Here is a 42,369-nt window from a genome sequence, read left to right as displayed (position 1 = left end):
ACGCTATTGGGTTCGACGAAGAAAGTCGTCGCGGAACTGGACAAGAAGCGGCCGATCCACATCGAAGCGTTCGTCAGCCCGAACCCGCCGAAGGAGTTCGTGCCTTTGCGGCTCGATCTCATCACGCGGCTGCGCGAGATCGCGGCGCAAGCGGGATCCAACGTCTCGCTGCGCATCAACGAGACTCAACCCTTCACCGAAGAAGCGGATCGAGCGGAGAAGTTGTATGGCATCACCGGCCGCGAGATCGATTCGCTCGTCCGGGGCCAGTACACGAAAGACACCGTCTTCCTCGGCGTCGCCATTACTTCGGGCCTCGACAAAATCGTGATTCCTTTCGTCGAGTCTTCGACGCCGATCGAGTATGAAGTCATGCGGTCGATCGCGACCCTCAACGGCAGCACGCGGAAGCGGCTCGGCATCTTCATCGGCGACAAGACGACGTTCCAGGAATTCGATCCGGAGACGCGGCAACCGCGCGATCCGGAGATCGTGCGCGAGTTGCGCAAGCAATACGATGTCGTCGACCTCGACGCCGAGAAGCCGGTGCCGGACAACATCGACGTGCTCATGGCGATCCAGCCGACGTTGTGGCGCCCGAGCCAGCTGGACCAACTCGTCACGGCGGTTCGCCGTGGAGTGCCGACGTTGATCTTCCAAGATCCGCTGCCGGTCGACTACCCGCAGATGTTGCAACAAGAGCAGCAAGCCAACGGCGGCATGCCGTTCATCCAAGATTCGGAGACGAAGAAGCTCTGGGACCTGCTCGGCGTCGAAAGCGGCTCGCAGCAGATCGTGACGCATGAGTACAACCCGTTGCAGCATGTGCAGCAGTTCCCGCCCGGCTACGTGTTCATCGGCAACGGTGCGCTCGGCAAGAACAACGCGAAGCAGAGTTTGTTCGATGAAAAAGACCCGATCAGCGCGAACACCGAAGCGGTCGTGTTTATCTTCGGCGGCTGGGTCTCGAAGAAGAAGGATGCGACTCTGACGTTCACGCCGCTCGTGCATACCTCGACGTCGTCCGGCTACGTCGATCGGGCCGAGATGTTCACGCAGACCATGCTGGGGCAAACGCTGAACCCGAACGTGCCGCGGCATAAGACGGGGCTGGAATACGCGATGGTCGCGCGCATCCAAGGGACTGCCCCTGCGGAAGCGAAGACCGACGTGAACATCAAGCGGCTTGCCGACGAGCAGCCGACGACCGGAGGAGCAGCCTCGAAGGGAGTCGCCAAGAACGAACTGCTGTTGGCGCAAGCTCCGGCAGCGAGCCCGACGGCGACCGCCTCCGCGACGGCCCGCCCTGCTGCAACTGGGCCTTCCGCGACCGACCCTGCTGCGGCGGCTACGCCTTCCGCTACGGCCCCGGTTGCGATTCCTGCGGCAACGGCTCCGCTGTCGCCGGTTGGGTCTCCTTCGCCGACCGGTGTTCCGGCGACGATCGTCAACCCGTACGTGGTGCCGGTAGCGACGGCGTCGAGCACTCCGACCGCGACCGGCACGGCCGCTCCCGCCGGCACGGCGACCGCGGCCGCACCGAAGAAGGATCGGCCGATGGACGTCGTGATCATCACCGATCTCGACTTCATGGGCTATCAATTCTTCCGCTTGCGAAATCAACGTCCGACGAGCGTCGATCGGGTGCCGAACTTCGACAACATCACGATCGTGCTCAACGCGCTCGATTCGCTCGCCGGCGACAACCGCTTCATCGAGGTTCGCAATCGCCGTCCGCATCATCGGACGCTGACGACTCTCGACGCGATCAACATGCGCAGCGCCGACGATCGCAATAAGCAAAAGGTCGATAAGAACGAGCAGATGGAAGAAGAGTACAAGAAGGAAGATGCACGGCTCGAAGAGGAGTATAAGAAGCTCGTCGCCAACACGACCTTATTTCCCGCTATTGATCGGCTTGGCGGTCTTTTTCAGCCGTCGGGCGGGTGAGCAAGAAGGGGTCGATCGGAGCCGATTGCGGTAGCGCGTCGGCGTCGTAGGTCGGGTTTGCTTTCAGCGACTTTTAAGAACATTGCGGATATTGCGAAGATGAACGAAAACACGAAGACGCTTACTTTCGTCGGTGTTGCGGTAGTGCTGCTCGGGTTCGGTGTGTGGCTCAGCCGTCCGGCGAGCGAAGCCGATCTGACGACGGCCGAACTGGGCAAGGAATTCTTTCCCGACTTCACCGACCCGATGAAGGTCGCGAGCGCTGAGATCATCGATCTCGATGCCGTGAACGACGTGAAGCACGATCTCAAGGTCGCGCGCGTCGACGACGTGTGGGAAATCAATCCGGACCGGCAACGCTTTCCGGACGTCTCGCCCGAGCGGTTGGCGAACGTGGTGAAAGCGGTCGTCGGCGTGAAGAAGTTGGCGGTCGTCACGGATCAACCGGATCGCCATCGCGAGTTCGCGGTCGTCGATCCGGCCAACGAGGCCGAGTTGAAGGCGGGAACCGACGGCGTCGGCAAACGGGTGACGCTCGTCGATGCCGACCGGCGCAAGCTCGTCGATCTGATCATCGGCAAGAACGATGAAAAGAACAAGAATATCGTCTACGTGCGCGAGCCGAATCGCGATCGAATCTACGCGACCGAATTGGATAAGGCCCCGTTGTCGTCGAGCTTCGGCGATTGGGTTCCGGCCGACTTGCTGAAGGTCGGCGCGGCCGACTTGCGCACGGTCGACATCCACGACTACGCGATCGACGTTCGCAGCACGCAACAAGGCCTCGGCGGCCCCGGCGGGCTTACGGTCGTGCGCAAAGTGCCCGTTCGCATCGAGCGCGCGAAGCTCGACGCCAAGAAGGACGACTCCGATAAGTGGCAGCTGACGAAGCTCGAAACCTACGACAAGGAAACGAAAGGCTTCCTCGAAAAGAAGCTGCTGCCCGAAGAGGAATTCGATTCGGCGAAGGTCGACGAATTGAAGCGGACGCTGGCCGGGTTGAGGATCGTCGATGCGGTGCGGAAGCCGAAGACGCTGGCCGCGGACCTGCTGAAGGAGAAGACCTTCCTATTCGATGCGCAGTCCGCCGTGACCGCCGATCAAGAATCGATGGCATCGCTCGAAACGACCGGCTTCTGGCCGAACTCCAAGACCCGCAGCGAAATCGAACTCGTCTGCCATGAAGGCGAACTGACGGTCGGGTTCGAGAACGGCGTGCAATATCTCCTGCGCTTCGGCGACATTACGGGCAAGGGACGCGCCGGAAGCGGCGGCGATGAAAAGAAAGAAGGCGAGCCGAAGAAAGACGATGCCAAGCCGGGCGTCGGCGGCGCCGAAGGTGAGAACACGGCCCCGAATCGCTACATGATGGTAACGGCTTCGTTCAATCCGGACTTGATCCCGAAGCCGCCGTTGGTCACGCTTCCGCCGGAAGGAGCGCTCCCGAGCGCACCGGCAGCGACTCCTGCACCGACCGGTACGGCGCCTGCGGCCACACCCCCTGCTCCGACGCCGACTGCGACCCCAACCGCCACGCCGAAGACGACTGCAACACCTACGCCGACCGCGCCGACTCCGAGCGCGACGCCGAGTGCCACGGCACCGGCAACTCCGGCCCCGGCCGGATCGGTGAAGCCGGCCGAAGGGGCGGCGAGCGGTTCGTGTGAACCTTCTGGCGATGCGTGCCAGGCCGAACCAGCGAAGCCCGAAGCGACCAAGGCCGACGCGCCGAAGCCGAGCGCGACGAAACCGGAAGCCAAGCCTGAGCCTACTAAACCGGAAGCTACGAAGCCGACTCCGTCGGCCACGGCCGCTCCGGCAGCCGCGCCTAAGGCCAAGCCCTCGGCTACGGCAACCGTTCCCGCTGCCGTTCCGACGGCGACGGCCGCTCCGGCTGCGACAACTCCGGCGACGACCGCGAAACCGGCCGACACGATTCCTCCCGCGGCCGAGTCGAAGCCGGCCGAAGTGAAGCCGGTCGCCGAGCCTCCGAAGCCGATGACTCCGGAAGAGCGGAAGCGGATCGAAACGGAAAACAAGCGGATGTCGGATAAGTACGAAGCCGACTTAAAGTCGGGACGTGAAAAGGCGAAAGAGTTGAATACTCAATTCGCCGACTGGTTCTACGTGGTCGACGATGCGACGTTCCGCGCGCTCGACCTCAGCCCGACGGCGCTCGCCAAGAAGAAGGGGGCTCCGGCCGCGAACCCAGGTCCTCACGGGGGCCAAAACCTTCCGCCGGATCTGATGCGCCAAATCCAGCAAATGCAGCAGCAACAACAGCAACGGTAAGGCTGTCGGGCACGCCGCTCGACGAATGCCGGAGCGACGGGCGCGATTTGCATTGCATGAGGTGCGCGGAGCGGTTTGCGCAAGGCGCGAAAAACCTGGCTTTCGCCGTGCCTTGTCGCCCGACGGCGATTTCCCTTATAATCGTCGCTCGTTCGTCGTTTTCGATTTTTTTATCCCGCTTGAGTCGTATACGGAGGTGCCGGCGTGGCCGATCGCAAATACTTGTTCACGAGTGAGTCGGTCAGTAACGGGCATCCGGATAAGCTGGCGGATCAAATCTCCGACGGCGTTCTCGACGCGCTCTTGGCCCAAGATCCGATGAGCCGTGTGGCTTGCGAAACGCTCGTCACGACCGACTTCTGTTGCGTCGCCGGTGAAATTACCAGCAAGGCCAAGCCGGACTTCGAGAAGGTCGTGCGCCAAGTCATCCGCGAAGTCGGCTACACGCACGACGACATCGGCTTTTGCGCCGACACGTGCGAGTTGCAACTCCGGCTGCATAGTCAGAGCCCGGACATCGCCCAAGGTGTGAACGACGATCAAGCGGCCGGTAAAGACATCGGCGCCGGGGATCAAGGGTTGATGTTCGGTTATGCCTGCAACGATACGCCGGAACTGATGCCGCTGCCGATCGCGCTCTCGCATCGCATCACCAACGCACTCACCGCGGCGCGCGAAAAGAAGGACGTCTCGTGGCTCCGGCCCGACAGCAAGAGCCAAGTCACGATCGAATACGAAGGCTTCAAGCCGGTGCGGATCGACACGGTCGTCGTCTCGACGCAACACGACGAGAGCGTGACGCATGCTCAAATCAAAGACTACGTGATCAACAAGATCATCAAGCCGCTGCTGCCGGCCGAGCTCGTCTCGGACGACATCAAGTACCACATCAACCCGACGGGCAAGTTCGTCGTCGGCGGTCCGCACGGCGATACCGGTCTCACGGGCCGGAAGATCATCGTCGACACCTACGGCGGCTGGGGTCGGCACGGCGGCGGCGCGTTCAGCGGCAAGGATCCGACGAAGGTCGATCGAAGCGCCGCGTACATGGCGCGCCACATCGCGAAGAACATCGTGGCCGCCGAACTGGCCGACCGCTGCGAAGTGCAACTCGCCTACGCGATCGGCGTCGCCGAGCCGGTGAGCGTGTACGTCGATACCCAAGGGACGGGCAAGGTCGACGACGAGCTCCTCTGCGACCTCGTCCGCAAGACGTTCAAAATGACTCCGCGCGGGATCATCGAGTATCTCGAGCTCCGTCGTCCGATCTATCGGGCCACGGCCGCCGGCGGGCACTTCGGCCGGAGCGAGAAGACGTTCAGCTGGGAAAGCACGCACCGCGCCGCCGAGTTGGCCGAAGCAGCCGGCTTGGTCGCTGCGTCGAAGTAGCTCCAGGTAATGACCCCATCCGCGATCCAAAAACCGACGCTCGCTGCCGAACTCTTCGGCGGCGACGTCGGTTTTTCTTTGGGATGCGTGCTGCGTTGGGTGCCGGGCACGGTCTTAGTCGGCGCGGCGCTGTTGTTGGTCGCTCGACGTGCGGCCGGTGCGCTCGAGGCTCCTCCCACGCTCGGTACCGCCTTGTCGGTCGCGCTCGCGGTCGTCTGCCTAGCGGCGCTCCATCGCACGGCGCTGCGACATTTCGAGCGACCCGCGATCTCGCTCTTCGGCGGGGTGTCGGCGGCTTCGGAAGCGGTCGTATGGTACTTACCGACGGCGGCTCTCGTCTTGATCGGTTCGGCGTTGTCGATGCCGGGAACCTCGCTCCCGTCGCTCGCGTTCTTGTGGCTCGCGCTCCTGGCCGGTGAGGCAGCTTGGTTTCGTGTCCGATCGATGCGCGCGAGCGAACGCTCGGCCGCCGTGATCGCGCCGAAGCTTGCCGCCGCGATGGCCGAAGCCGAATCAGCGGAACTTGAGGCCGTTGAGCCCGACGAGTCGCACGTTTCGCAAAGCTGGAAGCGATCCGTCGACACTTCGGGAAGCGATGTCTTAGAAGGCTATGCACGGGCCCGATTCGAGGTTGGGAGCAGGCAGGCCTCGATCCATCTCGTGTTCTGTCCGCCGTTCGAGCGCATACCCGTCTTGGAAACCGAGACGCTCGACGACCTCGAAGCGCGACTGATCCACATCACGGTCTTGCCCTATGCGGCGAGGATCGACGTGCGGCTGTCGGAACCCGCCGAAGAAGAACTGCGGGCGACGATCGGCATTCGGGCGGTGTGCGATGCGGGAAGCACCGGCACGCGATCCTCGACGGTTTCCGATTCCGTGGTCTCCGAAAGAACGTGATTGGTTATGGCGCGCTGGCCCCGACGAACTTGGACGACGCTTTACACCTACGGCACGGTTTTCGTCGCCTTTCCCGTGCTGGCGTATCTCGCGATCGCCTGGGTGCGGGCTTGGCCGCCGTTTTAGCCGGCCGGCGTTCTCGTGCTCGGCGCGAGGTGCAAGCGAAAGAAGCGCGCGACGCGCCGCTGGTATTCCGCAGGCACGGCGAAGATCGCTCCGTTGTGCTTCGCTTTGGGAACGATCCAAAGCTTCGCCGGCGCGCGAACGCATTTCCGCAGCGCTCGAGCCGCTTCGACGGGGATCATAGAATCGCGTTCGCCGTGGACCATCATGACGGGGCGGCGAATGCGAGCGGCGCAGGCATCGACATCGACGAAGCGAAAGCGATTCCTCAAGCCCCACCACCACCGGCCGACCCACAGGAACCCTTGATAAATCCAATGCGGCAGGTTGTCGGTGATCCAAGGATAGGGAATGAAGATGCCGACGTAGCGAATGAAGTAGCATAAGTGCGTCGACTGAGCGGAGTAGACGCCGTCGGTGAAGACGCAGCGAATGCGAGGGTCGTCGGCCGCAACGCAAAACGCCGCCCCGGCGCCTCGACTGATGCCGAACAGGCCGACGCCGCGAGGATCGGTATCAGAGCGGCTCGCCACGTAATCGATCGCGGCGCGAAGATCGATCACTTCGTCGGGCGAGAGCCAAGGGCGCGGCACGAGGCCGGGCACGGCATCGCTGGCGCCGTGGTTGCGAAAGTCGAACGTGAAGATGTCGTAGCCTTGAGCGACCAGGTCGACGACATACGGAGTCGCGTTCCAACGATCGCCGTTGAGCTCATGGCAGAAGACGACGACCCCCTTCCGGGCGGCAAGCGGCGTGGCCAGGTAGGTGCCGCGGAGCGTCAGACCATCGGCGGTGCGAAAGGCGCACTCCTCGCCGCCGGCCGTCTTGTGCGTCGGCTCGGCGGCCAAGATCGGCGTCTCACCGATCAGGCGGTAAACGATCGGAAAATAACGGATCCAAACGTAGATCCAAAAGAGAACCCAAACCGCCGCCGCCGACGCGACGACGATGATCGCCGGCGACCAAGAGAAGGCGAGAATGAGCGAAGCGAAAGGCATTCGGGAACGGACGAGCGAGGCGAACGGGGGGCCGAAGCCGCGCGACGTCGCCGTGATAGGATGCGATGAAGGGAGCTATTTTAGCGAAGCCGAAGCGAAACGTATATCGGTCGCCGAAGCGTTCGCTCGAGAATCGTCGCAGCCCCCGGCGCAGCTTATTTGACCCCGAAGCTCAGGCTCGGATTGCCGGGATCGAAGTCGGAATCGCCGAGCGCGACGTCCAAGGCAAGGTCGCGGTAAAGATACGATTCTTCGAGGTGCGCCCCGTCGGCCGGGTTTTCCGACCAGCGGTAGTGCTCGCAGGCGACCGGCACGCCGAGGGTCCGATCGATGAAGATCTGAACCTGCTTGAAGCGGACGATGCTGCTCGGCTGAGCATGCTCGAACGAGAATTCGTAGCAGGGGCGGCCGCTGATCTCGCGCCCTTCGTTCACATGCACCGCCACGGCCGGATCCTTGACGAGCTCTTCGTTCAAGAGCGCCGTGATACGTTCGTTGAAGTTCCAGATGCCGATGTTCGTCACCGGCCGCCGGCTGACCGCCTTCTCCATGTCGTCGTCGGGAGCGATCTTCACGAGCGGCACGAGCTTCTTCTTCCAGCCGACGGGGCTGACGAGGATCTTGCCGTCGTCGCTGCCATCGCGCCAGATGATCTGTTGCCCTTGCTCGGGCGAGTGCCATTTCATGTAGATCGCCAACGGCGAGCGGCGGACTTTGACGTCCATCACGTTCAACGGCTGGAGCTTGTCGTTGATCCGCTCTTGCTTCTGAAACACGGCCGAGACGGTTTGGACCGGCAGCAGCTTGAGGCGCGCTTCTTCGAGCAGCTTGCGACACAGCGCGATCGCTTCGGCCCCTTGGATCTTCGAGGAAACCTCGCCGACTTGGGTCACGGACCCGAGCACGGCTCCGGTCTCTTCGACGGGGGCTCCGCGGCCGAACGTCCACCAAGCACCGAGGCCGCCGACGGCGAGCGCCGCCGAAGTTTTGAGCCACAGGCGTCGGCCGACCCGTTTCGGAGCGATCGAATTATCCCACGCGCCGTCGCGAACCGGAACCGTCGCCATGGTCAGCCTCTCGAAAAACCGCCTCGTTTCGCCGCCTCACAAGGGAATTCGTCGCATATAGGTCCCGCTGATTACCGAAACGCCCCGAGACCGGATAGGCCGCAAGCTTGGTAGAGTCGTTTTCGACGATAAATCAGAGGCACATGCCTCGCGGGGAGGGCGGGCTCGGCGTTTCGGTGAACACCGCGATCGCCGGCTTCTGCGGCGCGGTTCGCAGCGAGTGCTAGCGGAGAATGCGGCAATAGAAATGTAGCAACGAAAAGAGGACGCCGGCCGGAGCCGACGTCCTCTTAGAAAGTTCGAATCGTGCGAGCTTAAGGAGAGCTCTTAGCGATCGCCGACCGCCGTGATCTTGCGAGCTCCGGCGGCTTTGATCGCGTCGAGGTAGTCGAGCGTCACGGCCAGGGCTTCGTTGAAGTAGTAGTCCTTCTTCACGACCGGCTTATCCTGCTCGTTCATTTCCTTTTCGATTTCGTTCTCGAGGTCTCCTTCTTCCTTGTCGGCGTTCACTTCGGCAAGGAATTTCTCTTCGTTGAGCGAGATCGTCTTCTTCTTCTTTTGGTCTCGGTAGCGGGTCACGCGATGGTCGACCTTTTGGAAGTCGGGAGACGTTTCGCAACGCTTCTTCGAGAGGTCCTTCAAGCGATCGAGCGTTCCCTTCTCGACGAAGTTGACCCGACGATAAGGAGCCGCGTCGATATGGTCGAACGGCAGGGCATGGTCGAGGTCCGATTCGCCGACTTCGAGTTCCGCGGTGAGCGACGGAAGGACGATATCCGACCGCACTCCTTGGTTTTGCGTGCTGTCGCCGTTGGGGCGATAGAACTGTTGCATCGTGAGCTTCAACGCCCCGAGCGCCGGCGAGTTGGGAACCTGGAACATCTGCCGGCCGAGATCGAGCAGGCTCTGAACCGTTCCTTTGCCGTGCGTTTGCGGATCGCCGATGATCACTCCCCGACCGTAGTCTTGAATCGCCCCGGCGAAGATCTCGCTCGCGCTGGCGCTGAACTTGTTGCACAGCACGACGAGCGGCCCATCCCAAGCGACCCCCTTCTCAAGATCGTTATACGGCTGACGATCGCCGTCTTTATCCTTCACCTGCACGACCGGACCTTCGTCGATGAACAGGCCGGTGAGGTTGATGGCTTCGGTCAGCGAACCACCGCCGTTGAAGCGCAAGTCGAGCACGACGGCTTCGACTCCTTCGGCCCGGAACTTCTCGAGAATCGCGGCGACGTCGCGAGTCGTGCTCTTATAGTTCGGCAGCCCGAGCCGAGCCCCTTCCATGTCCATATAGAAGCTCGGCAGGGAGATGTAGCCGACCTTGCGATCCTTGCCGTCACGTTTTTCCTTGATGACTTCGCTCCGGGCTTCGCTTTCCTTCAGCTCGATTTGAGCGCGCGTGATGTTGTAGATCTGCTTTTCGCTCGTCCCGTAAGGCACGACTTGCAGACGGACGATCGTTCCCTTTTTGCCCCGAATCTGATCGACGACTTCGTTCAAGCTGAGATCGACGACGTCCTTGATCGGTCCATCGGTCCCTTGGCCGACGCCGACGACCCGATCCTTCTTCTTGAGTCGTCCGTCTTTGTCGGCAGCGCCGCCGGGAATGACTTTGTTGACCACGGTATAGCCGTCGTCGTATTGCAGTTGCGCGCCGATTCCTTGCAGGTTCAGCCGCATTTGGATCTCGAAGTTTTCCTTCGACGCCGGCGACATATACGTGGAGTGCGGATCGTACGAAGTCGTCATCGCGGTAAGGTACCATTCGAGCAACTCATGTTGCTTGAGTTGGTGCATTCGCTTTTGCAGGCCGTGGTAGCGGCGGGCAAGCTTGTCGCGGGCTTCTTGTCCTTCCATCTTTTCCGTCGCTTTGAGCGCGAGCAGGTCGTACTTGATCTTCTTGCGCCAGAGTTCCTTCCCGGCGGCTTCGTCGACGGCGTACTTCATCGTGTCGGGATCGCGAACGATATCTTCGTCGATCGTGAAATCGAACGGCGTGGCGAGCAATTGGTCGATCCACTTAATCCGTTCGTCGACTCGCTTCAGGTAGATTCCGAACACCTTAAAGGCGAAGTCGGTATTGCCGCGGCGAATGGCATCGTCGAGCTCTTTTTCTTCTTTGCGGAAAGAGTCGATATCGCTTTGATAAAAGAAGACCTTCTGAGCATCGAGCGTCTTCAAGAAGTTCGTGACGAGTCGTTCGGCGATCTCATCGTTGAGTTCGTGGCGCGTGATGTGGCCGTCGCGCATGTAACGCGTGACTGCCAGCGTGATCTGGCGATCTTCGGCCGTCGAACCGGTGAGCTCCGCACGGAGAATGCCGGCAGGGACCGCCGACAAGACGACGGCGGAAAGAAGCAACGCACAACCGGTGATTGCGCGCGTGGGGGCGAGCCAACGATTCATGAACGATTCCTTGATCTCGATGCGGGCACACGGCTGAGATGCACGGCCGTGCATAAGTTCCTAAATCCGAACGACTTAGTTGGTAGTCGTCTACGTTCTCGAATGCTATCCCGCAGGCCGGATGGATGCAAGATCAGCCCGATAACAAGTGTGTCAGAACATTCATCTTGAAATCGCCGGCCGCGGTTTTCGCCTTGCTCCGCTCAATCGCACGTGCCGGCAGCCGGCGACGAAAAGAGACTCGCCGCAACGGCATTCACTACTTCCGGCTCCGGTCCTAAATGTCCTGTCGTGACCCATTGCCGATCGGGAAACCTGCGAGCCGCCTCGGCGACCTGCTCGCGAACCCGTTCGAGCAGCACTCCGGCGAAGAGCAAATGCGGCTGCACGACCACTCGGTGATAAGGGAGCCGGGCCGCGTTTTCGAGCGCTTCGTCGAGGCCCGGCTCGGCCATCGCCGTGAAGGCGACCTCGAGCCGGCCGCAGTGGGAAGCTTGCAGGCGCAGGTTCGCGAAACGATGCATCTCGGCCGTCGCCTCAGGATCGTGGCTTCCTCGGCCGACCATGAGCAGCAGGGTTTCATGCGGCCAAACGACATTCGGCGGCGAACCGGAAGCGTCTCTCGCTGCACAGGCCTCGCGAAAGCGACGCTCGGAGAGCGCGAGGAGTTCGGCGTGGCAACCGAGATGCGGCAACTGACGCACGGCCATGCCCGAATGCCGCGCCACGGCCTGGGCGACCGCTCGGGGTATGTCCTGCTTAGCATGCCCTGCGGCGAACAAGATCAGCGGCGCGACCGTGAGCTCGCGAACTCCGGCGGCTGCGAGCCGAGCGATTCCGGCGTCGATCGTGGGGTCGGCCAGTTCCAAGAACGACGCCTCGACCTTCAGCGGTGCGACCGCCACGGCGATCCGTTGCGACACGGCCAGGAACTCGGCGATGCCCGCCGGATCGCGCGTGCCGTGCCCGACGACCAGCAGGCCTCGCGAAGAATGGGTGTCGGACGACGAATTCGCGGCGTCGAGGAGCGTCTGGGGCTTGTCGTTGATCCCGTTCATAACGATATTCTAAGCAACTCCGAGTCGCTGGCATCCCTGAAAACCGATTCGTGCCTTCCCGATTCGCGATCTTACTATTCGTGTTTGAGTTGTTACCCGTAAGACTTCCGGCGCCGAGCCCTCTTCCTTAGTTAAGCATCGCCGAAAGCCGCTTCGCCTATGGCCGTCGTTTACAGTTACCTTACCGTGTCGCTCGGCCGCGACGTCGGCACCAACTTCATGCTCGATCCCGACTCCGAGACCACGATCGGGCGCGGTACGGAATGCACGATCCAACTGAACGATCCCCTTTGCTCGCGCGTGCATGCCGTGCTGCGCAACGTCGGCGGGCGTTGGCAGGTGCGCGACATGGAAAGTCGCAACGGCACCTACGTCAACGATCAGAAGATCGACGACTCGGTGCTGGCGGAAGGGCATTATCTCAAGGTCGGTTCGACGGAGTTTAAGTTTCATCAAAGCCGGATGCGGCCGACCTTGCCCGGCGATCCGAACATCGGCATCACGCAATCGATCGTGGCTCGCTTCAAGATGGGAAGCTTCGAGCCCGAGGCGCCGGAGCTTACCAGCGTACAGACGTTGGAGCAGACGAAAGATCTGCTGCTGCTCCATCAGCTCAGCATCAAGTTGCTTGGTTGTTCCGATCCGCAAGTTTGCCTCAAGATGGCGCTCGAGCTCGTCCTCGCGCGAACGCAGGCTTCGGTCGTCGGGTTTCTTTCCGTGAGCGACGATCGCCATTTGAAATCGAAGATCGTGTTGCCGGAATACGCGCAGCAGAAGGTCGAGTTGAGCGAAGAGTTGATGCGGCTCGTCTGCGACGAAGGGCACGCGGTTTGGATCGCAAATCAAAAGAACGCCGAAGTCGAGAAAGCCACGGCCCACTACTCCGATGCGCAATGCATTCCGCTGGTGCGCGAGAAAAAGGTGCTCGGGGCATTTCATCTCTATCTCGAAAACGGTCGGTTTCGCCAATCGCATTTCGACTTCGCCGTTTCGGCCGCCAACATCGCGGCTTCGGCCCTAGCTCGCGCCTTGCAAGAAGAAACTCTGGCGACGAGCTACGAGCGTTTGAAGCAAACCTCGGGCGTGTTCGACGAACTGATCGGCGAGAGCGCGCCGATGCTGGAGTTGAAGGGGAAGATCTCCCGCATCGCCGGCGCCGGGGGCTGCGTCCTGATTCGCGGCGAAAGCGGCAGCGGCAAAGAGCTCGTCGCCAAAGCGGTGCATAAGCTCAGCACCCGCGCGAACCGACCGATGTTGTCGATCAATTGCGCCGCGATTCCCGCCGACTTGATCGAAAGCCAACTCTTCGGGCACCGCGCCGGCGCATTCACCGGGGCCGATCGCGACCACAACGGCCTCTTCAAACAAGCCGACATGGGAACCTTGTTCCTCGATGAAATCGGCGAGCTCACCTCGGCCGGGCAAGCGAAGCTGCTGCGCATTCTCGAAGGGCATCCGTTTCTGCCGGTCGGCGCGACGCAAGAAGTGCAGGTCGACGTGCGCGTGATCGCGGCGACGAATCGCGATCTCTCGAAACTGGCGCGCGAGCGAAAGTTTCGCGAAGATCTGTATTACCGACTCAATGTTTTCGAGCTCTATCTGCCGCCGCTTCGCGATCGGGGGGAAGATATCGGCCGGTTGATCGATCACTTCGTCGAGCTGTTCGGCTTGGTTCACGGCCGGCCGACGCTCTCGCTCTCCGATGCCGCGCGCAGCAAGCTCATCGCGTATGCCTGGCCGGGCAACGTGCGGCAACTTCGCAACACGATCGATAGCGCGGTCGTGATGGCGACCGGCCCGAAGATCGAGCCGAACGACTTGATGCTGCACGACGTCGGCGTCGATGAATTGGAAACGCTGGAGCTCGAAGTGTGGGAACGGAAGCTGATCCTCGAAGCGCTCAAGCGCACGCAAGGAAACGTGCCCGAAGCGGCCAAGATTCTCGGAATCGGCCGAGCCACGCTTTACCGCAAGCTGGAACAATACGGTATCGAACGATAGCCGGCGGAAGTTCGCAGGCAGCCGTTTTCTTTACGCCCGGCCGGCGGCAAGCTACCATGAGAGGGCTCCGCGTACGCTCTCCTGCCTTTTATAGTCCTCCTTACCGGACTCCCACCTATGCGTTTTCTCGCCGCTTTGTCTTCCCTGCTGTCGGGCTTGCTTCTGATTTCTTCGGCCGCATCGATATCGGCCGAGGAGTGGACTCGTTTTCGCGGCCCGAACGGCACCGGCATCAGCGACGACACTTCGATTCCGACCTCGTGGACCGATGCCGATTATTTGTGGAAAGCGAAGCTTCCCGGCTCGGGACATTCCTCGCCCGTGATTTGGGGCGACAAAGTCTTTTTGACGAGCGCGCTGGAACAACCCGCGCAGCGCATCGCGATGTGCATCAGCGCCATCGACGGCAAAATACTTTGGGAGCGCCGGTTCGATTACCAAGTGCACAAGAAGCACAATCTCAATAGCTTCGCTTCGCCTACCGCGGCGGTCGACAAAGATCACGTCTACTTCTCGTGGTCGATTCCGGAAGAGTTGACGCTCTTTGCTTTGAACCACGACGGCACCGACGCCTGGAAGCTCGACCTCGGGCCGTTCGTGAGCCAGCACAGCGCAGGCAACAGCCCGATCGTGGTCGGCGATATGGTCGTGTTGGTGAACGAGCAAGACGACTCGTCGAAAGTAAAAGGGGACGGCGGCGGAGATTCCGGCGTCAGCTTTTTGCACGCCGTCTCCTGCAAAGACGGACGAACGATCTGGCAGACGCCGCGCAAGAGCGCGACCGTCACCTATTCGACTCCGGTCTTGCGCGAGCTTCCCGGCGGCGGCACCGAGCTGCTCGTCAATAGCCAAGCCCATGGCCTCGGCGGCGTCGACCCGAAGACCGGCAAAGTGAATTGGGAAATTTCCGTGCTCGATAAGCGGAGCGTCAGCTCGCCGGTCATGGCTGCCGGCCTCGTGTTCGGCAGTTGCGGCTCCGGCGGCGGCGGCAACTACGTCGTTGCGGTTCGCCCGGGCCCTAAGCCGGAGGTGGTCTACAAAGTCGCCGATCAAGCGGCTTACGTTCCGACCTTGCTCGGCAAGGGAAACTTGTTGTTCATCTGGAGCGATAAGGGAATCGTCAGTTGTTTGAACGCTGCGACCGGTGAAAAAATCTGGCGCGAACGGATCGGCGGCAATGTGTACGGCTCGCCGGTGTGCATCGGCGATCGGCTTTATTGTGCGTCGGCCGACGGCACGATCATCGTCCTTTCGGCAACCGAAAAGTTCGAAAAGCTCGCCGAAGTCGCACTCGGTGAAACGTGCCACAGCACGCCGGCCGTCGCCGATCACAAACTTTACTTGCGCACCGAATCGCAACTGTTTTGTCTCGGCCCGAAAAAGAAGTGACCGATTCTTTTCGCGAACTATGGTTCGACGTCGGCGGCACCTTCACCGATTGCTTCGCTCTCGGGTACGACGGCAGTCTGCGGCGTCATAAGCTCCTTTCCTCGGGCATCACGAAAGGAGTCGTTGCCGAAGCCGGCGACCGAACGATCGTCGATCCGGCTCGCGCCGCCGATCCCGAGAGATTCTGGGACGGATATCGGTTCCGCTTACTCGACGACTTCGGCACTGTCGTCGACGAGCGGACCATCGACTCGTTCGATCGAGCGACGGCGACTTTTACATTCGACCGGCCTCTCGAAGTGAATTGCGTCGGCCGGGGCTACGAACTCAGCTCCGGCGAAGAATCCGTCGTGGTCGCGGTGCGGTATCTGCTCGGCCTTCGGCTCGCGGACCCGATCCCGCCGAGCGCGGTTCGTCTCGGCACGACGCGCGGCACCAACGCCTTGCTAACGCGACGCGGCGCGCGCACGGCGTTCGTCACGACGCGCGGCTTCGGCGATGTACTTCGCATCGGCTATCAGAATCGTCCGCGCTTGTTCGACCTACGGGTCGTCAAGCCGGAGCCGTTGTATGCGGACGTGATGGAAGTCGACGAGCGGGTAGCCGCCGATGGTATCGTGCTGCTCGTGCCCGACGAAGCTGCCGTTCACCGCGATCTTTCGCTGCTGCGCGAACGAGGCGTCGAATCGCTCGCCGTCTGCCTGCTACATGCCTATCGTTTCGGAGCGCATGAAGAGCTGATCGGCCGGATCGCCGCCGAGGTCGGCTTTACGGAAGTGAGCCTTTCGCATCAGGTCGCGCCGTTGGCGAAGATCGTCGCGCGCGGCGACACGACCGTCGTCGATGCCTATCTCAATCCGGTGTTACGCGACTACGTGCGCGGTCTTCGCGGTGCGCTCGGCAGCGGGCAACTACGCATCATGACGTCGGCGGGTGGGCTCGTGGCGGCGGAGCAATTCGTCGGCAAAGACAGCATCCTTTCCGGCCCCGCCGGCGGCGTCGTCGGCATGGCCCGCGCCGCGCAGACCGCCGGTTTCTCGCGCGCCATCGGCTTCGACATGGGAGGGACGAGTACCGACGTCGCCCGCTTCGACAATCGAGACGGCGGCCGCTTCGAGATGGAATATGAAACGGAAAAGGCCGGCGTGCGCATCGTCGCACCGATGACCGCAGTGCATACGGTCGCCGCCGGCGGCGGCTCGGTCTGCTGGTTCGATGGAGTGAAGCTCGTCGTCGGACCCGATAGCGGTGGCGCGGATCCGGGCCCGGCTTGTTACGGTCGGGGTGGTCCGCTTTGCGTGACCGATCTCAACTTTTATTTGGGCAAGATCCTGCCCGAACGGTTTCCGTTTCCGCTCGACCATGCGGCGGTCGAGCGGCGCTTGAGCGAGCTGATCGACGCCGTGGCCGGTGCGATCGGCAAACGTTACGACCCGAGCGAGCTTTGCGCAGGTTTTTTACGCGTCGCGAACGCCAACATGGTGAAGGCGATTCAAGCGGTGAGCGTCGCTAAGGGGTGCGATCCGCGCGACTACGTGCTCGTCGCCTTCGGCGGAGCGGCCGGGCAGCATGCCTGCGCGGTTGCGCGCGAGCTCGGCATGCGGCAAGTGCTCAGCCACCCCGACGCCGGCCTGCTCAGCGCCTACGGCATCGGGCTCGCCGACGTGGTGCGGCATCGGGTCGAGGGAGTTTACCGCTCCTGTTCCGCTGCCGCGGTCGAGGAGTTGCGCGCTATCTTCGAGCGTTTGACCGCCGAGGCACGCCGCGAAGTATGCGACGAAGGAGTCGCGCCCGAGCGCGTGGAAATCCATACGCTCGTCGACCTGCGTTATCGGGGCGTCGACGCGGCGCTGACGATCGAGCTTTCCGCCGGCGACGATTCGCAAACGCTTGCTGCGAATTACGAGCGCGAGCATCAGCGGCTCTACGGCTATCGCCATTCCGGCCGCGCGCTGGAGGTCGTCGCAGCCCGAGTCGAAGTGATCGGCCGAACCGTCGATTACGATCCCGCACCGCAACCGATGCATGTGCGCGAGCCGGAGTGCGAGCGAACGGTCACGGCCTATTTCGACGGCGGTGCTCAATCGACGCAAGTGTTCGAGCGCACGGCGCTTCGCCCCGGCGATCGGCTGCAGGGGCCTGCGATCGTTTGCGAACGGTCGGCGACGACGATTCTCGATCCCGGTTGGAGCGCCGAGATGCTGGCGCGCGGCGAGTTGTTGCTTACGGACGTTGAGGATTCATCTTCCAAGAGTCGTCGTGCGCAGCAGTCGACGGCTGCCGATCCGGTGATGCTCGAGATCTTCAATAACCAGTTCGCCGCCATTGCCGAACAGATGGGGATCACGCTGCGCAACACGTCGAGCAGCGTGAACGTGAAGGAGCGGCTCGATTTCAGTTGCGCGTTGTTCACTAGCCGGGGCGAGCTAGTCGTCAACGCGCCGCATATTCCGGTACATCTCGGAGCGATGGGAGAAACGGTTCGCGCCATCCTCGCCGATAATCCCGACATGCGGCCGGGCGATGTCTTCGTGACGAACGACCCCTATCGCGGCGGCTCGCACTTGCCCGATGTAACCGTCGTTACGCCGGTCCACGACGTCGCGACCGAAGAGCTTCTATTCTTCACGGCGAGCCGCGCCCATCATGCCGAGATCGGTGGGATTCGGCCCGGCTCGATGCCCCCGTTCTCGAAGAACTTGGCCGAAGAGGGAGTGCTGATTCGCAACTTCAAGCTCGTCGATGCCGGGCGTTCACGGTTCGACGAATTGCGCGCGTTGCTTACGTCGGGCCCTTTCCCTACGCGCCATCCGGCCGACAACTTGGCCGATATCGCAGCGCAGACGGCCGCCGATCGGCAAGGGGCTCGCGACCTCGAACGACTCATCGAACGCCACTCGCGCCCGGTAGTCGAGGCGTACATGCAACATATTCGCGATGCCGCCGAGCGGAAGATGCGCATGGCGCTCGCGCGCATTCCCGACGGTCGCTACGAGTTCACCGATCATCTCGACGACGGCACGCCGATCGCGGCCGCGATTACGATCGCCGGCGATGGCGCCATGATCGACTTCACCGGCACCGGCCCGGTATCGCATGGGAACCTGAACGCGAACCGCGCGATCGTCACTTCGGCCGTGATGTACGTGATGCGCTGTTTGATCGACGAAGATATTCCGCTCAACCAAGGGGTGCTCGAGCCGGTGCGGATTATCTTGCCGGAGTGCTTGCTCAACCCGACGGCCGCGGCTCGGGCCGAGGATTGTCCGGCCGTGGTCGGGGGAAACGTCGAAACTTCGCAGCGCGTCGTCGATGTGCTGCTCGGCGCGCTCGGGCTCGCCGCGGCTTCGCAAGGAACCATGAACAACACTCTCTTCGGCGACGACACGTTCGGCTATTACGAAACCGTTTGCGGCGGCAATGGCGCGACGCCGGCCGGCCCAGGCGCGGATGCCGTGCATACGCACATGACGAACACGCGGCTTACCGATGCCGAGGTCTTAGAGATTCGCTATCCGGTGCGCGTCCGCGAGTTCTCGATTCGCCGTGGTTCGGGCGGGGCGGGTTTGCATCGGGGAGGAGATGGGATCGTGCGCAAGTTGGAATTCTTGCGACCGCTCGAAGTCTCCCTGCTCACGCAACGCCGCGGCGACTATGCCCCCTATGGAATGAACGGCGGCTCAGCGGGGGCGCTCGGCCGCAACACGCTCTTCGAGCGCAGCGGCACGATGCGGGAACTCACCGGAGCGGAGCAATTCCATGCCGCGCCGGGAGACATACTCGTCGTCGAAACACCCGGCGGCGGCGGTTGGGGAGTGGCGGTATCTCAGGCGACGAACGATCGCGCGCAATAAAAAAGCTCGGGACCGAAATGGTCCCGAGCTTTGTGTTTCGTCTGCGTCGTTCGATCGTAAAGTCGCGGCTTAGCGCGACAGGAATTCGACGACGAGGTTCACGTTCGCCGGGCAGCTGAATTCGTCGGGCAACGGGAGGCGGTCGACCTTGATCGTCAGGTTTGCGGCGTCGAGCGAAAGGAACGGAGCGGTGATCTCCGAGCCCTTCGCCATGATGTCGCGATAGAGAGTTTGCAGCGTGCCGATTCCCTTCACGTAGATCACATCGCCGGGGAGGCAAAGAATCGAAGCGACGTCGGCCTTGCGACCGTTGAGCAGGAAGTGGCCGTGGCCGATCCCTTGGCGGGCTTGCGGACGCGTGACCGTCATGCCGGCGCGGCGGACGACGTTGTCGATTCGCGATTCGCACAAGAGCAGCAAGTTTTCCCCGGTGTTGCCCGGGCGACGAGCGGCTTCGGCGAACAAGCGGCGCAGTTGGCGCTCGCTGAGGCCGTAGTAGTGCTTGACCTTTTGCTTTTCGGCGAGAGCAAGACCGTAGCCGGAAACCTTCGACGGACGAGTGTGCATGCCCGGCGGAGCGTCGTGACGATCGGCGGCCTTACGCGCGCCGTTGCTTTCGTAGATCGTCGTCTTCAAACGTCGGTTAACACGTGCCTTCGGTCCGGTGTAGTGTCCCATCTCAACTGCTTCCTATCGGGTATTCGGCGAGTGAATTACGGTTATCGATGCGGCCAAGCATTGGGCTCGGCAAACGATCTGAATTAGGTCGACTTCTCAGGCAACGACGCTCCAGAGGAAGCAGTCGGTTTAGCTATTTTCGCCGGAGCGAAAGCCGCAGAAAATCGGAAGATATCCCGAGCGTTCCTGGCGAGAAGCTTTCCGGAGAAAGCTTTTCGACGACCGGCCGGCGGTCGTGTAGGAATCGAGGGGAACGTATTCCAATCGGGCTGCGGTAGCCGAGGACGTTTTTCTTCGTCGCATGTTTTCCCGGCCGAAACGGCCGGGGAAACGGTTTTGTGCGAGAGGAAAAGGCCCCGACAAGCTGCACGCAATTGCGTAGCTTGTCTCTGATTGCCTAAGTTGTTCGTAGAGCGAGGTTATCCGAGGCCGCTCGGCGAGTCAAGCGGCTCTCCGTGAAAACACGCCATGCCGGCACGCTACAGTCAAGCAACTGCGCCGCCAATATACCGCGCCGCCAGTATCCCGCTCGCGGTTCGTTACTTTGGGGCGGCCGGGTAGTCTTTGCCGGTCTTGGCCGCCATGAGCACCAAAACCCCGCCGACTCCCATCAGCACCACGGCCGTCCAAAGCGGGTAGGTCACATTCTGTCGAGACAGAGGAATGCCGATCGCCGGGCCCAAGATTCGGCTCAAGGCGGTTACCGATTGCCCGAGCCCTAGGATTCCCCCCTGCTTCGCCGGATCGCTCCAGCGGCTGAGTAGAGAGTTGATGCTCGGTGTCATGAAGCCGAAGCCCGATACCGTGATCGCAAGCGCCGTCAGCAGGAGCCAAAGCGAGTAGTTATAGGTCGAAGCGATGAGTAGCCCGAAGCCGACGACTTCGAGCCCTGCCCCGATGATGGTCATCTTCGACTCGGGAACGCGGCCCGACAGCCGCCGCACGACTCCTCCTTGAACGAGCGTGAGCACCAAGCCGATGAAGGCGAACGTCAGGCAGACATCGCGGAACGTGAACTGAAACGGACCTCGCTCGTCTTTAATGATGAGCGAAAGAGTCGATTCGAAATTCGCGAACGAAAAGACGCACAGAAACGAAGCCGCGAGCAACAGTGCGATCGGTCGCGAGGCCATCGCGTTGCGAAATGCAGTCACGTCGAACCACGACCGGCGATCGTGTCGACCGGCTGCGATGATGTTGGCGCCGCGGTTTTCGGCGCTCAGCGATTCGGGCAGCTTGAACGCGGCCAACAGCAAAGCGAACAACGAGAGCCCCGCCGCCGCGTAGCCCGGCCCTGGCCCAGGGTCGCCGCTGCCGGTGGGAACCGCCAGCGCCCCGAACAGCGGCCCGAACGTGAAGCCGAGGCCGAACGCGGCGCCGATGAGGGCCATGCCCTTGGCCCGTTTATCGAGCGTGGTGCAATCGGCGATATAGGCTTGCGCGGTCGAGATGGTTGCTCCCGCGATGCCTGCTCCGATCCGTGCGACGAACATCAACAGCAGGCTTTTCTCGACCGTTGCGAAGCCGAACAGCCAATAGAAGACCACGGAGCCGGCGAGCCCGACCATGAGGACGGGGCGTCGGCCGATGCGATCGGAGAGTCGGCCCCAGAGCGGAGCGAAGAGGAACTGCATCGCCGAGAAGCTCGACATCAGCAGGCCGATCGTAATGCCCGAGTCGTCGGTCGTGAATTGCTTGGCGTAGATCGGCAGCAGCGGCAACACCATGCCGAAGCCGAGCAAGTCGATGAAAACCGTAAGGAAGATGACGAATAGCGAAGCTTTGGAAGACATAAGCGGTGCGGCGGGTAGGCTGAGGCGAAAGGAGAGGGTTTTAGAATAGTCGACCGCCCGACGAAGCAGAAGACGCCTCGCCGCACGTTCGTCGGCCGGAACCGTTCGGGCTTCCCATTCCCTCGCGCCGCGATCCCTCTTATCATGCTCCTACTATGAGCCCACTACGCACCTTCGAAGAACGCCGACGCTTGGAATCGCTCGATGCCGAATCGCTTCAGGCATGGCAATTGAGCCGTTTCAACGACCTGATCGCGCGCATTCTGCCGACGAACCGTTTCTACGCCGAGAAGCTGGCGAGCATCACGTTTCCGCTGACGTCGCTCAAGCAACTGGCGGACCTGCCGTTCACGTATAAAGACGAGCTTCTCGCCGGGAGGCATGGTGAGGCGGCTGCCGCTAATCTGACTTACCCGATGGAGAAATACGTCCGCTTCCATCAGACCTCGGGGACGCGCGGCCGGCCGATGGTCGTGCTCGATACGGCCGACGACTGGCAAGGGTGGATGGACTGTTGGCAACACTATTTCGACGCCGGCGAAGTCGCCGAGGCCGATGCCGTGTTCTTCGCGTTCTCGTTCGGGCCGTATATCGGCTTTTGGAGCGCGCTCGAGGCCGCTGCGGCGCGCGGCTGCATGGTGGTGCCCGGCGGCGGCATGAACACCGCGGTCCGGCTCGAGTTGTTGAAGTCGAGTCGGGCCTCGGTCGTCTGTTGCACGCCGAGCTACGCGCTGCACATGGCCGAAACGGCGACCGAGCGCAACATCGACGTCCGCTCGTTCGGCGTCCGTACGTTCATCCTCGCGGGTGAGCCGGGTGGATCGTTGCCGGCGGTGCGCGAGTCGATCGAACGACAATGGGGAGCCCGCGTGATCGATCATGCAGGCGCTTCGGAAGTGGGGCCGTGGGGCTTCGGCGATTTCGCCGGCGACGGCTTGTATGTTCTCGAAAGCGATTTCATCGCCGAGTTTCTGGCGATCGAAACCGGTGCGCCCGCGCGCGACGGCGAACTTGCCGAACTCGTCCTGACGTCGCTCGGCCGGGCCGGTTTGCCGGCGATCCGCTATCGCACCGGCGACTTGGTTCGGGTGCGGCGGAAGCATTCGCTGCCGCGGCGCTTCGCGTTTCTCGAAGGAGGCATCGTCGGCCGTACCGACGACATGCTGATCATTCGGGGCGTGAACGTGTTTCCGTCGGCCATCGATCAGATCTTGCGCGGCTTTCCCGAAGTGGTCGAGTATCGCGTGACCGCGCGCTCCAGCGGTGCGATGGATGTGCTCGAGGTCGAGATCGAAGATCGGCTGCATCAGCCGGAACGGGTAGCGGATGAACTGCGCGTGCGGCTGGGGATCAAAGTCGATGTGGGTGAAGTCGCGATCGGAACTCTTCCGCGCTTCGAGGGGAAGGGACGGCGCTTCGTCGATCAACGTAAATCGAAACGAACGTGAACACCGAACCAACTTGGGATCGCTCGCCCGCTCTGTTTCGCGCCGAGGTGCGCGCCGGAAGATTCTCCGGCCCGACCGCCGGGCGATGCCCGGGCTACGTGCAAGCCAATGTCGTCGTCGTGCCCGAGGCTTTTGCGGATGAATTCGGCGAGTTTTGCCGCTTGAATTCGCAAGCCTGTCCGCTGCTCGATCGATTGCTCCCCGGCGCTACGAGGCCGAGCATCGCCGCCGATGCCGATATGCGAACCGATGTGCCGCGCTATCGGGTCTTCCGCTACGGTGTGGCAGACGTCATCGAACGGCAGAGCGTCGTCGACCGCTGGCGCGACGACTTGGTGACGTTCCTGCTCGGGTGTTCGTTCACGTTCGAAACGGCGCTCACGGCCGCCGGGTTGCCTGTGCGGCACATCGACGAAGGGCGGAACGTGTCGATGTATTTGACGTCGCGCGCTTGCGCAACTGCCGGCCGATTCGCGGGGCCGCTCGTCGTGAGCATGCGGCCTTATCGACCGGAGCAGATCGACCGCGTCGTTGCGATCACCGGAAGTTTTCCGGCCATGCACGGCGCGCCGGTCCACATCGGCGACCCGGCGGCGCTCGGAATTCGCGATCTCGCTCGGCCCGACTTCGGCGACCCCGTAACGATCCGCGACGGAGAGGTGCCGCTGTTCTGGGCCTGCGGCGTGACCCCGCAACTCGCACTCGCCGCGGCCCAACCGGAAATCGCGATCACACACAGCCCGGGACGGATGCTGATTACGGATCTAGCAGATGCGCAGTTTCAAATTCCGTCGAGTTAGAACGGCAGAATCCGCACCCGACTCTTTGTCGGTTCGACGACGACGATTGCCCCTCTTTCTAGGTCCGCTTCGTACTGTCGCAGTGCTGTAAGAACGAGCGATCCGATGTGCTCGGGAAGCACGCGGGAACCACGTATCTGAAATACGCTTGGGCCGGTAGCGTGTGTCAGCGCGAGTACGGCACCGAAATCGAGGTCGTGTGTAAACACGATCTGCCCGCGTTCCAATGCCCAACGCATGATCTCGGTGTCGGGAGCAGTTGCGGCGCCGCATCGGCTCCAATGCGAGGCTGAGATTCCCGCTTGTCGAAAGTATTCCACCCACTCGACCGAGAGGTTCATATCGATGACGAGCGCGATACTCATGAGTCGATGAGTAATTCTTCTCGTTCTTGCAAGCGCCAAGCGGCGTATGCCAATGCCTCATCCAAATCCGAGGCTTCAAGATAGGGATAGGCCTGAAGGATTCGTTCTCGCGACTCTCCCGACGCCAAAAGACCGACGACCGTTGCGACGGTGACGCGCATGCCTCGAATACAAGGCTTGCCTCCCATCGTTGCCGGATCGTGCGTAATACGAGCGAACTTCATCGGGCACCTCATCGCAGTGGACTTTTTGTATTATATTCCATGGCGCATGATTTGTCCCGTTTTCGGTCATTCGGTATTTTCGCGGAAAGTAGTTCATGGCGATTCCATCGGGTTTCGAAGTCGCCGCGCTGCGTCGGCAGTTCCCTGCTCTTTCGCAGCGGCATGGTGCGCGTGAGGCGGTGTTTTTCGATGGTCCGGCCGGCAGCCAAGTGCCCGAGCGCGTCATCGCTGCCATCGCGAATTATTTGCGGACGATGAACGCCAATCACGGCGGCATGTTCGCCACCAGCGTGCGCAGCGATGCAATGCTCGACGAAGCACATCGGGCCGCGGCCGACTTCGTCGGAGCCGACGACCCCGATTGCTGCTACTTCGGCGCGAACATGACGACCCTCACGTTCGCCCTGTCGCGAGCCTTGGCACAAACATGGAATCGGGGCGATGAGGTGATCGTGAGCCACTTGGATCACGACGCCGATTTCACTCCTTGGGTGCTTGCGGCGCGCGATGCGGGTGCGATCGTGCGGCAGATCGAGATTCGGCCCGACTGTACGCTCGACCTCGATGACTTGCGGGCGAAGCTTTCGCCGCGCACGCGATTGGTCGCCGTCGGTTGTGCATCGAATGCCGTCGGCACGATCAATCCGGTGGCGAAGATCGCGGAGATGGCGCACGCGGTCGGCGCGAAGGTGTTTCTCGATGCCGTACATTACGCGCCGCACCGCTTGATCGACGTCGCAGCTTGGGGTTGCGATTTTATCGCTTGCTCGGCGTATAAGTTCTTCGGTCCGCATGTCGGCCTGATGTGGGGACGTCGCGAGTTGTTGGAATCGCTCACGGCGTATAAGGTTCGGCCGGCGCCGAACGAACTGCCCGGCAAGTGGATGACCGGCACGCAGAACCACGAAGGAATCGCGGGGACTTTAGCGGCGATCGACTATCTCGCCGACCTCGGCGGTAGTCCGGCCACGCGCCGCGAATCGCTCACAGCGGCGTTCGGGATCATTCGGCATTGCGAAACCGAACTGGCCGTACGGTTGCAGACCGGCCTCGATCGGTTGCCGCAGTTTCGCTCCTGGGGAATTACCGACACGAAGCGTTTCGACGAACGGGTGCCGACGTTCTCGATCTCGCATCGAACGCTGCCGTCGATCGAGGTGGCCCGGCGCTTGGCCGAGGCCGGCATCTACGTTTGGCACGGCAACTTCTATGCGTTGCCGCTTACGGAAACGCTCGGCGTCGAGCCGGCGGGACTGGTCCGGATCGGCCTGTTGCATTACAACACGGAAGAGGAAGTGCAGTACCTTCTCGACACGTTGAAGACCATTTCGTAACGAGTTCTCATGTCTCTTCCGCAACCGACCGGACTTTCGCTCTTGCCCGACGCTCGATTGTCGATCGAGTGGAGCGACGGCACGCGCCGCAGTTACGCAGTCGGCGAACTGCGCGACAAGTGTCCGTGCGCGACCTGCCGCGAGAAACGGAACGCTCCTCCGGCTGCGTCGAACCCGATGATGCTCAACGTCCTTTCGGCGGCCGAAGCGAAGCCTTTGGAGTTGCTCGGTATGAATCCCGTGGGCAACTACGCCTACGCGATCCACTTCAGCGACGGCCACGATACGGGCATCTATACGTTCGAACTGCTGCAAGAAATCGGCAGCCCGGCGTAGTTTGCGCGGATTACCGATAGTCTTCTCGAATCGGGTTGAAGACGTCGAGAGCCCGCACCGGTTTGTCGCCGGCGACGGCCTTATGCGGGACATGGCCGGGGATGCGCCACATTTCTCCCGCGCGGACCACGCGCGTTTCGCCGCCGATCGTAAACGTGAGCTCTCCTTCAAGCAGCATCCCCATCTGCTCGTGCGGATGCTGGTGCATCTCGACGACGGCACCCGGCTCGAACTCGACGAGCGAGAGCATCACGTTGTCGCCGGCGGTCGTGAAAATCTTCACGCCGGGAAAGATCTGGTGCTCGGAACAGTGCGATTTATCGGCGTAGTAGTTGGACACGGAAGTGGTCGGTGGTCAGAGGTCGGTGATCAGTTTCGGATGAGCTATGAGATCGATAGCCGGGGGTGGATACCCTCGGCAGTTCGACATTGCCTCAACATCCGGAGGCAGTTACTCCGCAGGCAAGATTACTTCGGCGGCAATTCATCCACCTTCTTCGTCTTCGGCAGTGCGGCTGCGAGGCCCGGTACGTCGCCGGCGCCGGCCGGGACTTGAATCGAGGAGCCTTCGAAGTCTTTGCCGATCGGCTCGAAGCGGCCCCCTAATCGCTCGGCGAGAAACGCTTCGGTGACGGCGTTGAACGACATCCGATTCTGCGGCCGTGCGAAGCCGTGCCCTTCGTCGGGATAGAGGACGTACGTTACCGGAATCTTCTTCTCTTCCATCGCCTTCACGATCTGATCGGCCTCGGACTGCTTCACGCGCGGGTCGTTGGCTCCTTGGCCGATGAGCAACGGCTTGTTAATGCGGTCGACGTGCGACAGCGGCGAGCGCTCGGTAAGGAACTTGCGGCCTTCTTCGCTGGTGAAATCACCGACCCGATCCTTGAACATCTGAATCGCGGGTTGCCAGTAGGCGGGGATCGTTGCGATGAGCGTGAGGATGTTCGACGGACCGACGACGTCGATCCCGCAGGCGAACACGTCGGGCGTGACGGTCAGACCGACGAGCGTGGCATAGCCGCCGTAGCTGCCGCCGGAGATCGCGACCTTTTTCGAATCGGCCACCTTTTCGTTCACGGCCCATTTCACGGCGTCCAACAGATCGTCGTGCATCTTGCCGGCCCATTCTTTATTACCGGCGTTGACGAACTCTTTGCCGAAGCCGGTCGAGCCCCGATAGTTGACGCTCAGCACGGCATAGCCGCGGTTGGCATGCCATTGCGACTCGGCGTTGTAGCCCCAAGAGTCGCGCGACCAGGGACCTCCGTGAACGTCGAGAATAAGCGGCAACGGTTGGTTCGGGCGGCCATCTTCGTCGGGATCGGTCCCCTTCGGAAGTGATAAATAACAGACGAGCTTTAGGCCGTCGCGGGCCGTGATGACGACCGGATGCATCTTCACGAGCGGCAAGCCTTCGAGGTCTTTGCGGTTCGTGAAGAGGAACTTCGCTTGCTTCGGCTTACGGTCGTATAAGTAGTAGCGCACCGGGCCGTTGTCCATGAGAAACGCGACGGTCCAAACGGTGTCGTCGAGCGTGCGGCTCGTGATTTCGATCTCGCCGTCGGCGACGGTGCGAAGGTATTTGAGATCGGCCGCGACGGTGTCGCTCAGCACGGTCCATTCCGTGCGCTCGTAGGTAAACGATACCGCTTCGATCGTGTTCTCGGTTGGATGCGACATCACGCCGCCGATGTCGGCCAACGGATTCGCGGCGATGAGATTCCGTTCGCCGGTCTTGAGGTTCACGCCGAACAGCGCACCGGTGTTGCGATTGCGGCTATCCATCATGTAGAGAATAGTGCCGGTCTTGTCGAAGCCGGCCGCCCCGGTCGTGAGGGTGTCGCTCATCGGGATCTTCTCGAACGGCTTCCACTCGCCCCCTTCGGCGAGTTGCAAGATTTCGTTGCCGCCGTCTTGAGCGAACTTCGTGGCGAAGCGAATCTTATAGTCTTCGTCGATGACGTAGCCGGTGAAGCCTTGCTCGTTCTTGGCGACGAGTTCGAGCTTGCCGGTATCGAGGTTCACGCGATGCACGTCGTGTACTTGCGGATCGCGATCGTTCAGGCCGACCAAGATCTCGTTCGGGAAGCGATGGCTTACCGATTCGATCTGCGCGGCGACCCCTTTGATCGGCGTCAGGTCTTTCGTCTCGCCGCTCGTCAGGTCGACGCAGTAGACGTGGAAGTTCTCGTCGCCGCCGGCATCTTGCACGTAGAGAATGTGCTTGTTCGTAAAGGCCCAGAAGTAAGAACGGATGCCTCGCTTCTTATCGTTCGTCACGGCTTTCGCCGCTGCCGGATCGCCTGCCGGTCCGACCCACACATTGAGTACGCCGTCGAGCGGGGCGAGGAAGCTCATTCGCTTGCCGTCGGGCGAGATGCGGGCGGCTGCTTTGTCGGGATTGCCGAAGAGAATCTGCCGCGAAATCAGCGGCACGTCTTTGAGATAGGCCGGCGGTTCGGCCGCGGCACACATCGCGGAAGCGCCGCCGAGAACAACACACGCCACGACTGCGACCCAACTCGTTCGGCTCATCATCGGTCGTCCTATCGCAAGAGAACTTCGCTCCCAAGAGGCAATCCGGCGCCCCTAGGTCTTGCCGAGAAGATAGCCGATATTTCGGTGCGCAGGTAGTATTCGTTGCGGAAAACGAAGTTGTAAGGGCTGCGTGCCGGCATCGTCGCGACGAACCCGCAGGCGGCGTAGTTGAGCGGCTTAGGCGAGACTCGATAAACGCATTAGCGGCGCTTCACGGCCGGGCCTGTAAGAATCGCGGCGGCGGCCAGCCCGATAGCGCCGAGGATCACTCCCGTCACGATCGGGTGGATGCGCGCTTCGGTGTAGAGGCTCCGTTCTTGTACGAAGCCGGGATAGTTACCCCGCTCATGCAAGCCGATGCCGGGTTGATAGAAGCCGTCGATGCGGTTCGTCGGCTTGGGGCGGCCGCTGTGCTGTTGTTGAAACATCGTCGCTTCCATCATCTTGTCGGTCAGCCGAGGGGCGTATTTTTCCAACACGCTGAATAGCTTTCCCGCGGCGCCCGCATAGAGGTCGCGCTCCGGATGCACGGCGGCATGCAAGATTGCGCGGGCTACGGTGTCGGGGGCGTAGACCGGGGGTGGATTTTGCGGCTCGTCTTGGAAATAGTTTTTCGCGTGCTCTGTGTATGGCGTATCGATCGCGGCCGGCTTGATGAGCGTGACCGAGACAGGGTAGCCTGCCTCTTCGACTTCCATTCGTAGCGCGTCGGTGAAGCCTTTCACGGCATGCTTACTGGCGCAGTACATCCCTTGCAGCGGTATCGAACGATCGGCCAATGCCGAGCCGACGTTGATGAGCGCCGCGCCGAAGCCTCGGACGTTGCGCACCTTGAAATGGTGGATCGCTGCGATCGAGCCATGCACGACGCCCCAGAAGTTCGTCTCGAAAACGCGACGATGATCTTCGAGTGACACTTCTTCGATCCGTCCGTAGACCGAAACGCCGGCGTTGTTGACCCAGGTTTCGAAGCCGCCGAAGTGCTCGATCGAGGCATCGACGGCCCGCTGCACATCGCCGGGATCGGAAACATCGCCGACGACTTTGACCGCTTGGCCTCCGGCGTCGTTGATTTCTTGCTCGAGTGCGTCGAGGGCTTCACCGTTGCGAGCGAAGAGGATGAGGCGCGCCCCTTGCTTCGCGGCGGCTCGGGCCGTGACGAGGCCGATGCCGCTCGAGGCCCCCGTGATGACGATCGTCTGGTCTTTTAATGGTCTGAGTTTCGCGGCCATGGTCCCGCTCCCTGCTGGATGCTCAAGAAGTTGGTTGCTCCGACGCGTAGGTCCGAGAGAATGGCTGCAAATTAAGGGCCGTTAGCGGGCGGAAAATGGGCATCGGGTGAGTCGTGGTCCGGCGGAAATGAGCGACTGGGCGGAGAGGTCGGAACCGAGGTTGTTTCTCTATCCGTGCGGTAAGTCTTGCTTCGGGCGGTCTTTTGGTAAGCTATCGCCCACAACGACGGGCGATCTACCAGCGCGGGCGATCGACCGGCGACCACGTTCACTTCTCGGAACACTCTCGACGGGCACCACCGATGGCACGGTCGATGTCGCCCGACGCTTCACGTCATCGCCACTATCAGCCCCTCTTGCAGGTCGCGGCAGCGGTGTGCCTCGGCATCGCGATCGACCGCTACACGGCGATCGTCTACGCAGTTTGGTGGGGCGTGGCGAGCGCCGCGGCCGTGCTTTGGTCGGTATGCCTGAGGAAGCGTTGGGATCGTTCGGCGGCGATCGTGCTCTTGATCGGGTGCGGCGCCGTCGGAGGCTTACGGCATCACGACCGCTGGTACTTCTTTTCCGACGACGATCTCGGTTGGTCCGCCGGCGTCGAGCCGCGACCCATCGCGCTGGAAGCGATCGTCACGGAGTCGCCGCGCAATATCACGAGCGTTTCCGACCAAGCGGTCGGTTCCGTCGTCAAAAGCCGCTTCAAGATTCGAGCGATCCGCATTCGCGACGACGAAACTTGGCGCGGCGCGAGCGGCGTGGCCGATGTTCAGGTGGACGGTGCCGTCGAAAAGGTCGCCGCCGGCGATCTCGTGTTGCTGTTCGGGCGCATCGCGCGTCCTTCGCCGCCGCTGAACCCCGGCGAGTTCGATTTCGCGGCGCATTATCGAGCCGATCGGAAATTGTGCGTCGTGCGGTTGGCCTCGCCGGAAGGAGTCAGCGTCGTCGAGCTCTGTTCGACTTGGAATCTTTTCGCACGGCTCTCGAACGTGCGCAGCGCGGCGCATGCGTGGCTGCTGCGTAACATTCCGACGGATCAAGTCGGCTTTGCCTCGGCATTGTTGCTCGGCTATCGCGATATGTTGGATCGTCGCGACAACGGGGCCTTCTTCCGAACCGGCACGGTTCACATCTTGTCGATCTCGGGCCTGCACATCGGCATCTTAGCGTTGTTTCTTCACGGCGCACTACGACTCGGCTGGCTCCGCCCGAACGTAGCGACGGCCGTGACGCTCGGCGTCACGCTTTCGTATGCGCTCGTGATCGACGCCGAGCCCCCTGCCCTGCGCGCGGTGATCGTCGTGATGGCGGCGGCGATCGCTTCGTTTGCGCGGCGGCCTGCGCTCGGCATGAACTTATTGGCGAGTTCGGCGTTGATCGTGTTGTGGCTCAATCCGTGCGATTTGTTTCGGGTCGGACCGCAGTTGTCGTTTCTCGCGGCAGGCGTGTTGGCTTGGAGCGCGGAGCGGCGACGCAAGCAGGTCGAAGTCGATGCTTTAGTGAAGGTCAAAGCCGAAACCGTGCCCCGTTGGCGGCGGTTTATCTACGGTCGATGGAGTCGCTTCGGGAGGGGGCTCGTCGTTTCGACGGCGATCTGTTTCGCAACGACCCCGCTCGTCGCCGAGCGATTTCACATCCTCTCACCGATCTCGCTCTTGCTCACGCCGCTGCTCGGGATCCCGATCGCGTTGGCTTTGCTGTTCGGGTTTTTTACGTTAACCCTCGGCTGGCTGGTGCCGCCGCTCGCGCCGATCTTGGGGGAAGTCTGCGGCGCGATGTTGCGGCTCATCGAGTTCGTCGTGCAACGAACGCAGCATTGGCCGGGAGCCGCGTTATGGCTGCCGGGACCATCGCAGGCGGCGACGTTCGGGTTCTATACGTTGCTCGCCTTGTGGGCGCTCTGGCCGAGCGGGGGCAAGGTAAAGCCGGCGATCGTCTTCATCGCTCTCGTCGGCATCTCGGCGGCGATGATTCCGCGCCGCGCCGAGTTAGACGACGTCGCGCTACGCTGCACGTTCGTCAGCGTCGGGCATGGGTTGGCCGTCGTCGTCGAGACGAGAGACGGTGCCGCTTGGTTGTACGATTGCGGCAAGCTCGGGAGCGAGGAAGGAGCGGCCCGCGCGATCTCGGGCGTGCTGTGGTCGCGCGGCATTACGCGACTCGAGCGAATCGTCGTCTCGCACGGCGATGCCGATCACTACAATGGGTTGCCGCAACTTCTCGATCAGTTTAGCGTCGCGGAGATTTGCGTTTCCGGCAATCTTGAAGCCGGCGACGGCCCGGCGATGCGCTACATTCGGCAAGAGGCGACTCGGGCCGGCGTGCCGATTCGGGCCGTCGTTGCCGGCGACCGGCTTTCGGCTGCCGACTCGATCGCGACGGTCGAGATGCGGCAGCCTTCGCCGCACGAGCATTTCGAAACGGATAATGCCGAGAGCATCGTCTTGGAACTAAGCGCCGCGGGTCGGCGGATATTATTGACCGGCGACCTCGAAGGGCTCGGCCTTGAGCGCTTACTCGCGCAGCCGCCGGTGGACTGCGACGTCGTGCTGGCCCCGCATCACGGCAGCGCGCGGAGCAATCCGCCCGGGCTGGCACGCTGGAGCCGGCCGGAATGGGTCGTGGTGTCCGGCTATGTCGATGCGAGCGGTGCCGTGCGCGAGGCATATCGATCGGCCGGGGCCAAGGTGCTGGAAACGACCGTGGCCGGCGCCATTACCGCCACGATCGAGCGCGACGGCACCTTGCGCATCGAGACCTTTCGGCATTAGAATGAGCGGCGCGTAACAGGTGGGAAGACACGGAATTATTCAACGGAATGAATCGAACCATGATTGCTGTAACCGGAGCGGCGGGGTTTATCGGGTCGAACTTGGCGCGGCGTTTGGCGGCGCAAGGAGCCGAGCTCTTGCTCGTCGATCATCCGCTCGTCGAAGATAAACGGGCCAACCTCGTGGGACTTGAACGCTACGAACTGTTGACGCACGATGCGTTTCTCGAGCGGTTGCGGCTGAGCGGCGAAGCGGCCGTCGGCAACGGACTGCGGCTCGAAACGATTTATCATCTCGGGGCCTGTAGCCGGACGACGGAAACCGATTGGTCGTATTTGGCGGCGAATAACGTCGAATATACGCAGACGCTATGGCGCTGGTGCGCCGAGCAGGATTGCACGCTGATATACGCTTCGAGCGCCGCCACCTACGGCGACGGTGCGCAAGGCTTCAGCGATCGTACTCCGCCGGCGCAACTCACGCCGCTCAATCTCTACGGCAAAAGTAAGAACGACTTCGACATCTGGGCCTTAGAAGAAGTGCGGCAAGGTCGACCGGTGCCGAAGCATTGGGCGGGCCTGAAGTTTTTCAACGTCTACGGTCAACACGAGCAGCATAAGCACGGGATGCACAGCGTCGTGCTGCACGCGTTTCGGCAGGCGATCGCCGCCGGCGAAGTGCGGCTCTTTCGTTCCAACGATTCGGCCTATGCAGACGGGGGGCAACTGCGCGACTTCGTCTACGTCGAAGACTGCGTCGACCATATGCTGTGGCTCGCCGGCGAACGAAAGCGGACCTCGAGCGGATTCAGCGGCCTGTACAATAGCGGTACCGGCGAGGCTCGCACCTTCGCCGATCTCGCTCGGGCCGTGTTCCTCGCGCTGGATCGCGAACCGAACATTCGCTTCATCGACATGCCCGCCACGCTCTCGGCCCAATATCAAAACTACACGCAAGCCGATATGCGCAAGCTGCGTGAAGCAGGCTACGCAAAGCCTGCGACGACGTTGGAAGCAGGCGTGCGACGCTATGTCGAATGGCTCCAGGCTCGACTGCCGGAGGCGCGGGCTTAAGGGTTGAGATCGGCATCACGAGCGCTGTCGCACTGCGGCGTCAGCAAAACCAATGACGCAAAACCGGGCATGTCGCGGAATGTGTGAGATTCCGTTGCCGTGCGCATTCAGGCGACGATAATCACGGGCACGATTTCACAGCAGCACAACGAATTGAGACCGAACATGCCGCACTTACCCCTCGCTAAGCCCGAAGAGATCGGCTTCGACCCTGTCCGTTTGCAGCGCGTATACGACTTGCTCGATTCGTGGACGAAACCGGGCGCGACAGGTTCGGCCGAGGTGCCGAGCGGCGCGATTTGCATCGGGCGGCAGGGTCGGATGGTGGCGCCGCGGTTGTTCGGCAAGATGGGGCCCGAGGCCGATGCCGAACCGATTCGCGACGACGCGCTGTTCCTCATGGCGTCGATCACGAAGCCGGTCGTTTATTTGGGGGCGATGCTCTTGGTCGAGCGGGGGTTATTGAATCTCACCGATCGAGTGACGAAGTATTTGCCGGAGTATGCCGCGCATCACAAAGAAGAGACTTTGGTGCTGCATCTGCTCACGCACACCTCGGGCCTGCCCGACATGCTGGCGAACAACGTCGAGTTGCGCAAGAGTTTTGCGCCTCTCTCGAAGTACGTCGAGCATGGGGTACGCGATACGGTGCCGCTGTTTCCACCCGGCACGAAGCTGAGTTATCAGAGCGTCGGCACGAACCTCACGGCCGAGATCGTGCGCTTGATTTCCGGTCTGCCGATCGCGGAGTTTCTGAAAAAGGAATTGTTCGACCCGCTCGGCCTTACGTCGATCGGGCTCGGCTCGCGCCCGTTCGATCGCAAAAGGCTGGTGCGCGTGCAGACGCCCGAGTATCAGGAGCCGGCGTTCGGTTGGAACAGCCGCTATTGGCAAGAACTCGGCGCGCCGTGGGGCGGGCTGTTCAGCAGCGCGGCCGATTTCGCCGTGATCTGCCGCTTGATGCTCGGCGGAGGAGCGGTTCGTTTAGAGAACGGGAAAGAAGTTCGCATCGCCGCTCCGGCGACGATCGCGGCGATGACGCGTAATCAGCTGCTTCAGCTTCCGGAGTTGCCGGAAGCCGTCGCACGGACGCAGCCGTGGGGACTTGGTTGGCGTTTGAATCATCCCGGCACGTACGACAGCTGGGGCGACTTGTTGGGCCCTCGCACGTTCGGCCACACCGGCGCGACCGGCACGCTGGTGTGGATGGATCCCGACACGGAAGTGTTCTGCGTGCTGCTGACCAACGCGATCCGCGAGAGGCAGCCGTGGCGCTTGAAGAGTTTGTCGAACGGGGTCGCCGCGGCAGTCGTGTGAGGTGCCTCGCCGAGCGTTAGCGTTTCTTCTTCTCAGGGAGGAAGAAGAATAGTTCCGATGGAATCGGCATGAGCGCTTGCGCGCCCGGCGGTTGCCAGGTGACTTGCGTCGTCCCTCGCGACGCGAAGTAGCCGCCGCAGACGATCGGCACGTAGCCCTTTTCGAGACGAATCTTAGCGACGGTTTGTTCGCCGTCGCGATAGGGGCAGATCATCTGCCCGTTTACCGAGAGAGAGTTGCGGTCCCAGGTGCTGTTGGTCGAGAAGAGATAGTCGCCGGCGACGTCGATCTTCAGCAGGCCTGTGGCGATCGCGTTGAAATCCGCCGGAAACTTCCAATCGTAGAGCGTGTTGATGACATAGGGGTTGCCTGGAGCTTGGACCGGCGCGCCGAGATCTTTTTGCTCGACGAACGCCCCTTCTCTGCCGCTTTGCGTTGCATGCCGCGGATACACGACGACCACGAGGCCGGGCATCAGCTTTTTCTGGTCGGCTCGGGTGAGAAGCGTCTGTGCGGATGCGCTGCGGCATGAGATGCCTTGCCAACAGGCCAAGATCGAAAGCAAAGCCGCCAGGGTCGCGCTACGCATGAGGGTTCGCTCCGCCGAAGTGTCTCGTATTTCGAGTAGTGGGGCCCATCTTGGTGAGGGGTATTCGCAATATACACTTACGACGTTGCGCGAACAATTTTTTTGTCGGCTTGCCGTGGCAGGCCGTTTGGCGGGCGAAGATCGCCAGCCAGGTTCGTCGTCGGCGCGGGCATGACTCGAAGCGGTACTCAAGGACGAGGAAGTGGTTCGAGTCGTGTAACGGCGGGGAACTTTCGCAGCGGAGGCAGCGTCGAACCGATGGATGCTTTGGTTCATTCGGAATTATCGGCCATGAAAATCTTTCTGCACGCCTTATCGGCCTGGCTGTCGTTCGTCGTCGGGCTATCGGCAGGCGAGGCGAGCGAGGAGCCGTCGCCTGCGGTGAAGGAAGTCGTCGACGTGTTCCGCCGCGAGACGGATGGAATCGAACTCAGCGCCGATAACGAGTTGAGTCGGCTCCGGTTGCAAACGATCGAGCGCTTGCAGCCGATTCAAGATCGTCTCTGCCGCGACGCCAAGCTCGATGAAGCGGTTGCCGTGAGGGATCACATTCGCTGGGTGAGCGGTAAGTCGCCCGTCGGCGGCTCCCGTTCGGAGACGCGCGAGTCGCTGCCTCTCGACGCGCGAGAAATCGCGAAAGCTCACGATCTCGCAGTCGTGGAGCTCGAAAGAAAAACGCTCGAACGAATTCAAGCGGCAGGGGCTCGTGCCGCGGTCCCTCTCGACCGGCTGATGAAAGAGCTTTGCCGTGAGGCGAAGCTCGACGAAGCGCTCGCCGTTCGCAACGTCATCGCGAATCTGACGGGGGTGATTCGCGACGTCCGGCCCGACCCAGGGCAACTACGAGCAGGATCAACGGAAATCGTCCAAGTCTGGTACTTCGAGGTTACGGGCAATCTCTCCGGTTCGATCTACGGAACCGACATCTACACCAGCGACTCGACTTTGGCGACCGCGGCCGTGCATACCGGGGTGCTTAAGGAGGGCGAAAAGGGAATCGTCAAAGTCACGATCTTGCCGGGCCATGAGAACTATGCGAGCACGAGCCGCCGCGGCATTACGAGTCACGGCTATAGCGCTTGGGGCGTGAGTTTTAAGGTCGAAAGGGGATACGGCATCGTGAAACCGACGCTGGGTGGGAACTAGGAGTAGTGGGAACAAGGAATAGTATCGATCGGGATTTAAGCGAGTTTTTTCCGGTTGCGGTCGAATGAAAGTAACTCCCTGTGAAATCAGGAAAAACACTCGCCGCTCAGAAGTTAGAGCGCGTCTTAAGAGGCTGTCAGGATTTGCGGTTGAAAATGCCGCGGCGGCTGATACATTGGGCTCCTTAAGTTGTTGTTTTGATTCACAGTAGGAAGAGTCCTGGCACAGGCACGCGGAACTCAGCGGCATTCGTCGTAGGGACGGGCTGCGATTTTTCGGCCGAAAGGGCTTACGGTCGAACCACTTAGGTCGATCGGGCGACGCACGTTTAGGTGAACGGTACCACAGATGTCGATTACCAAAGAGCTCAAGCAAACTTTGATCACGGACTACCGCCAAGGCGATACCGATACCGGTTCGCCCGAGGTCCAAATCGCCTTACTCACCAGCCGTATCGGTGAGCTGACCGGCCATCTCAAGACGCACAAGCGCGATTATTCCAGCCGCCGTGGGCTGCTGGGTATGGTCAGCCGGCGTCGTCGCTTGTTGGATTACCTAAAGAATGTCGATGCGCAACGGTATCTCAACGTGATCCGTCGGCTCGAAATCCGCAAGTAGTCCTGCCCTCTTCGTCGCGCTATCGTCGAGGTTCCTTGGTTTCCGGCCCTGGTGGTCGTAAACGTCGGTTCCTCGACCGGATTCCCTCCGCCTCCGAGCGTGCTGCCAGGACGCAGCAAAAGGTAGGGGACGTACATTGGCTAAAGTAAGAGTAGAAAAGCAAATCGGAGCCGGGATTCTCTCCATTGAGACCGGCTATTTGGCGAAGCAAGCTGCCGGAAGTTGCCTTGTGCAATACGGCGACACCGTCGTCTTCACGGCAGCCGCCACCGGTGCTCCTCGAGCGGGCATCGACTTCTTCCCGCTCACATGCGATTATCGCGAACGCGCCGCCGCAGCCGGTAAGTTTCCCGGCGGCTTCTTGAAGCGCGAAGGTCGCCCGACGATGAAGGAAACCCTCACGTCGCGGTTGATGGATCGTCCGATCCGGCCGTTGTTTCCGGAAGGCTTTCACGACGAAGTCCAGATCATGGCCGGCGTCTTGGCGAGCGATAAGCAAAACGACGGCGACATGCTCGCCATGAACGGCGCGTCGGTGGCCCTCGGCCTCTCGAACTTGCCGTTCCAAGGCCCTCTCGGCTCGGTTCGGCTCGGTCTCATCGACGGACAGTTCGTCGTGTTTCCGACCCAGGCCCAACTCGAAGAGTCGGACCTCGATCTGATCGTTTCCGGAAGCCGCGAATCGATCCTCATGATCGAAGGTTTCGCGCGCGAATTGCCGGAAGACCAGATGGGTGCGGCGATCGAAACGTGTCACAACTACATCCGCGAAATCATCGACCTCCAGGAAGAACTCTTCCGCAAGGTCGGTAAGATCAAGCAAGAGTGGGTCGCTCCGGCCGACGACGGCATCTACGACCTGCTCAAGGGTGGCTTCTACGATCAACTCCGCCAAGCGAAGGCGATCGAAGGGAAGTCGGCTCGCAACGAAGCGGTTTCGGCCGTGAAGGCGAAAGCCCTCGCCGCGATCATTCCCGACGCAGCCGCATCCGGTGCCCATTCGCCGGCGGCTTTCTCGGGTGCTTGGTCGCGCTTCACGGAGCGGGTCGTTCGCGACTTGATCCTAACGGGCCGTCGTCCGGACGGTCGCGATTACACGACCATTCGTCCGATCGAATGCACCGTCGACGTTCTCCCTCGCGTTCACGGCTCGGCCGTGTTTCAACGGGGCGAGACGCAAGCTCTCATCACGGTCGTGCTCGGCACGAATCGCGACGAGCAACGTGTCGACGGCCTCATCGACGAATACTCGAAGAAGTTCATGCTCGATTACTACTTCCCTCCGTACTCGGTCGGCGAATGCCGTCCGATCCGCGGACCGGGCCGTCGTGAAATCGGCCACGGTGCGTTGGCCGAACGAAGCGTGAAGCCGATCCTGCCCGATCCGGAAGAGTTCCCGTACACGATCCGCGTGATCTCCGACATCATGGAGTCGAACGGCTCCAGCTCGATGGCGACGGTCTGCGGTGCCACGCTCGGACTCATGTCGGCCGGCGTGCCGATCACGAATCCGGTCGCAGGCATCTCGATCGGGTTGGTTTATGAGAACCCGCAACAGTGGAGCCTGCTCACCGACATCATCGGCGACGAAGACCACTACGGCGACATGGACTTCAAGGTGGCCGGAACGCAAAACGGCATCACCGGTATTCAGCTCGACATGAAGATTCGGGGCATCAGCCTCGAAATCACGCGAGCGACTTTGGTGCAGGCCCGTGATGCCCGCATCAACATCTTGCGGACGATGCTCTCGACGATCTCCCGTCCGTACGAAGAGATTTCGCAATGGGCTCCGCGGCTCCTCCGCACGCAAATTCCTCCGGACAAGATCGGCCTCTTGATCGGTCCGGGCGGAAAGACGATTCGTGCGATCCAAGAAGAAACCGGTGCGACGATCGACGTCGACGACGACGGCACGGTCATCGTCGCCAGCGCCGATTCGGCTTCGGCGAAGGCCTGTATGCGTCGGGTCGAAGCGCTCACCGAGACGGTCAAGATCGGCAAGATCTACGAAGGCCGTGTCTCGAGCGTGAAAGACTTCGGTGCGTTCGTCGAAATCCTGCCCGGCAAGGATGGGCTCTGCCACATCAGCGAACTCGCCGACGGCTATGTCGGGAGCGTGGGGGATGTTTGCCGCGTCGGCGACATCATCCAAGTTAAGGTCATCGCCATCGACGACCAAGACCGCGTGAAGCTCAGCCGCAAGGCTGCGATGCGCGAAGCAGGCGAAGCCACGGCCCCGAGCGCCTAGTAGTTATCGAAGTAAAACGTCGCCGCAACATCGTGTGCGGTGCGGTATAATAGGCCCGGCGGTCGCTATTGCGGCCGCCGGGCTTTTTCGTTTTGATCGCCCCGATCTTCGTCGCCTGAATTCGGCCGCCGGCATTCATGATCGACAACGGAGTACGCACCGAAGAAGACGCTCTACGCGAGAGCCATGCCGAGCAGTATGCGCAGATCGCGCGGCTCACCGGCTCGCTCGCTCATGAGATCAAGAATCCGTTGTCGACGATCGTGCTCAACATGGAGCTCTTGGCCGAAGACTTCGTAGACATTCAGACACCGCGCGATAAGCGGATCTCGGCGAAGATCCAAATGGTGCAGCGCGAATGTCGCCGGCTGCAAACGATCCTCGACGACTTCTTGAACTTCGCCAAGGTGCGCCGGCTCAACTTCGAGCCGAGCGACTTGAACGAAGAGCTTCGCAAACTGCTCGACTTCTTTCGCCCGAAAGCCGAAGAGAGCCGCATCGAAATCGTGCCGTACTTGCGTTCCGATTTGCCGAGCGTGCTGCTCGATCGCGAGCAGTTTCGTGGGGCGATGCTCAATCTCATTCTCAACGCGCAGCAGTCGATGCCCGGCGGCGGGCAACTCGTCGTCGCGACCGACACGACGCCGCGCGGAGTTTGTCTGCATCTCATCGACACCGGTTGTGGGATGGACGAAAAGACCCTGGCCCGCATCTTCGAGGCGTTCTATTCGACGAAGCCCGGCGGCACGGGCCTCGGCCTGCCGATGACGGGCAAAGTGATCGAGGCGCACGGCGGAACGGTTACCTGTCAAAGCGAGCTCGGCCGTGGAACTCGCTTTACGATCGAGCTGCCGATGCTTCGGCGCTTGGGCGAAGACTCGGCGTTGCACGAATCGACGGATGCCGCGCCGCAGGAACGCGAAGTTTAAGTCACGAAATCCGTGCATCGGCGCTTGGGTTCGCTCCCCCTGCCCCCTCCGCACCTCCCGCGGGATTGGGTATGATTGCCCTATGTCCAAGACCGCGGCCAAAGCCGCTCCCAAACCCGTCACCGAACCCCTCACGCGCAGCAAGGTGCTGATCATCGACAACGATGAGCCGCACGCCTTGACGATGGCCGACGGTCTCGAGCGGGTCGGCTTCGATTGCACCACGGCCACGAGCGGGCCCGAGGGGTTGAAGCAATTAGAGCGCAACGAGTTCGACGTCATCATTACCGACCTGGTGATGAACGACGTCGGTGGCTTGGAAGTCTTGGCCCGCGCGAAAGACGACCAGCCGGACGCGGAAGTCATTCTCGTAACCGGGCACGGCACCGTTCCTTCGGCCGTCGAAGCGATGCAGCAAGGGGCGTTCAATTACCTACTTAAGCCGCTGGATATCAACCAGCTGCGAGCCGTCACTGAGAAAGCGGCGGTCGCGGCTCGGCTGCGGCGGACGAATATCGAGCTCAATCGCCGGCTCGACGAGAAGTTCGGCTTCGAAGGGGTCGTCGGCACTAGTACGAAAATGAACGACCTGATCGGGTTGTTGAAACGGGTCGCTCCGACGAACGCCGCCGTGCTGATTCAAGGGGAGACGGGAACCGGCAAGGAACTCGTCGCCCAGGCGATTCATCACAACAGCCCGCGGAAAAACAAGCCGTTCGTGGCGCTGAACTGCGCTGCGCTCAGCGATACCATTCTCGAAAGCGAACTTTTCGGGCACGTCGCCGGTGCGTTTACCGACGCCCGGCACGACCGGATCGGCAAATTCGAATACGCCAACGGCGGCACTTTGTTTCTTGATGAAGTCGGCGACATGCCGATGCCGACGCAGATCAAATTGCTCCGCGTCTTGGAGAGCAGCGAGATTACGCGCGTCGGCTCGAATGAGCAAGTCAAAGTCAATGTGCGGATCATCTCGGCGACGAACCGCAATCTCGAACAAGCGATCGCGGCCGGGACGTTTCGGAGCGATCTCTATCATCGATTGAAAGTCGTCACGATCGTCTTGCCGCGGTTGGTCGATCGGCGGGAAGATATTCCGTTGTTGATCGAGCACTTCATGAAGCAGTTCGCGAAGCAGCACGAGAAGACGGTCAAGAGCATGTCGACCGCTGCTCGACGTAGGATGATGGCCTACGACTGGCCGGGGAACGTCCGCGAATTGCGCAACGCCGTCGAACGGATGATCGTCGTCGATATGGACGGCGTGCTCGACGTCGATGATCTGCCGAGTGAGCTCGTCGATCCGGCGACGGAAGAGACGGCCGGCACGACGGTCGAGCATCCCGTCGGTGCGTCTCCGGCCGGCGGTGTCGGACTGGCTTCGCTGGTCGGTCGCCCGCTGGAAGAGATCGAACGGATGTTCATCACCGAGACTCTCACCGCAGCCGACGGCAATCGCGAAGAAGCCGCCCGCATGCTCGCCATCGGCGAACGAAC

Annotated in this window: 31 protein-coding genes (1 of these 31 cut by a window edge); 19 read left to right on the top strand and 12 right to left on the bottom strand. The window is 61.7% G+C overall.

What is annotated here, in order from left to right:
• From K8U03_04235 to K8U03_04220, 4 genes are all read left to right on the top strand, one after another.
• Positions 1–1,950: GldG family protein (locus K8U03_04235; GenBank protein MCE9604093.1), on the top strand; the 1,950-nt coding region annotated here is incomplete at its 5' end.
• 99 nt (positions 1,951–2,049) lie between these two features.
• A complete protein-coding gene (locus K8U03_04230; GenBank protein MCE9604092.1) occupies positions 2,050–4,242 on the top strand; it encodes a DUF4340 domain-containing protein in 2,193 nt (730 codons plus the stop codon).
• Between the two features lie 204 nt (positions 4,243–4,446).
• Complete coding sequence (gene metK, locus K8U03_04225; GenBank protein MCE9604091.1) at positions 4,447–5,631, top strand: methionine adenosyltransferase; 1,185 nt, start codon at positions 4,447–4,449, stop codon at positions 5,629–5,631.
• 9 nt (positions 5,632–5,640) lie between these two features.
• Positions 5,641–6,531: a hypothetical protein gene (locus K8U03_04220; GenBank protein ID MCE9604090.1), complete on the top strand. Its 891-nt coding sequence runs from the start codon at positions 5,641–5,643 to the stop codon at positions 6,529–6,531.
• A 122-nt stretch (positions 6,532–6,653) separates the two neighbouring features.
• Here K8U03_04220 and K8U03_04215 read toward each other — a convergent pair whose 3' ends face one another.
• From K8U03_04215 to K8U03_04200, 4 genes are all read right to left on the bottom strand, one after another.
• Positions 6,654–7,652 (bottom strand): alpha/beta fold hydrolase, encoded by a 999-nt coding sequence (locus K8U03_04215; protein ID MCE9604089.1) that lies wholly within the window; start codon positions 7,650–7,652, stop codon positions 6,654–6,656.
• Between the two features lie 155 nt (positions 7,653–7,807).
• Positions 7,808–8,719: a DUF1571 domain-containing protein gene (locus tag K8U03_04210; protein ID MCE9604088.1), complete on the bottom strand. Its 912-nt coding sequence runs from the start codon at positions 8,717–8,719 to the stop codon at positions 7,808–7,810.
• Positions 8,720–9,046: 327 nt separating this feature from the next.
• Positions 9,047–11,128: a carboxy terminal-processing peptidase gene (locus K8U03_04205; protein MCE9604087.1), complete on the bottom strand. Its 2,082-nt coding sequence runs from the start codon at positions 11,126–11,128 to the stop codon at positions 9,047–9,049.
• A 203-nt stretch (positions 11,129–11,331) separates the two neighbouring features.
• Positions 11,332–12,186, bottom strand: a complete 855-nt coding sequence (locus tag K8U03_04200) for a sirohydrochlorin chelatase (GenBank protein MCE9604086.1) — start codon at positions 12,184–12,186, stop codon at positions 11,332–11,334.
• Between the two features lie 159 nt (positions 12,187–12,345).
• Between K8U03_04200 and K8U03_04195 the strand changes: the two genes are divergently transcribed.
• The 3 genes from K8U03_04195 to K8U03_04185 all read left to right on the top strand — a co-directional run bounded on the left by K8U03_04195 (position 12,346) and on the right by K8U03_04185 (position 19,430).
• Positions 12,346–14,187, top strand: a complete 1,842-nt coding sequence (locus K8U03_04195) for a sigma 54-interacting transcriptional regulator (protein ID MCE9604085.1) — start codon at positions 12,346–12,348, stop codon at positions 14,185–14,187.
• Positions 14,188–14,304: 117 nt separating this feature from the next.
• Positions 14,305–15,576 carry a PQQ-binding-like beta-propeller repeat protein gene (locus tag K8U03_04190; GenBank protein MCE9604084.1) on the top strand — a complete coding sequence of 424 codons (1,272 nt, stop codon included), beginning with the start codon at positions 14,305–14,307 and terminating at the stop codon, positions 15,574–15,576.
• The gene (locus tag K8U03_04185; protein ID MCE9604083.1) at positions 15,540–19,430 is read left to right on the top strand and encodes a hydantoinase B/oxoprolinase family protein; all 3,891 of its coding nucleotides are present in this window, start codon (positions 15,540–15,542) and stop codon (positions 19,428–19,430) included. The genes K8U03_04190 and K8U03_04185 overlap by 37 nt, the downstream gene beginning before the upstream one ends.
• 69 nt (positions 19,431–19,499) lie before the next feature.
• Here K8U03_04185 and rpsD read toward each other — a convergent pair whose 3' ends face one another.
• Positions 19,500–20,108: a 30S ribosomal protein S4 gene (gene rpsD, locus K8U03_04180; GenBank protein MCE9604082.1), complete on the bottom strand. Its 609-nt coding sequence runs from the start codon at positions 20,106–20,108 to the stop codon at positions 19,500–19,502.
• A 539-nt stretch (positions 20,109–20,647) separates the two neighbouring features.
• Entirely contained in the window at positions 20,648–21,901 is a 1,254-nt protein-coding gene (locus tag K8U03_04175) for an MFS transporter (GenBank protein ID MCE9604081.1), read from the bottom strand.
• Positions 21,902–22,056: 155 nt separating this feature from the next.
• Between K8U03_04175 and K8U03_04170 the strand changes: the two genes are divergently transcribed.
• Together K8U03_04170 and K8U03_04165 are read left to right on the top strand one after the other, a co-directional pair.
• The gene (locus K8U03_04170; GenBank protein ID MCE9604080.1) at positions 22,057–23,349 is read left to right on the top strand and encodes a phenylacetate--CoA ligase family protein; all 1,293 of its coding nucleotides are present in this window, start codon (positions 22,057–22,059) and stop codon (positions 23,347–23,349) included.
• The gene (locus K8U03_04165) at positions 23,346–24,149 is read left to right on the top strand and encodes a putative hydro-lyase (protein MCE9604079.1); all 804 of its coding nucleotides are present in this window, start codon (positions 23,346–23,348) and stop codon (positions 24,147–24,149) included. The genes K8U03_04170 and K8U03_04165 overlap by 4 nt, the downstream gene beginning before the upstream one ends.
• Here K8U03_04165 and K8U03_04160 read toward each other — a convergent pair.
• Positions 24,146–24,508: a DUF5615 family PIN-like protein gene (locus tag K8U03_04160; GenBank protein ID MCE9604078.1), complete on the bottom strand. Its 363-nt coding sequence runs from the start codon at positions 24,506–24,508 to the stop codon at positions 24,146–24,148. The two genes, K8U03_04165 and K8U03_04160, sit on opposite strands and share 4 nt — an antisense overlap.
• 2 nt (positions 24,509–24,510) lie before the next feature.
• Entirely contained in the window at positions 24,511–24,738 is a 228-nt protein-coding gene (locus tag K8U03_04155; GenBank protein MCE9604077.1) for a DUF433 domain-containing protein, read from the bottom strand.
• Positions 24,739–24,833: 95 nt separating this feature from the next.
• Here K8U03_04155 and K8U03_04150 point away from each other — a divergent pair, with 95 nt between their 5' ends.
• Both K8U03_04150 and K8U03_04145 read left to right on the top strand, forming a co-directional pair.
• Positions 24,834–26,072 (top strand): cysteine desulfurase-like protein, encoded by a 1,239-nt coding sequence (locus tag K8U03_04150; protein MCE9604076.1) that lies wholly within the window; start codon positions 24,834–24,836, stop codon positions 26,070–26,072.
• Between the two features lie 9 nt (positions 26,073–26,081).
• A complete protein-coding gene (locus K8U03_04145; GenBank protein ID MCE9604075.1) occupies positions 26,082–26,408 on the top strand; it encodes a DUF971 domain-containing protein in 327 nt (108 codons plus the stop codon).
• Between the two features lie 10 nt (positions 26,409–26,418).
• On the opposite strand, the gene K8U03_04140 is transcribed toward K8U03_04145, so the two are convergent.
• From K8U03_04140 to K8U03_04130, 3 genes are all read right to left on the bottom strand, one after another.
• Positions 26,419–26,658: a cupin domain-containing protein gene (locus tag K8U03_04140; GenBank protein ID MCE9604074.1), complete on the bottom strand. Its 240-nt coding sequence runs from the start codon at positions 26,656–26,658 to the stop codon at positions 26,419–26,421.
• A 218-nt stretch (positions 26,659–26,876) separates the two neighbouring features.
• Positions 26,877–28,949 (bottom strand): S9 family peptidase, encoded by a 2,073-nt coding sequence (locus tag K8U03_04135; GenBank protein ID MCE9604073.1) that lies wholly within the window; start codon positions 28,947–28,949, stop codon positions 26,877–26,879.
• A 200-nt stretch (positions 28,950–29,149) separates the two neighbouring features.
• A complete protein-coding gene (locus K8U03_04130) occupies positions 29,150–30,181 on the bottom strand; it encodes an SDR family oxidoreductase (GenBank protein ID MCE9604072.1) in 1,032 nt (343 codons plus the stop codon).
• A 314-nt stretch (positions 30,182–30,495) separates the two neighbouring features.
• Between K8U03_04130 and K8U03_04125 the strand changes: the two genes are divergently transcribed.
• The 3 genes from K8U03_04125 (at position 30,496) to K8U03_04115 (ending at position 35,339) form a co-directional block, all read left to right on the top strand.
• Positions 30,496–32,949 carry a ComEC/Rec2 family competence protein gene (locus tag K8U03_04125; protein ID MCE9604071.1) on the top strand — a complete coding sequence of 818 codons (2,454 nt, stop codon included), beginning with the start codon at positions 30,496–30,498 and terminating at the stop codon, positions 32,947–32,949.
• A 59-nt stretch (positions 32,950–33,008) separates the two neighbouring features.
• The gene (rfaD, locus tag K8U03_04120) at positions 33,009–34,022 is read left to right on the top strand and encodes an ADP-glyceromanno-heptose 6-epimerase (protein ID MCE9604070.1); all 1,014 of its coding nucleotides are present in this window, start codon (positions 33,009–33,011) and stop codon (positions 34,020–34,022) included.
• A 165-nt stretch (positions 34,023–34,187) separates the two neighbouring features.
• Positions 34,188–35,339 (top strand): beta-lactamase family protein, encoded by a 1,152-nt coding sequence (locus K8U03_04115; protein MCE9604069.1) that lies wholly within the window; start codon positions 34,188–34,190, stop codon positions 35,337–35,339.
• Positions 35,340–35,355: 16 nt separating this feature from the next.
• Here K8U03_04115 and K8U03_04110 read toward each other — a convergent pair whose 3' ends face one another.
• Complete coding sequence (locus K8U03_04110; GenBank protein MCE9604068.1) at positions 35,356–35,928, bottom strand: hypothetical protein; 573 nt, start codon at positions 35,926–35,928, stop codon at positions 35,356–35,358.
• A 291-nt stretch (positions 35,929–36,219) separates the two neighbouring features.
• Here K8U03_04110 and K8U03_04105 point away from each other — a divergent pair, with 291 nt between their 5' ends.
• The 5 genes from K8U03_04105 to K8U03_04085 all read left to right on the top strand — a co-directional run.
• Complete coding sequence (locus tag K8U03_04105) at positions 36,220–37,074, top strand: hypothetical protein (GenBank protein ID MCE9604067.1); 855 nt, start codon at positions 36,220–36,222, stop codon at positions 37,072–37,074.
• A gap of 348 nt (positions 37,075–37,422) precedes the next feature.
• Positions 37,423–37,692 (top strand): 30S ribosomal protein S15, encoded by a 270-nt coding sequence (rpsO, locus tag K8U03_04100; protein ID MCE9604066.1) that lies wholly within the window; start codon positions 37,423–37,425, stop codon positions 37,690–37,692.
• Between the two features lie 136 nt (positions 37,693–37,828).
• Positions 37,829–39,943 carry a polyribonucleotide nucleotidyltransferase gene (gene pnp, locus K8U03_04095; GenBank protein MCE9604065.1) on the top strand — a complete coding sequence of 705 codons (2,115 nt, stop codon included), beginning with the start codon at positions 37,829–37,831 and terminating at the stop codon, positions 39,941–39,943.
• A 137-nt stretch (positions 39,944–40,080) separates the two neighbouring features.
• Positions 40,081–40,872 (top strand): sensor histidine kinase, encoded by a 792-nt coding sequence (locus tag K8U03_04090; protein ID MCE9604064.1) that lies wholly within the window; start codon positions 40,081–40,083, stop codon positions 40,870–40,872.
• 82 nt (positions 40,873–40,954) lie between these two features.
• Positions 40,955–42,369 carry the 5' portion of a sigma-54 dependent transcriptional regulator gene (locus K8U03_04085; protein MCE9604063.1) on the top strand. 34 nt of this gene lie beyond the right edge of the window, so the window shows 1,415 of its 1,449 coding nt (coding positions 1–1,415); the start codon lies at positions 40,955–40,957; its stop codon lies off the right edge, out of view.

Source organism: Planctomycetia bacterium, from assembly GCA_021413845.1.
GTDB lineage: Bacteria > Planctomycetota > Planctomycetia > Pirellulales > PNKZ01 > PNKZ01.
The sequence above is the reverse complement of the archived record's forward strand: the minus strand, read 5'-3'. Positions and strand labels throughout refer to the sequence as shown.

What these genes read in the sequence shown, in the direction of transcription:
- K8U03_04135 (MCE9604073.1), bottom strand. Translation starts at nt 28,949, where the DNA reads ATGATGAGCCGAACGAGTTGGGTCGCAGTCGTGGCGTGTGTTGTTCTC.
- K8U03_04105 (MCE9604067.1), top strand. Translation starts at nt 36,220, where the DNA reads ATGAAAATCTTTCTGCACGCCTTATCGGCCTGGCTGTCGTTCGTCGTC.
- K8U03_04210 (MCE9604088.1), bottom strand. Translation starts at nt 8,719, where the DNA reads ATGGCGACGGTTCCGGTTCGCGACGGCGCGTGGGATAATTCGATCGCT.
- K8U03_04215 (MCE9604089.1), bottom strand. Translation starts at nt 7,652, where the DNA reads ATGCCTTTCGCTTCGCTCATTCTCGCCTTCTCTTGGTCGCCGGCGATC.
- K8U03_04190 (MCE9604084.1), top strand. Translation starts at nt 14,305, where the DNA reads ATGCGTTTTCTCGCCGCTTTGTCTTCCCTGCTGTCGGGCTTGCTTCTG.
- K8U03_04175 (MCE9604081.1), bottom strand. Translation starts at nt 21,901, where the DNA reads ATGTCTTCCAAAGCTTCGCTATTCGTCATCTTCCTTACGGTTTTCATC.
- rpsO (MCE9604066.1), top strand. Translation starts at nt 37,423, where the DNA reads ATGTCGATTACCAAAGAGCTCAAGCAAACTTTGATCACGGACTACCGC.
- K8U03_04115 (MCE9604069.1), top strand. Translation starts at nt 34,188, where the DNA reads ATGCCGCACTTACCCCTCGCTAAGCCCGAAGAGATCGGCTTCGACCCT.
- K8U03_04145 (MCE9604075.1), top strand. Translation starts at nt 26,082, where the DNA reads ATGTCTCTTCCGCAACCGACCGGACTTTCGCTCTTGCCCGACGCTCGA.
- K8U03_04155 (MCE9604077.1), bottom strand. Translation starts at nt 24,738, where the DNA reads ATGAAGTTCGCTCGTATTACGCACGATCCGGCAACGATGGGAGGCAAG.
- K8U03_04130 (MCE9604072.1), bottom strand. Translation starts at nt 30,181, where the DNA reads ATGGCCGCGAAACTCAGACCATTAAAAGACCAGACGATCGTCATCACG.
- K8U03_04140 (MCE9604074.1), bottom strand. Translation starts at nt 26,658, where the DNA reads ATGCTCTCGCTCGTCGAGTTCGAGCCGGGTGCCGTCGTCGAGATGCAC.
- K8U03_04125 (MCE9604071.1), top strand. Translation starts at nt 30,496, where the DNA reads ATGTCGCCCGACGCTTCACGTCATCGCCACTATCAGCCCCTCTTGCAG.
- K8U03_04090 (MCE9604064.1), top strand. Translation starts at nt 40,081, where the DNA reads ATGATCGACAACGGAGTACGCACCGAAGAAGACGCTCTACGCGAGAGC.
- K8U03_04195 (MCE9604085.1), top strand. Translation starts at nt 12,346, where the DNA reads ATGGCCGTCGTTTACAGTTACCTTACCGTGTCGCTCGGCCGCGACGTC.
- rfaD (MCE9604070.1), top strand. Translation starts at nt 33,009, where the DNA reads ATGATTGCTGTAACCGGAGCGGCGGGGTTTATCGGGTCGAACTTGGCG.
- rpsD (MCE9604082.1), bottom strand. Translation starts at nt 20,108, where the DNA reads ATGGGACACTACACCGGACCGAAGGCACGTGTTAACCGACGTTTGAAG.
- K8U03_04110 (MCE9604068.1), bottom strand. Translation starts at nt 35,928, where the DNA reads ATGCGTAGCGCGACCCTGGCGGCTTTGCTTTCGATCTTGGCCTGTTGG.
- K8U03_04170 (MCE9604080.1), top strand. Translation starts at nt 22,057, where the DNA reads ATGAGCCCACTACGCACCTTCGAAGAACGCCGACGCTTGGAATCGCTC.
- K8U03_04205 (MCE9604087.1), bottom strand. Translation starts at nt 11,128, where the DNA reads ATGAATCGTTGGCTCGCCCCCACGCGCGCAATCACCGGTTGTGCGTTG.
- K8U03_04150 (MCE9604076.1), top strand. Translation starts at nt 24,834, where the DNA reads ATGGCGATTCCATCGGGTTTCGAAGTCGCCGCGCTGCGTCGGCAGTTC.
- K8U03_04230 (MCE9604092.1), top strand. Translation starts at nt 2,050, where the DNA reads ATGAACGAAAACACGAAGACGCTTACTTTCGTCGGTGTTGCGGTAGTG.
- K8U03_04220 (MCE9604090.1), top strand. Translation starts at nt 5,641, where the DNA reads ATGACCCCATCCGCGATCCAAAAACCGACGCTCGCTGCCGAACTCTTC.
- K8U03_04200 (MCE9604086.1), bottom strand. Translation starts at nt 12,186, where the DNA reads ATGAACGGGATCAACGACAAGCCCCAGACGCTCCTCGACGCCGCGAAT.